This is a genomic window from Thalassobaculum salexigens DSM 19539, from assembly GCF_000423805.1.
Classification (GTDB): domain Bacteria; phylum Pseudomonadota; class Alphaproteobacteria; order Thalassobaculales; family Thalassobaculaceae; genus Thalassobaculum; species Thalassobaculum litoreum.
Genome location: NZ_AUIR01000013.1, coordinates 1 through 57671, shown reverse-complemented (window position 1 = coordinate 57671; position 57671 = coordinate 1). Strand labels below are relative to the sequence as shown.

The following is a 57671-nucleotide window of genomic DNA, read 5'->3' as shown; positions in this document are numbered from 1 at the left end:
GCACCTGCCGGCCAGCATCCCGCTCGCCACGGTGCTGATCGAGGCGCGGCCGATCGAGGACGCGGCCCCCGCCCCGGCCGAAGGGGGGGCGGCATGAGCACCGCCACGCCGCTGGAGTTCCCCACCGAGCGTCCGGTGCGCGCCAGGGAGGTCGTCCCGGAGATCGCCGTCGCACAGGCGGTGGAAGCTGCCCTGCTCTGGACGGTGCTGGACGGACGGCTCGACTGGCCGACCGCCCTGACCGGCCATGGGGCGTTCGGCGTACTTCTCGGTGCCTATGCGCTGTGGCAGGCGCGGCGCGGCCGCGACACCCGACTGCTGTCCTGGCTGTCCTGGCTGACCCTGACCCTGGGTCCGGCCGGACCCCTGGCGACCGGCCTGCTGGCGGCCATGACCGCCGCGTTCACCCGCACCGCACGGCCGTTCGACGAATGGTACGACAGCCTGTTCCCCGACGACCATGAGACCCGCAGCGAGCTGCTGTACCGCCGCCTGCTGGAGGGTCGAGAGGACGCCGTGGCCGAGGGGTCCGTCAACTCGCTGACCGACGTGCTGTTCACCGGCACGACCCGGGCGAAGCAGGCGGTGGTGGCCCTGCTGGCCCGACGGTTCCGCAGCGAGTTCGCCCCGGCCCTGCAGATGGCTCTGTCGGACCCGGAAGCCTCCATCCGCGTGCAGGCGGCGACGGCGGCGAGCACCATCGAGGAGCGCTACCATGCCGGCCGCCTGGAACTGGAGGACGCCGTCCGCGCCGCTCCGGAGGAGGCCGACGCCCTGCTCGCCCTGGCCCGTCACCTGGACGATTACGCCTATGCCGGCGTGCTGGACGACGACCGGCAGCGGGTGGTGATGGCCGATGCACTCGACGCCTACCGCGCCGCCAACCGGCGGCTCGGCGCGCGGGAGGACATCGATCTGGCGATCGGCCGCCTGATGCTGCGCCTGGACATGATCGAGGAGGCGGAGCTGCACCTGTCGGGCCTGTCCCTGCGCTACGAGGATCCGCGCCCGATGCTGTGGCACGCGGAATGCCTGTTCCGGCTGCGCCGCTTCGCCGAGCTGCGGCAGGTGCTCGACGACCCGAAGCTGGCCCAGCTCGGCCTGCGCGAGGAGTACACGGGCATCAATCCGGTGATCAATCTCTGGCAGGTCTCCGCCCTGACCGGCCTGCAGCCCCTGGAGCCGACCCCGTGAGCCCCGGCGCGACGGTGCCGGAGGCCGATGTCTGCCTGATCCTCGAGGGCTCCTACCCCTATGTGGCGGGCGGGGTATCGACCTGGACCCATGACCTGATCAAGGCCCAGGCCCCGATGACCTTCTCGGTCGTCGCCCTCACGGCCGACGAGAAGCCGCGGGAGCCGCGCTACGAGCTGCCGGAGAACGTTGTCGGGGTCGTCGACCTGCCGCTGCGATCCCGCGCCGGCGGACCGCAGAGGCGGCTTGGCGCGACCCGGATGATGCGCGAGCTGACCGGGGCCCTGATCGCCATGCGCGGAGACACCGCCCCGCACGGGTTCCGGCGGGCGGTGGAGCTCGTCGCCCGGGCCCGGGGCTCGGTCGGCACCCAACTGCTGATGAACTCGCCGGCGGCCTGGGAGATGATCACGGCGATGTACCGCGAGGACGCGCCGGAGAGCTCGTTCCTGGAGTATTTCTGGACCTGGCGGGCACTGTTCGGCGGCCTGTTCGCCACCCTGCTCTGCGAGTTGCCGAAGGCGCGGGCCTACCACACGATCTCCACCGGCTATGCCGGGTTGGTCGCGGCCCGGGCGGCGCTGGAGACCGGCCGGCCGGCGGTGCTGACCGAGCACGGGATCTACACCAACGAGCGCCGCATCGAGATCACCATGGCCGAGTGGCTCTACGACGCGGCGGAGAGCTGGTACCAGATCGAGACTCCGCGCTGGGACCTGCGCCAGCTCTGGATGGCGGCGTTCCAGGCCTATGCCCGGGTCTGCTACGAGTGCTGCACCGAGATCACCACCCTGTATGGCGGCAACCAGATCCTGCAGCGCGCCGACGGGGCGCCGCCCGAACGCATGCGGATCATCCCCAACGGCATCGACTACGATCTGTACAGCGCCCTGGCGCGCGACACCGGCGAACGGCGGCCGACCGTCGCCCTGATCGGCCGCGTGGTGCCGATCAAGGACATCAAGACCTATATCCGCGCCGCCGACGTGCTGCGCAGATCCGTGCCCGACGTGCTGTGCTGGGTCATGGGGCCGGCCGACGAGGACGCGGAATACGCCGCCGAATGCTTCGAGCTGGTGCGCTACCTGGGGCTCGAGGAGACGGTCGTGTTCCTCGGCCGGGTCAAGATCGCCGACTATCTCGGCAAGATCGATGTGCTCGCCCTGACCTCGATCTCCGAGGCCCAGCCGCTGGTGATCCTGGAGGCCGGGGCCGCCGGCGTGCCGACCGTGGCGACCGATGTGGGCGCCTGCCGGGAGATGCTGGAGGGACACCCGGACGAGCATCCGGCGCTGGGGGCCGGGGGCGAGGTGGTGCCGCTGTCCTCGCCCAACGCCGCCGCCGCCGCCATGGCCCGGCTGCTGATCGACCCGGACTGGTGGCAGCGCTGCAGCGACGCGATCCGCACCCGCACCGAGCGCTACTACAACAAGCGCGAGATCGACCGGATCTACGGCGACATGTACCGCGACATGATCGGCCGCCCCGACGGCTTCCGGGTGGACGGCTTCCGGGTGAACGGCGGCGCGGCGCCGACGAGCGGCCTGGCGCCGGTCGCCGCGACGGGACGGCGCTGATGGCGGGGATCGGCTTCACCCTGCGCCGGCTGACCCAGCGCGACGACCTGATCGGCGCGGTGATCGGCTACGGCCATTCGGTGTTCATCTCGGCCGGACCCTGGCTGCTGACCGTGCTGGCACTGGTCGCGATCACCGTGATCCTGGGAGACGCCATGCCGCGGGAGAGCCTGGAGCTGTTCCGCTCGATCATCGTCTATAATTTCTCGGTCAGCCTGGTGATCACCGGGCCAGTGATCCTGGTCGCCACCCGCTATCTGGCCGATCGGGTCTTCGAGAAGCGGGTCGACACCGCCCCGGCCCTGATGGTGACGGCGATGGTGCTGGGCACCGCGCCGGGACTGGCATTGGCGGTGTGGTTCTACTTCTTCGTCTGCACCATCCCGATCCCGCTGGCCCTGCTTGCGCTGGCGAACTACGCGGTGATCTCGGCGATCTGGGTGGCCGGGCTGTTCCTGTCGGCGCTCAAGGCCTATGTGCGGGTGACCGTGTCCTTCGGCCTCGGCATGACCGGGTCGGTGGCGCTGACCTATTTCGTCGGCGCCGGGTTCGGAGCGACCGGCGCCCTGGCGGCGTTCAGCGGCGGGCTGGCGCTGACCATGCTGGTGCTGATGGCGACGGTGCTGGCCGAGTACCGCTATCCCATGACCCGGCCGGGCAGCCTGCTGCGGTATTTCCGCGACTACTGGGAACTGGCGCTCAGCGGGCTGGTCTACAACCTGGCGATCTGGATCGACAAATGGGTGATCTGGGCGACCGTGCCCGACACCTCGGTGGTCGGCGGCGCGCTGGTCACCATGCCGCTCTATGACGGGGCGATGTTCCTCGCCTACCTGACCATCGTGCCGGCCCTGGCGATCTTCACCGTGGCGGTGGAGACCCGGTTCTTCGAGGACTACCAGCGCTTCTACCGGCAGATCGGCGACCACGCGACCCTGGAGGCGATCCAAGAGAACCAGCGGAGCGTGGAACGCTCGGCGACCGACGGGCTGCGCTCGGTGATGGTCATCCAGATCGTGATCTCGGTGCTGGTGATCTTCTTCGCGCCGGCGATCCTGGAGGCGGCCGGCGGGGCGTCGCGACAGATCGCCATGTTCCGCTTCGGCGTGCTGGGGGCGCTGTTCCACGTGATGATGCTGTTCTGCGGCATCCTGCTGATGTACTTCGACGCCCGGCGACCGTCGCTGATCCTCAACCTGGTGTTCCTGCTGGCCAATGGCGGCTTCACCTGGGCGACCGCGCAGCTCGGCTTCCCGTATCTCGGCTACGGCTATTTCGCGGCGACGCTGCTGTGCTTCGCGCTGGGAGTGGTGCTGGTGTTCAACGTTCTGCGCCAGCTGCCCTACTTCACCTTCGTGCGCAACAACCCCTCCGTCACCGGGGCATAGGAGAGCACCGCCATGCGCCGGGGCAGCCCGATCTTCGAATCCGTCGTCCGGGATCCGGACCTGGCTTCCCTGCGCATCCTGCGCCACGGGCTGCGCGACGCGCTGGGGCGGTCGGACATCCCGCGCCGCCTCGCCCAGGACCTGCAGCTCGCCCTGCAGGAATACGCCACCAACCTGATCGTCCACGGTGCCCCGGCCCCGGCCGAGATCACCGTCCACCTGCACAATGACGGCGCCGTCTGGGAGCTGGAGATCTTCGACGACGGCGGTGCCTTCCAGAACTTCGACGCCTATCTGGCGCTCGCCACCTTCGCCGACCGGCGCCAGGGCCCGCGCAGCCACGGCATGGGGATGAAGTTCATCGGCACCCGCTTCGCCGATTACGAATACGACGCGGGCAACGGCTTTACCCGACCCAACCGCCTGTCCCTCCATTTCCCGCCGCGGGCAGAGTTCATCATCCGGCCTGTCATCGTCGTCATCGAGGACGAGCCGCTGACCCGCCAACTCATCAAGTCGATCCTGCGCCGCGACTTCCGGGTCTTCGACTTCGAGCTGCCCGGACAGGCCCTGCGGCTGATCCGCAGCTATCCGCCGGACCTGATCCTGTCGGATATCGGCCTGCCGGAGATGGACGGCATTGCCCTGCGCAAGGAGCTGGCCCGGGATATCGACACCGACATCGTGCCCTTCGTCTTCCTGTCCGCCCACGGCGACGAGCGCACCATGTCCGAGGCCGGCGACCTCGGCATCGACGATTTCGTGCCGAAGCCGATCGACCCGCCCATCCTGCTGCGCATCGCCCGGCGCCTGATCACCCGGTCGCGCAAGGTCCGCGAGGCACTGATCGCCAAATCCGCCAAGGATCTGACCGAGGGGCTGCAGCCGAACCTGCCGGCGCGCTTCGAGGGGTTCGATATCGGCTTCGCCTCCGAGCCGGCGAGCCTGGGCGGCGGCGACCTGATCCAGTCCGGCCAGATCGGCGACCGGCTGATCGTGCTGCTGGCCGACGTCATGGGCCACGGCCTGGCCGCCCGGTTCTACGCCCATGGGGTGGCCGCCTATTTCCGCGCGATCATCCTCGGTGCGGAGCCGGGCACCGAGATCGACGATCTGATGACACAGCTTTCCGACAGCCTGTTCGCCGACCCGACCTTCGAACGTACGATCGTGTCGATCCAGTTGGTGGCCCTCGATCGGGAGGGTGGCGTGGAGATCTGCTCGGCCGGACACCCGTTCCCGGTGGTGATCGCCGGCGGAACGGCGCGCTGGGCGGAGATCAGCGGACCGCTGCCCGCCCTGGAGCAGAACCTGCCCTTCCCCACCATGCGGCTGGAGCCGGAGCCCGGGAGCCGACTGCTGCTGTATACCGACGGTCTTTCGGAGGTGGAATCGGTGCGCCGCAACCCGGCGGCGGCCGGGGATCGTCTCTTCGACATGCTGCGGCGGCATGCCGACGACCCGGTCGTCGATATGCCGTCACGGGTGCTGCAGGATCATCTCGCCTCGACCCGCACGCTCGCCGACGATACCAGCCTGATCGTGATCGGCCGGCGTCGCCCCGGGTAGCGTCACCCCGGGTAGCGCCGCCCCGGGTAGCGCCGCCCCAGGTAGCGCCGCAGGGTCAGGCCACGCCGACGGCGATCCGGGCCTCGCCGGGGGAGTCGGAAAACGCCATGAAACGGTCGAGCTGGGTCGCCTTCAGCAGCTCCAGCGGCTGGTCGCTGGCGCCGCAGATCGCCACCTTGGACCGCTTGGCGCTCAGCGCCCGGAAGGCATGGACGATCAGCCCGATGCCGGAGCTGTCGATGAACTCGACGGCGCTCAGATCGAACACCAGGGGCTTGCCTTCGCCGATCAGGGCTTCGACCTCGCCGCGCGCCATCTGCACTTCGGCCGAGTCCAGGTCCCCCTCGAAGGCGATCACCGAGTGGCTGCCCGCCTTGTCAATGGTAAAGCCCATTCCAACCCCCGTCTGTGCCCGTATCGCTCGCATATCGAGCCGCCTTTCAATGGTTCCTCAAGAGTCCGGGTCCAGGGCATAATCCGCGCGCAGCAGACGCCGCAAACCCTCTTCAAGGCTCACCTCCGCCCGTGTCCGCATGCGGAGGATCGCCAGATCCGGATTGCCGATCGACACGCGAATGTCACCGGCGCGGGCCGGCCCGAAGGCGATCTCGCCCGGGCTGCCCGTCATGGATTTCAGCGTCTCGGCCAGGCCGAGCACGCTGGTCGGCTGGCCGGTGCAGACATTTGCCACCGGCGCCGCGATGTCAGCGGCCTGGAGTGCCGCCAGGATGTGCGCGACCACGTCACCGACATAGACGAAGTCGCGGATCTGGCCACCATCGCCATGGATGCTCACACCCTCCCCCCGCGCGAGGCGCGAGGCGAAAATGGAAATCACCCCAGAGTAGGGCGAGGAGGGATCCTGGCGCGGACCGAAGACGTTGAAGAACCGCAGCCCGAAGCTCGGCACCCCGTGAATGCGTCCCGCGACCCCTGCATGAAGCTCCGAGCCGTATTTGTCGACCCCGTACGCGGTCAGCGGTGCCGGAACCTCCCGCTCGCTGAGCGGGGTGGTCGTGTTATCGCCGTAGATCGCCGCCGACGAGGCATAGACCACGGGAATGCGGCTGGCATCCCGCGCCGCCTCCAGCACCGTCACCGTGCCGCCGACATTGACAGCATGGCTCGCGGCCCAGGTCTCGTTGCATTTCTGCACCGAGGCGATCGCCGCCAGGTGCACCACCGCCCCGCAGCCGTCGATCGCCCGCGCCACCGCGTCGCGATTCTCGATCGAGCCTTCGAACAGCTCGACCCGGTCGGGCAGGTTCGCGCGCCGGCCCGTGGACAGATCGTCCAGGACCACGGGCACATCGCCCCTGGCCAGCAGGGCGTCGACCACATGGCTGCCGATGAACCCGCACCCGCCTGTCACCAGGATTCTCACGTCTCACTCCAACCGATGGGGCAGGTTGATACTTATGCGAACTTCACACTGATCGGCACCGTGTGCGACCGCAGAAAACAACAAAACGACTTAATATTCGTTAAATTTCACAAGATTTTTTGGGACATGCAGCCATGGCGGATTGTCCCCGGAGTTCTGTTCGCGCAAGGGCCGTAGGGCCTGCCCGAACGTCGGCGACGCGCATGGCGACGTTCGGCGGTCCGAACGACCCGGCATAAGAAAACCCCTCCCCGGCAGACCGGAGAGGGGTCGGTGGCGATGCCCTGAGGCGCCGCAGCGTTACTGCATCTGTGTTACTGCACCTGTGTCACTGCGGCAGGCTGTCGTCGATGCCCTGCACGTACCAGTTCATGCCCAGCAGGGTGCCGTCGTCCAGAACCTTGCCCTCTTCGACCGCCAGGGTGCCGTCCTGCTTGTAGATCGGGCCGGTGAACGGGTGGAATTCGCCCGAGGTGATCTTGGCCTCGGTTTCCTCGGCCATCGCCTTCACGTCGTCCGGCATGTTGGTGTAGTCGGCCATGACGACCATCTCGGCGCCCATGCCGCCCCAGACGTCACCGGACGTCCAGGTGCCGTCGAGGACCGCCTTGGTGCGCTCGATGTAATAGGCAGACCAGTCGTCGATGATCGCGGTGAGCTGGGCCTTCGGCGCGAACTTGATCATGTCGGAGGCCTGGCCGAAGCCGGTCACGCCCTGCTCCTCGGCGATCTGCAGCGGGGCCGTCGAATCGGTGTGCTGGGTGATGATGTCCGCACCCTGGCCGATCAGCACCTTGGCGGCATCGGCTTCCTTGCCGGGATCGAACCAGGAGTTCACCCACACGACCTTCAGTTTGAAGTCCGGGTTGATCGACTGGGCGCCCAGCAGGAAGGCGTTGATGCCGCGCACCACCTCGGGAATCGGGAACGAGGCGACATAGCCGGCGACGCCGCTCTTCGACATCCTGGCGGCGATCTGGCCGATCACGTAGCGGCCCTCGTAGAACCGGGCCGAATAGGTGGCGACGTTGTCCGCCTGCTTGTAGCCGGTGGCGTGCTCGAACTTGATCTCCGGGAACTTCTTGGCGACCGCCAGGGTCTGCTCCATGAAGCCGAAGGAGGTGGTGAAGATCAGACCGGCACCCTGGCGCGCCAGGCGGGTGATCGCCCGCTCGGCGTCCGGTCCCTCGGCCACCTTCTCCACGTACACGGTCTCGACCTTGTCGCCGAACTCCTTCTCGATGGCGAGGCGGCCCTGGTCATGCTGGTAGGACCAGCCGTGGTCGCCGATCGGGCCGACATAGATGAAGCCAACCTTCAGCGGGTCGGCGGCACTCGCCGGCGTGGCGGCGAAGGCGCCGGCGGCGAGCATCGCGGCGGTGACCGCGAGCTTGAATAACGTCCTCATTGTCCCCGTCTCCTGTCCTGTTTCTCGGGATTGCGTCCTCACCGGTCCGGCACGAAGGTCTGGCCGATGCAGGCCGGTGTGTTGATCTTGGTCAGCGTCCTGTTCCGCGAGATCAGGACCAGCACCAGAATGGTTATCAGATAGGGGAAGGACGACAAGACCTGGGACGGGATACCGATCCCCAGGGCCTGGGCGTACAGCCCCATGATCCAGACCGCGCCAAACAGATAGGCGCCGATCAGCACCCGTCGAGCGATCCAGGTGGCGAAGACCACCAGCGCCAGCGCGATCCAGCCGCGCCCGGAGGTCATGTTCTCCACCCATTGCGGGGTATAGGCGAGCGAGAGATAGGCGCCCGCCAGCCCGGCGCAGGCGCCGCCGAACAGAATACAGCCGTAGCGCACCGCGATCACGTTGTAGCCCAGCGCATGGGCCGAATGATGGTTGTCGCCCACCGCCCGGATGACCAGCCCCGTGCGGGTGCGGCTCATCGTGTAGGACACCGCGAAGACCAGCGCGAAGGAGGCGTAGACCAGCACGTCCTGGCCGAACAGGATCGGCCCCAGGAACGGGATGTCGCTCAGCACCGGGATGTCCAGCGGCTGCAGCTTCACGCCTGGCAGGCCGGTGAAGCTCTCACCGATCACCCCGGACAGGCCGAGCCCGAGCAGGGTCAGCGCCAGTCCGGACGCTACCTGGTTGGTGGCGAGCGACTGGGTGAGAAACCCGAACAGCAGGGCCATGCCCATGCCGGCCAGCACGCCCGCCAGCACCCCGAGATAGGGCGACCCGGTGGTGTAGGCCGTGGCGAAGCCGCAGACCGCGCCGACCACCATCATCCCTTCGACCCCGAGATTAAGGACGCCGGAGCGCTCCACCACAAGCTCGCCGATGGCGGCGAGCAGCAGCGGCGTGGAGGCCGTGATGATCGTCAGGATGACCGCTTCCAGACCTGTCATCGCCCCGCCCTCACGCCGTATGCGGGCGCAGCAGGCGGATCCGGTAGAGGATCAGCGTGTCGCAGGCCAGGATGAAGAACAGCAGGATGCCCTGGAACACCTGGGCGGTCTTGTCGGAGATGCCGAGATCGATCTGCGCCGCCTCGCCGCCGAGATAGCTGATGCCGAGCATCACGCCGGCGACCAGCACCCCCACCGGATTCAGGCGGCCGAGAAAGGCGACGATGATCGCGGTGAAGCCGTAGCCGGGAGAGATCGCCGGCTGCAGATGGCCGCTCGGCCCCGCCACCTCGCAGATCCCGGCCAGCCCCGCCAGCCCGCCGGACAGCAGCAGGCAGAACCAGACCATGCGCTTGGAGGAAAAACCGGCAAAGGTGCCGGCGCGCGGCGCCGTGCCGACCACCCGGACCTCGAACCCCTTCAGGGTGCGGGACATGACGACATAGAGCACCGCCACCGCCACCAGCGCCAGACCGGCGCCCAGATGGATGCGCCCGTCGCCCAGGGTCGGCAGCAGCTGCCAGCCCTCGAACTGGACGGATTTCGGGAAGTTGAAGCCGGCGGGGTCACGCCATGGACCGCGGATGAACCAGTCGGCGATGAGCTGCGCGACGTAGACCAGCATCAGGCTGGTCAGGATCTCGTTGGTGCCGAAGCGGGTGCGCAGAAAGGCCGGGATCGCCGCGTAGAGCGCCCCACCCAGCGCGCCCAGCGCCAGCATGAGCACCATCACCGGGAAGCTCTGGAACTCGTGCCACAGGATCGGCAGGGCCGAGCCGAACAGCGCGCCCATGGTGAGCTGACCCTCGGCCCCGATGTTCCAGACATTGGCCCGGAAGCACACCGCCAGCCCGACGCCGATCAGCACCAGCGGGGCGGCCTTGACCACCAGCTCCTCCAGCGACCACCACCACAGCACCGGCTCCAGAAAATAGACGTAGAGCGCGCGGGCCGGATCGAGGCCCATCAGGGAGAAGATCACCGCGCCGGTCACCAGGGTCAGCCCCACGGCGAGCAGCGGCGACAGCCAGGTCATCAGCTTCGAGCGCTCGGCCCGTCTCTCCAGCACCAACCTCATGACGCCGCCTTCTCATGGGAGGCGGTCTCATGGGCGCCGGCCATCAGCAGGCCGATCGCCTCGCGGTCCAGGGTGGCGGTCGGCTTCGCCTCGGACAGCTCGCCTCGGGAAATCACCGCGATGCGGTCGGCAATGGCGAAGATCTCGTCCAGATCCTGGCTGATCACCAGCACCGCCGACCCGCCCTCGGCCAGATCGATCAGCGCCTGGCGGATCACGGCGGCGGCCCCCGCGTCCACGCCCCAGGTCGGCTGGTTGACCACCAGCAGCCGCGGCTTGCGGTCGAGCTCACGGCCGATCACGAATTTCTGCAGGTTGCCGCCGGACAGCGACCGCGCCTCCGGGTCGTTGCTGGAGGTGCGCACGTCGAACGCTCCGGCCACCCGGCCCGCCACGTCGCCGGCCAGCCCGAGATTGACCAGCCCGCGCCGCACCATCCCGTCATCCACGGCGAAGCGGGTCAGGATCACGTTCTGCGACAGCGGAAAGTCGGGCACCGCGCCGTGACCGAGCCGCTCTTCCGGCACGAAGGCCGCCCCCAGCGCCCGGCGCGCCTTGATCCCGCGCCCGGCACAGACCTGGCCGGCGAGAGTGATGCTGCCGGTTAGGCCATCCACCCGCTCGCCGCTGACCGCGTCGAACAGCTCCGACTGGCCGTTGCCGGCGACCCCGGCGATGGCGACGATCTCGCCGGCGCCGATCCGCAACGACACGTCGCGCAAGGCCGTGCCGAACGGCCCGTCCGCCGGCAGCGAGACATGGTCCAGGGTCAGGATCGGCTCTCCGACCACCGCACCGGCCCGGGTCGAGACGACGGCCACGTCGACGCCGACCATGTGGCGGGCGAGCGAGGCGGCGGTCTCCCGGCGCGGATCGACGGTGGCGACCACCTTGCCCCGGCGCAGGATCGTCGCCTCGTGGCACAGGGTCTTCACCTCCTCCAGCCGGTGGGAGATGTAGAGAATGGCGCAACCCTCCGACGCCAGCCGGCGCAGGGTGACGAAGAGCTGGTCCGCCTCCTGGGGGGTGAGCACCGCGGTCGGCTCGTCCATGATCAGCAGCGCCGGTTCCTGCAGCAGGCAGCGCACGATCTCGATGCGCTGGCGCTGACCGACGGACAGGTCGGCCACCAGCGCGCCGGGCTCCAGCGGCAGGCCGTATTCCCGCGATACCGCGGCGATCCGCGCCGAAAGCTCCTGCATGTCGGCCTTGCCCGGCAAGGCCAGCGCGATGTTCTCGGTGACGCTCAGCGCCTCGAACAGGGAGAAATGCTGGAACACCATGCCGATGCCCAGAGAGCGGGCGGCGGCCGGATTGGCGATGCGCACGGGCTTGCCGCGCCAGTGCAGTTCGCCCTCGGTCGGCTGCAGGGCGCCGTACATCATCTTGACCAGGGTCGACTTGCCCGCACCGTTCTCGCCCAGCAACGCGTGGATCTCGCCGGGTCTAAGCCGCAGAGTCACGTCGTCATTGGCGGCGAAGTCGCCGAATTTCTTGGTGATATGGACGGCCTCCAGAAGGAAGTCGCTCATTCGGCCCTTGCCCCCGCCGGGATGGTCGCGTGTCGATCCTCCTGGGTAGAGGCTGGCGACGCCGGAGTCGAGCGTCTTGTTGCAGCGCACGCTGAACCTTTGGGGTGCATGGCCCGGAGGACGTGTCCTAGACTGCGGCGGACCGAGCCCGCGCGAGACGGGACCACGATCTACAGGAGGGGAGGAGCATGGCCGCCGGCAGGGACAGGCTTGCAGGGAAGACCGCGCTGATCACCGGCGGCGCCTCCGGAATCGGCCGCGCCATCGCCGAGATCTTCATCGAGCAGGGCGCGACCGTCGTCATCGCCGATATCGATGCCGAGCGCGGCACCGCGGTCGCCTCCCAGATCGGCGCGACCTTCGCCCTTCTCGACGTGCGCGACGAGGACGGCTGGCAGCGGGTGACCACCGAGACCCTCGACCGCCACGGCCGCCTGGACGTGCTGGTGAACAATGCCGGCACCGGCGGCTCCGGCGGATCGATCGAGGACGCCTCGGTCGACGACTGGGACCGGGTGATGGACATCAACGCCAAGGGCGTGTTCCTGGGCTGCAAATACGGCGTGGCGGCGATGAAGGCGAACGAGGCCCCGTCCGGCGGCTCCATCGTCAACATGTCGAGCATCGCCGGTCTGGTCGGCGCGCCCGCGATTCCGGTCTATTCCGCGTCGAAGGGGGCCGTGCGGCTGCTGACCAAGTCGGTCGCCCTGCACTGCGCCAAGAAGGGCTACGGCATCCGCTGCAACTCGGTGCACCCGTCCTATACCGACACGCCGATGGTCGACCGCATGGTCGACGGCCACCACAACCCCGAGCGCCTGCGCCAGGCCATCGTCGCCGCCGCGCCGCTCGGCCGCATCGGCGCGCCCGCCGACGTGGCCGGCGCCGTCCTGTATCTGGCGAGCGACGACAGCGCCTTCGTCACCGGCACCGAGCTGACGGTCGATGGCGGCATCTGCGCGATGTAAGCCCGGCCGAATTCTTCTGGAGGAGAAACGCATATGTTCGATCTGACCGGCAAGGTGGCGCTGATCACCGGCTCGTCGCGCGGCATCGGCAAGTCCATCGCCGAATGCATGGTGAAACAGGGCGCGAAGGTGGTGATCTCCTCGCGCAAGGCCGAGGCCTGCACGGCGGTCGCCGATGAGATCAAGGCTTCCGGCGGCGAGGCCGTGGCGATTCCCTGCAACATCGGCCGCAAGGAGGATCTTCAGGCGCTGGTCGACGGCACCCGCAAGGCCTTCGGCAAGATCGACATCCTGGTCTGCAACGCCGCCACCAACCCGGTCTTCGGCCCGATGACAGAGGTGTCCGACGACGCCTACGACAAGATCATGGACACCAACGTGAAGGGCGCCTTCTGGCTCTGCAACATGGTGCTGCCCGAGATGGCGGAGCGCGGCGACGGGGCGGTGATCCTGATCTCCTCCATCGCGTCGATGTACGGCAACCGCAAGCTCGGCATCTACGGCATCTCCAAGGCGGCCGAGCAGCAGCTCGTGCGCAATCTGGCGGTCGAATGGGGACCGAAGAACATCCGGGTCAACGCCATCGCCCCGGGCCTGATCCGCACCGACTTCGCCCGCGCCCTGTGGGAGGACGACAAGCGCCGCACCATCATGGAGACCGTTACCCCGCTGCAGCGCATCGGCGAGCCGGAGGATATCGGCTGGCTGGCGACCTATCTCGCCTCCGACGGCGCCCGCTTCGTCACCGGCCAGACCATCGTCGCCGATGGCGGTCGGACCATCGGCGACCCGTCCTGAGGGGATCGGCATGGCGCATCTCGGCCCGGTCACCAACGCCCACCGCTTCGACGAGGCGGGACTGGCCCGCTATCTGGCCGATCAGGGGCTGGATGGTGTTGCGTCCGGCCTGACCGTCCGGCAGTTCCAGGGCGGACAGTCCAACCCGACCTTCCGGCTCGACACCGCCGACGGCAACGCGTCCTACGTCCTGCGCAAGAAACCGCCGGGGGAGCTGCTGCCGTCGGCCCATATGGTCGAGCGCGAGTACCGGGTGATGGCGGCGCTGGCGCAGACCGACGTGCCGGTGCCGGCGATGCGGCATCTCTGCGAGGACGCGTCGATCATCGGCACGGCGTTCTACGTGATGGACTATCTCGACGGCCGCATTCCCGACGAGCCGTCGCTCGACGAGGGCTACAGCCCGGAGGAACGCACCGCGATCTGGGACAGCGCCAACGCCGCACTGGCCAAGCTCCACACGGTCGATCCCGAGACGGTGGGGCTGGGCGATTTCGGCCGACCGGCGAATTACTGCGGCCGGCAGATCGCCCGCTGGACCAAGCAGTTCGAAGCCTCGAAGACCGATCCGATGCCGGACATGGACCGGCTGACCGAATGGCTGAACGCCCATCCCGGCGTGCCGGACGCGGTGTCGATCGTGCATGGCGACTACCGCCTGCCCAACATGATGCTGCACCCGATCGAGCCGCGGGTGATCGCCATCCTGGACTGGGAACTGGCGACCCTGGGCCATCCGCTGGCCGATGTGGCCTATACCTGCATGCCCTACCACATGACCCATGCGGAGAAGGCGCTGAAGGGCATGGTCGGCCTCGACCTGGAGGCCATGGGCATCCCGAGCGAGGCGGAATACCTGGAAAAGTACCGGGTTCGGGCCGGGCGGGAGGCGATGCCGGACATGCGGTACTTCCTGGCGCTGTCGTTCTTCCGTCTGGCCGCGATCTGCCAGGGCGTCTATTTCCGCGGGCTCAAGGGCAATGCGAGCTCGGCGAATGCCCTCGAGGTCGGGGCCAAGGCGCCGCGCCTGGCCGAGATCGGCTGGGCCATCGCCAGCCGGGAGGGGTGAGGAAATGGCGCAGATCAAGATCCACGCGCGGCGCGGCTTCATCGACCGGCACCGCCAGACCCTGTCCGACGCGATCCACGGGGTGATGATGGAGGCGCTCGGCCTGCCGGAGGACAAGCGCTTCCACCGCTTCATTGCCCTGGACGACGTCGATTTCATCCACCCCGCCGACCGAGGCGACGGCTATACGGTGATCGAGATCCTGATGTTCGAGGGCCGCAGCGACGCCGCCAAACGGGCCTGCCTGCGCGGGCTCATGCGGGCGGTACCGGAGGCGGCCGGGATCCCGGTCGAGGCGGTGGAGATCACGATCATCGAGACCCCGATGGCCAACTGGGGCATCCGGGGAAAGATCGGCGACGAGCTGACGCTGAATTACAAGGTGGAGACGTAGGAGGCAGCCTGTTGCCCATTACTTTCCACACTCCCCGGACCTGTTCCGGGGCCTACCCTTCCGCCGTACGATGATCGGAAGGTTTCGAACGACGTTCCACCGTGGGCCCCGGAACAGGTCCGGGGAGTGAGTTAGGGGGTGGGGAGCGAAACCGCCCCCTCACCGGGTGCCACTGAACCGCTTCTTTCCTTCCTTCGCCGCCATCAGCCGGGCGTAGAGGTCGATATAGCGTTCCGCCGGGCCGTCCCAGCCGACCGGGTGGCGCATGGCGTTGCGCTGCATCTGACGCCACAGAGACCGTTCGGAGAACACCGCGAAGACCTTGGCGATGGCGTTGGCGAAGGCCTCGCGCGAGCCCGGGTCGAACTGGAAGCCGGTGGCCACGCCGGCGCTGACGGCGGCCGAGTTGGCGTCGATGACCGTGTCCGCCAGCCCCCCCGTCCGCGCCACCACCGGCAGGGCGCCGTAGCGCATGGCGTACATCTGGGTCAGCCCGCAGGGCTCGAAGCGCGACGGCACCAGGACCGCGTCGGACCCGGCGTAGATCCGGTGCGCCAGATCCTCGTCATAGCCGATGCGCACGCCGACCGAGCCCGCATGGTCGCGGGCGGCGGTGAGGAACGCCTGCTCCAGCCGCCGGTCGCCGCTGCCCAGCAGGACCAGGGAACCGTCGACCCGCAGCATGTCCGGCAGGATGCCGAGCAACAGGTCGAGCCCCTTCTGGTCGGTCAGTCGGCTGACCACGCCGAACAGCGGGCCGGTACGACCGGCATCCAGGGAAAACGTCTGCAGCAGGGCCTTGCGCGCTGCCTTGCGACCGGACAGGGAGCGCGAGGTGAAGGACGGCACCGCCGGATCGGACATCGGGTCCCACAATTCGGTGTCGATCCCGTTGAGGATGCCGATCGCCCGTTCCTGGCGCGCGGCCAGCACCCCTTCCAGGCCCCAGCCGAATTCCGGGCTCTCCAGCTCGCGGGCATAGGTCGGGCTGACCGTGGTCACCAGGTCGGAGTGGATCAGACCGGCCTTCAGGAAATTGACCTTGCCGTAGAACTCGTAGCCCTGGGCGGTGAACCCCGTCTCCGGCAGCTTGAGGTCGCGGCGCAGCTCGGCTTCGCACACGCCCTGATAGGACATGTTGTGAATGGTCAGGATGCTGGCGACATCGCGCACCCCCCAGTCCTGCATATAGAGCGGCGCCAGGCCGGTCTGCCAGTCATGGGCATGGACGATGTCGGGACGCCAGCCGTCCGCCAACCCGTCGCGGGCGATCCCTGCCGCCACCCAGGACAGGGCGGCGAAACGGAACGGGTTGTCGGGCCAGTCCTCGCCCTCGGGCGTGACGTAGAGGCCGTCGCGCTCGAAATACGCCGGCATGTCGAGGGCGAGCACGTCGAGGCCGCCGACCGGCGCGCGGCGGACCGTCGCCGGTTGACCGAACACGTCGGCCTCCCGCCAGACGGCTTCGCCCTCGGCGGTCGGCGCCGTCACGCCGGGATAGCCGGGCAGCAGGACGCGCACGTCCACGCCCCTTGAGGTCAGCGCCTTGGGCAGGGCGCCGGCCACGTCGGCCAGCCCCCCGGTCTTCACCAGCGGCACGCATTCCGAGGCGACGAAGAGCACTCTCATCGGGCGGCAATCCACCGCTCGATCATCGGACGGGTGATCAGGCAGGTTCCGGCGTCGGTCCGGCGGAACCACCTGGCGTCCTCCTCCGGATCCTCGCCGACGACCAGGCCCTCGGGGATCTCCACTCCGCGGTCGATCACCACCTGCTTCAACCGGGCGTGCCGGTTCACCACCACCTTCGGCAGGGCGACGACCTCGAAGAGCTCGGAGAAGGAGTGGGTGTGGCACTTGGTGAACAGCAGCGAGCGCTCGATGTTCGAGCCGGAGATGATGCAGCCACCCGACACCATGGAGCTGACCGCCTGGCCGCGACGGTTCTCCTCGTTATGGATGAATTTCGCCGGCGGCACGACCTCGCCATAGGTCCAGATCGGCCAGTCCTCGTGGAACAGGTCTAGGCCGGGAACGAAATCCGTCAGGTCGATATTCGCCTCCCAGAACGCATCGACGGTACCCACGTCGCGCCAGTACGGGGCCGGCTCCAGCCCGCTCATCACGCAACTGTCGGAGAAGAAATGGGCATAGGCGCCGCCGCCCTTCACCATGGCGGGGATGATGTCCTTGCCGAAATCGTGGCTGGAGGTCGCATCATCGGCGTCGTCCAGCAGCAGCTCGCGCAGCACCGACCAGTTGAAGACATAGATGCCCATGCTCGCCAGCGCCTTGTCCGGATCGTCCGGCAGCGGCGGCGGATCGGCCGGCTTTTCGACGAAGTCGACGATGCGGGAATTGTTGTCCACCGCCATGACGCCGAAGGACGACGCCTCCTGCCGCTTCAGCGTCAGGCAGCCGACCGTCACGTCCGCGCCGGTCTCCACGTGCTGCATGAGCATCCGCTCATAGTCCATCTTGTAGATGTGGTCGCCGGCCAGGATGACGATGTACTCGGGTTCGTAGCTGTCGATGACGTCGATGTTCTGCGCGACCGCGTCGGCGGTACCCAGATACCAGTTCTCGCCGCCCGACTGCTGCGAAGCCGGCAGGATGTCGAGGAACTCGTTGCGCTCGGCCCGGAAGAAGCTCCAGCCGCGCTGCAGATGGCGGATCAGGCTGTGGGCCCGGTACTGGGTCGCCACGGCGATGCGGCGGATACCGGAATTCACCGCATTCGACAGCGCGAAGTCGATGATCCGGCTCTTGCCGCCGAAATAGACCGCCGGCTTGGCCCGCCGGTCGGTCAGTTCCATCAGGCGGCTGCCGCGGCCGCCGGCCAGGACGAAGGCCATCGACTGCTGCGCCAGCCTCGTCGGCCCCGGTGTGTGGACCATCATCCCCTCCCCTTGCGCGCCGAGACTGCCTGGAACGGCGTCGCGGATCTCGTTCTACAAGAGTGGGGCCGAACGGTCAGCAGTACACCCCCCGATCGAACAAGATCCGCAGCCGTCTGTTGCGCAGGTCGGGTCTGGGTCACGGATCCTCGCTGTCACGCCTCGGCCAGGGCGGTCTCCACCTCGCGCTCCAGCCGGCGCCGCAGGTCGTCCGGCAGGCGCAGGGCATCGCCCAGCCGCTGCTTGTAGCGGGCATCGCCGGGCACGCCGGGGTCCAACACCACCAGGGAGGCCAGGTAGACCTCGGTCGCCTGCGGTTCGTCGGCGCAGAGCGAGGCGATGGCGATCGGATCGGCCGGCCGGTCGAGTTGCACGGAGATGAAGCGGCGCTCGTCCTCCGCCAGGTCGGACGACTGGATCTGCTGATCGATCAGCGCCTGTTCGTCGGCGTTGATATGGCCGTCGGCCAGCGACGCGCTGACCATCGCGCGCACCAGCGTGAGGCGAAAATCCTCGCCCCGGCTGTCGCGCAGACGCGCCGGATCGAAGCCGCTGTCCGCCGGCGGCGCCGAGGGGGCCGCTGTCGAGGCGTCCTCGGGGCGATTGGCCTTATGGTCGCTCCAGGCCTTGTAGGCGAGGCCGCCCAGCACCGCGAGGCCGCCATAGGTCAGTGCCTTGCCGCCGAGCTTGCGCGCCTTCTTGGAACTCAGCAGCGCGGCGACGAGGCCGCCGGCTGCGGCGCCGCCCATCAGGCCGCCGGGCATGTTGCTGGCGAGGCCGCCCGCCATTCCGCCGAGCCCGGATTTCGACTTGGAACCCGATCCGTTGCCCAGGAACCCATCCAGCAGCCGTTGAACGTCCATCGCCTCGTTACCTCGCCAGAAATTTCGGTACCGGCGAGAAGGGGATTTGGGCGGCGGTTTTCAATAGCGGCCGGATGCCGCCGGTCAGGCGTTCTTCTTCAGCTCCGACCGGGCGATCGATTCCAGATGCACCTCGTCCGGGCCGTCGGCCAGACGCAGCGCCCGGCTGTGGCCATAGGCATGGGCCAGGTGGAAGTCCTGGGAAACCCCGCCGCCGCCATGCACCTGGATCGCCTTGTCGATCACCTCGCAGGCCATGCGCGGGGCGATGACCTTGATCATGGAGATTTCCTGCCGCGCCGCCTTGTTGCCGACCGTGTCCATCTTATGGGCGGCGTAGAGCACCATGAGGCGGGCCTGATCGATGTTGATGCGGCACTCGGCGATGGTGTGGCGCAGCGCGCCCTGGTCGGACAGCGGCTTGCCGAAGGCGACACGGGAGCGCGCCCGGGCCTTCATGGATTCAAGTGCGCGCTCGGCCTGGCCGATCAGCCGCATGCAGTGGTGGATGCGCCCCGGGCCAAGACGCCCTTGCGCGATCTCGAAGCCCCTGCCCTCGCCCAGCAGCACGTTGGAGACCGGCACCCGGGCGTTCTCGAAGGTGACCTCCGCATGGCCGTGCGGCGCGTGGTCGTAGCCGAATACGGTCAGCGCCCGCTTCACCGTCACCCCCGGCGTATCGAGCGGCACCAGGATCATCGACTGCTGGCGGTACTTCTCCGCGTTCGGATCGGTCTTGCCCATGAAGATCATGATCTTGCAGCGCTCGTCGAGCGCGCCCGACGTCCACCACTTGCGGGCGTTGATCACGTACTCGTCGCCCTCGCGGGTGATCTGCGCCTCGATATTGGTGGCGTCGGAGGACGCGACCGCCGGCTCGGTCATGGCGAAGGCTGAGCGGATCTCGCCGTTCAGCAGCGGTGTCAGCCAAGCTGCCTTCTGCTCCTCGGTGCCGTAGCGGACCAGCACCTCCATGTTGCCGGTATCCGGGGCGGAGCAGTTGAATACCTCCGAGCCCATGGACGACCGGCCCATGACCTCGCAGATCGGGGCGTAGTCGCGGTTGGACAGGCCGGCGCCGAGATCGCTCTCCGGCAGGAACATGTTCCACAGCCCGGCGGCCTTCGCCTTGGCCTTGAGCTCCTCCATGATCGGCGGGGCGGACCAGCGGCTGGCGCCCTCGGCGACCTGCTCCTCGTAGATGTGCTCGGCCGGATAGACATGCTCGTCCATGAAGGCCTGCACGCGGTTGCGCAGCTCGGCCGCCTTGTCGCTCATCTCGGGGATCATGGAGGTCCTTCCCTTACGCCATGTCGACGATGCGGCTCAGATGATGGCCGGCATTGCCGAAGGTCACGTCGATCAGCCGAAGCCGCTTGAAATAATGGCCGACCGCCATCTCGTCCGTCATGCCCATTCCGCCATGGAGCTGGACGGCCTCCTCGCCGACCATCTTGCCGGCGCGGCCGATCTCGGCCTTGATCATCGAAGCGGCGCGGGCGCGCTCCACCCCGCCCACGCTGTCCATCAGCCCGGCCGTGCGGTAGCACAGGGCGTGGGCGAAGCGGGTCTCCGACAGCATGTCGACGGCCCGGTGCTGCAGCACCTGGAAGCTGCCAAGCGGCTTGCCGAACTGGGTGCGGGTCTTCAGGTACTCGGTGGTCAGATCCACCGTCGCCTGCATCGCGCCGACCCCTTCGGCGGCGAGCACCACACAGGCCCGGTCGACCACGCCTTCGACGATATCCAGCGCCTTGCCCATCTCGCCGAGCACCGCGTCGAGACCGACGCGCACGCCGTCGAACTCCAGGTCGGCGCCGCGCATGCCGTCGATGGTGGGATAGGTCTTCTTGGTCAGCCCCTCGGCATCGCCGGGCACCAGGAACAGGGTGATGCCCTCGCGCTCGTCGTCGCGCCCGCCGGTGCGGGCCGAGACGATCAGGGTGTCGGCGCAGTCGCCGTGCAACACCACCGCCTTGTGACCGTCGAGAATCCAGCCCTCATCGCTCTCGGTGGCCATGGTCGAGACCCGCGGCAGGTCGTAGCGGCTGTTCGGCTCGCTGTGGGCGAAGGCCAGCAGGCGCTCGCCGGCCGCCACCTGGGGCAGGATCTCGGCGGCACGCTCCGGATCGGCCCGGGCGACGATCTCCGCGCCCAGCACGATGGTGGCGATGAACGGCTCGACCACCAGGGCCTTGCCGAAGGCTTCCATCATCAGCGCCAGATCGACGGTGGAGCCGCCCAGCCCCCCATGCTCCTCGGCGATCGGCAGCGCGAGCCAGCCGAGTTCGGCGAAATCCTTCCAGACCTGGCGCGACCAGCCGCCCTCGCCCTTGCGGATCCTGTTGCGCTGCTCGAAGCCGTACTTGTCGGCGAGATAGCGCTCGATGCTGTCGGCAAGCTGCCGCTGATCGTCGGTGAACGTGAAACTCATAGGCCAAGCACCATCTTCGCCAGGATGTTCTTCTGGATCTCGTTCGATCCGCCGTAGATCGAGGCCTTGCGCCAGTTGAAATACAGCGGCGCCAGGGCCGGGCCGTAATCCGGGCCGACCGGCTCCTCGTTCCAGCCGTCGTCGCGGAAGGCTTCCGGCTGGTACGGGGCGGCATAGGGGCCGATGGCCTCCATCAGCAGTTCGGTCAGGCCCTGCTGGATCTGCGTGCCCTTGATCTTCAGGAAGGACGGCTCGGCTCCGACCGGCCGGCCCTCGCTCTCGGCATAGAGGGTGCGCAGGACCAGGCTCTCCAGGGACAGCAGGTCGATCTCGATCTGCGCCAGCCGGCGGGCGTAGTCCGGGTCCTTGATGATCGGCCGGCCGCCGGCCAGCTCGGTTCGTGCGATGCTCTTCAGCTTGCGCAGCTGCGCCTTGGAGCGGCCCACCGCGGCGATGCTGGTCCGCTCATGACCGAGCAGATACTTGGCGTAGGTCCAACCCTTGCCCTCCTCGCCGATCCGGTTCTCCACCGGTACGCGGACGTCCTCCAGGAAGACGCTGTTGATCTCGGCGCTGCCGTCCAGGGTCGTGATCGGGTGGACGCTGATCCCCGGGCTCTTCATGTCGATCAGCAGGAAGGTGATGCCCTCCTGCGGCTTGCCGGTGTCCTGGGTGCGCACCAGGGTGAACATCCAGTCGGCATGCTGGGCCAGGGTGGTCCAGGTCTTCTGGCCGGTCACCACGTAGTGCTCGCCGTCCAGCACCGCCTTGGTGCGCAGCGACGCGAGGTCGGAGCCGGAGCCGGGCTCGGAGTAGCCCTGGCACCACCAGTCGTCGGAGCTGAGGATGCGCGGCAGGAAGCGCTGCTTCTGCGCCTCGTTGCCGAACTTCATGATCACCGGCGCCACCATGGTCACGCCGAACGGGATCACCATCGGCGCGCCGGCCAGCGCGCATTCCTCATCGAAGATGTGCTTCTGCATCGGCGTCCAGCCGGTGCCGCCATGCTCCACCGGCCAGTTCGGCGCGATCCAGCCCTTCTCGTGCAGGATCTTCTGCCAGCGAACGTGATCGTCCTTGGAAATGCGGAAGCCGTTGCCGGTCTTCTCGGCGATATCGGCGGGGAGTTTCTCCTTCAGGAAGTCGCGGACCTCCTGGCGGAAGGCCTCCTCCTCGGGTGACAGAACCACGTCCATGGCCATCTTCTCCTCGTCGATCTTCTCAGGCGACTTCGAACAGCCCGGCCACGCCCTGGCCGCCGCCGACGCACATGGTGGTGACGACGTATTTCGCCCCGCGCCGCCGGCCCTCGATCAGCGCATGCCCGACCATCCGCGCCCCGGTCATGCCGTAGGGGTGGCCGATGGAGATCGAGCCGCCGTTGACGTTCAGCCGGTCGTTGGGGATGCCGAGTTTGTCCCGGCAGTAGATCACCTGACTGGCGAAGGCCTCGTTCAGCTCCCACAGGTCGATATCGTCGACCTTAAGCCCGGCCCGCTCCAGCAGGCGCGGCACGGCGAAGACCGGGCCGATGCCCATCTCGTCCGGCTCACAGCCGGCGGCCACCAGACCGCGATAGATGCCGAGCGGCTCGATGTTGCGGCGCTCCGCCTCCTTGGCGTCCATTACCACACAGGCCGACGCGCCGTCGGAGAGCTGGCTGGCATTGCCGGCGGTGATGAACTGGTCGGGACCGCGCACCGGCTCCAGGCCGGCCAGGCCTTCGGCGGTGGTCGACGGCCGGTTGCCCTCGTCCTTCTCCAAGGTAACCGTCTTCTCGCTGACCTCGCCGGTCTCCTTGTCCTTGACCAGCATGGTGCTCTGCAGCGGCACGATCTCCTCGGAGACGCGGCCTTCCGCCTGGGCGGCGGCGGTGCGGCGCTGGCTCTCGGCGGCGTACGCGTCCTGGGCCTCGCGGCTGACACCGTAGCGCTGGGCGACGATGTCGGCGGTCTCGATCATCGACATCCACAGCGCCGGCTTGTGCTCCATCAACCAGGCTTCGGTCAGATGGACCTTGTTCAGGTTGGCCTGGGTCAGACTGATCGACTCCACCCCGCCGGCGACCATGGCCGGCACGCCGTCCACGATCACCCGCTGGGCCGCCATGGAGATGGTCTGCAGGCCGGAGCTGCAGAACCGGTTCACCGTGGTGCCGGCGGTGCTGACCGGCAGGCCGGCGCGCACGGCGGCGAGGCGGGCGATGTTCTGGCCGGTCGCCCCTTCGGGCAAGCCGCAGCCGATGATAGCGTCCTCGATTTCCGCCGGATCGAGCCCGGAGCGGGCGACCGCGTGGCTGATTGCATGGCCGGCGAGAACGGCGCCGTGGGTGTTGTTGAAAGCGCCGCGAAACGCCTTGCCGATCGGTGTCCGGGCAGTGGACACGATGACCGCCTCACGCATGAGGCCCTCCCTCTGACATTCCCCTTCGACACCGGGCAGCGGCGCCGGGATTTGGTTCTAGCATCGATAGCAGGCGCACGGTGGCACGGGAACCATGATCGTGCCAACGCCAACCCTGATCTCCGGCGTTTCGCCCTCTTGTCAGCGCAGCGTCCAGGGGGTCTCCTCACTGGCGACAAGAAGCATTCGGCCAAAAGCCTACGGGAGGAATTCATGAGCGCATCGCCGCGCCTTTTCGAGCCGCTGACCATCGGATCGACAACCCTGAACAACCGCATCGTCATCTCGCCGATGGACCAGTACTCGGCCGTGGACGGCGTGCCGACGGCGTATCACCTGGTGCATTACGGCAAGTTCGCCATGGGCGGCGCCGGGGCCGTGATCGTCGAGGCGACCGGCGTGTCCGAGGCCGGGCGAATCACCAACGGCTGTCCCGGTCTGTACAACCAGGCGCAGGTCGACGGCTTCCGGCCGATCACCGATTTCATCCGCCAGCAGCGGTCGGTGCCGGGGGTGCAGATCGGCCATGGCGGGCGCAAGGCCTCCACCCAGCGGCCCTGGGAGGGCGGCGGTCCGGTCGGCCCCAAGGAGATCGCCAACGGCGACAAGCTCTGGCAGCCCTACGGCCCCTCCGACCTCGCCCTGACCGACGGCTGGCTGACGCCGAAGATGATGGACGATTCCGATCTGAAGCAGACCAAGCAGGACTTCGCGGACGCCGCCAAGCGGGCACTGGATGCCGGGTTCGAGCTGGTCGAGATCCATATGGCCCACGGCTACCTGCTGCAGACCTTCCTGTCGCCGCTCTCCAACACGCGGAACGACGGCTATGGCGGCGATATCGAGGGGCGGATGCGGTTCCCGCTGGAGGTGGCCGAGGCGGTGCGCGCGGCCTGGCCGGCCGACAAACCGCTGTTCGTGCGAATCTCCTCGGTCGACGGCATCGACGGCGGCTGGGAGATGGAAGACAGCGTGCTGCTTGCCAAGGCGCTGAAGGAGCGCGGGGTCGACGTGATCGACTGTTCGTCGGGCGGCAACTCGCCCAAGGGTGCCACCAACGCCAACCTGAAGCGCGGCCCGGGCTATCAGGTGCCCTTCGCCGAGCGCATCAAGCAGGAGGTCGGAATCCAGACCATGGCGGTCGGGCTGATCCGCGAACCCGATCTGGCCGAGCGGATCCTGCAGGAGGGTCGCGCCGACCTGGTCGCCATCGGGCGTCAGGCGCTGGTCGACCCGTTCTGGCCGCTGCACGCCGCCCAGCATTTCGACATCGATCCCGATTTCGAGAAGTGGCCGCACCAGTACGCCTGGTGGCTGGAGAAGTGGGACAAGGGGCTGCGCGCCTATGCCCGCGAGCAGGCGGCCGAATAGGGCTCCGAAACGAAGAAGCGCTGGCGTCGGGGGAACGCCAGCGCCTGGAACGGAACGGTGGTGTCGGGGAAGACTCTCACCGTTCCGGAAACCCGTGGGACGGTCTCACCGCTCGATCGGCGGCTTCTTGTCCTTGTGGTTCTCCTCGTGGTCCGCATCGGCGGCATCCGGCGCCTTGGGACGCGGCGGCCGCGAGAACGGCACCGTGCCCGGCTGCAGCGGGTCGACCGGATGGTCGGGGGGATTTGTCTTGTCGGCCATGACTCTGCCTCTCGGACGGTTGCGTCTGTCGATGGCAACGCGCGGGCACGACAGAGGTTCCCGACCGTCGGCATGTATAGCTCGACGATTCTAAAAGTCTTCTGACAATAGCGCGCATAACACCGGTTTCGCCTCTGCCTGAGAAATGACTGACGTCACTTACCCATCTCGGGAACCGGCAAATGGGGGTCTGCGTTCTCCCAGTACCCCCCACCGAATATCGAGGAAAAGTCATGAATTGGGATCAAATCAAAGGTAACTGGAAGTCCGTCAAGGGTAAGGCGCAGCAGCAGTGGGGCGACCTTACCAACGACGAACTCGACAAGGTCGAGGGCAGCCAGACAGAGCTGGAAGGCCTGATCCAGCAGCGCTACGGCAAGTCTCGCGAAGAGGCGAAGCAGGAAGTGCGCGACTGGGCAGACCGGATCTGATCGGCCTACGCTGAACGAGGGAGGGCCGCACCATGTGTGCGGCCTTCTCTGCTTGGGCCGTCTCTGCATGGCCTGTTTGACGCGAACGCAGAGTGCCGTGGCCAACTCGACCGCGGGTCAACACCCTCAATACTCGGCGTAGATTTCGATGACGTTGTTCTCCGGGTCCCGGAAGAACAGGGTGCGATGGCGCCAGCTCGGCAGGTCCGTCGGTTCGCGCACGATCGGCACCCCATGGGCCAGAAGCTCGCGGTAGCAGGTGTCCACCGAGGGCGGCGGCACCCGGAAAGCGAGCTGCACCGAGGCAGATCCCGTCACCGCCGGCCCGTCCTGCCAGATCGGCATGCCGTCGCGCGGGCGCAGGGTCAGCAGCGTGGCACCGATGCGGAAGCTCACCCATGCCGGCGTGTCGGTCTCGACCGCGAACCCCATCACCTCCTCATAGAACCGCCGCGTCGTCGCCATGTCGGTGCAGAGCAGCACGGTGTGGTCCAGATTGTGGATGTCCTTCAGGCTCATGGACGCGTCCTCCGGAGTGTACGAACCTGCGGAACGGGCCCGGTCATCGTGCCGCCGGCCGACGGCACGCATCCACGATGACCTCAGGGTCGTACGGTTTGCCGAAAAACTGGCTGCCGCTCACGTTCCGCGTCGGGTCGATCGCGTTACCGGATGCATAGATCACCCGCACGTCGGGCCGCTTGATCCGGGCCTCTTCCGCCACGTCCCAACCGGTCAAGGCCCCGCCCAGCCGGATATCGGTGAAAACGACATCGATCTGCGAATCGTCGGACAGGATCTCGACGGCCTGTTCTCCGCTTTCGGCTTGCAAAACCACGAATCCGGCTTCGGTGAAGGTCTCGCATGCCGACAGTCTGATAAGAAATTCGTCCTCGACGATTAGAACAGTTTGAGCGGTGGTCATTAAAACCCCTAATGCCGCGCGGCGGCCCCAAGTACATAAACGTCCTTACGATCCGAGGGTTCCTAGCGGTTCACACAAAAACACCCGTCACGCTTCGCCGTGTCAGCGCCGGCGAGGCGTGTGCGGGTAAATATCACCGACCGGTCCCCGGCTTGCGCGCCGGGATGTCGACGTTGAAACAAACGGTGTCTTCGTCGCAGGTGACACCGATCTCTCCGCCATGGGCGGAGACGATCTCGGACGAGATGAACAGTCCGAGCCCCAGCCCGTGCGGACTGGACTGCGAGCCGCCCTTGAAGAACGGCTGGTAAAGCGTGTCGAGGGACGATGCCGGAATCGGCTGTCCCGAGTTGCAGACCGATATCTTCAACCGGCCATCCGAGAACACGGCATCGACCTGGATCGGGTCGCCGGGGTCCCCGTGGGTGACGGCGTTGCCGAGAAGATTGGACAGGACCTGCATGATCCGGGGGCCGTCGCAATACACCTCGCCCCGGATATCGGTGGTGAACTCGATCACCGTGCCGTCAAACGCGGTCTGAATCTCCTGGACGATTTCCGCCGCTTCGCCGGCGAAGTCCGGTATCACGGCCCGTTCCAGTCCGATGCCGTCGCCGAGCCGGACCCGCGCGAAGTCCATCATGTTCGTGACCAGTTCGGCCATCCGCGCGCCGCTGGCCTGCATATGCCGCAGAACCTGGAGCGAGCGCTCGCTCTGCTCTTCGCGCAGCAGCAGATTGACGCCCGAGATGACGGAGGACAGGGGGTTGCGCAGGTCATGACCCAGAACGGCCAGGAACTGCTCTCTCAGCATCGCCTCGTCGCGCTGAGCCTGGATCACCTCATCGCGTTGCTTTTCGTCCGTGACATCCCGGACGATGCAGTAGAAATGCTCCCCCTCCGGCACCGCCACCCAGGAGAACCAGCGGTAGTCGCCGTCGGTCGTGCGATAGCGGTTTTCGAAACGGAGAACGGGTTTGCCGCTCTTCACCTCCTCGAATGCGCCGTTTGACCGGTCAACGTCCCCGGCGTGAAGGAAATGAAGGTAGGGCTGTCCGACTATTTCGTCCTCCGCCCACCCGAGCGTCGCGGTCCATGCCGGGTTGACGGCGGCGAAGCAGCCATCGCGGTCGATGATGCACATCAGGTCGGGGCTGACCCGCCACGTATTCGTGGCGATACGGCTTTCCTCCAGCATGCTTCCCTCCAGCCCCCAATGCTTCAGCACCGCCTATGATCCTTACAGAGCGCAACCATCGCACTCAAGGCCGGCCGCCGGTCCCAGGACGGATACGGTCTCGTCAGGGCGCCACGATGTACTGGGCGATGGCTTCGGCGACGCAGGCGGGTTTGTCGCCGCCCTCGATCTCCACGGTCACGGTCAGGTGGACGCGGATCGTGTCCGGCTTCTGGCGCAGCACCCGGTCGAGCACCACCCGCCCGCGGATCCGGCTGTCGGACGGAACCGGAGCAAGGAAACGGACCTTGTCGAGGCCGTAGTTGATGCCCGCCACCCTCGGCTTCAGCGTGAACACCTCCGCCGTGATCCGCGGCAGCATGGACAGGGTCAGATATCCATGGGCGACCGTGGTGCCGTAGGGCGACTCCGCCTCGGCCCGGACCTCGTCCAGGTGAATCCACTGGCGGTCGTCGGTCGCGTCGGCGAAGCGCAGAATTCGCGACTGGGACATCTCGATCCAGTCGCTGACCCCGAGTTCTTCGCCGACACAGGCCTCCAGCGCCTCGACGGTGTCGAAGCTCCGGGGATCAGTCACGGGTCGGGTCCGCGGAGACGCGGATGAGCTGCTTGCCGAAATTCCGGCCCTTCAGCAGGCCGACGAAGGTCTCCGGCGCGTTCTCCAGCCCCTCCACGATATCCTCGCGGTATTTCAGTTCGCCGGAGCGGATATAGCCGCCGACCTCCTTCACGAAGGAGCCGAAGCGGTCCCAGCGCTCGGTGACGATGAAGCCCTGGATGTGCAGACGGTCGGTGAGGATCTGCCGCATCAGGCTGGCCCGGCTCGGCCCACCGTCCAGCGACGTGGCGTTGTACAGCGAGATCATGCCGCAGACCGGGATGCGCCCGAACGGGTTCATCAGCGACAGGGCCGCGTCCAGGGTGGCGCCGCCGACATTCTCGAAGTACACGTCCACGCCCTTCGGGCAGGCCGCCTTCAGGTCCTCCTTCAGGCTGTCGGAGCGGTGCGACACGCAGGCGTCGAAGCCGAGTTCGTCCTTCACGAAGGCCACTTTCTCCGGCGAGCCGGCGACGCCGACCACCCGCGCGCCCTTGATCCGGGCGAGCTGGCCGACGACCGAGCCCACCGCCCCGGACGCGGCCGAGACCACCACCGTCTCCCCCGCCTTCGGCTGGCCGATGTCCAGCAGGCCGACATAGGCGGTCAGGCCCGGCATGCCGAGCACGCCCACCGCCGTCGAGATCGGCGCGTCCGCCGGGTCGAGCTTGCGCAGGCCCTTGGCGTCGACCACGTCGGCGCTCTGCCAGCCGGACATGGAGAGCACGAAGTCGCCCTCCTTGAACTTGTCGGCGCGCGACTGCACGACCTGGCAGACCGTGCCGCCGGTGATCACCCCGCCGATCTCCACCGGCTGGGCGTAGGACCGGGCATCGCTCATCCGGCCGCGCATATACGGGTCGAGCGACAGGTAGATGGTGCGCAGCGCCACCTGCCCCTCCCCGACCTCGGGAAGATCGATCTCGACCTTCTCGAAATCGCCGGCCACGGGCTCGCCCTTGGGGCGGGAGGCAAGACGGATCTGGGTGCTCTTCATGGGGAAATCCCTCAGTTCGGATGGTCTTCGCGGATCATGTCGGAGGCTTTCTCTCCGATCATGATGGCCGCCGCATTGGTATTGCCCGACACCATGGTCGGCATGATGGAGGCGTCCGCCACCCGCAGCCCGGCGATGCCATGCACCCGCAGGCGGCTATCGACCACGCAGTCCTCGCCCGGCCCCATGCGGCAGGTACCCACCGGATGAAAGGCGGTGTTGGCGGTGTTGCGCACGTGGTTCAGCAGATCCTCGTCGCTGGTCGCCCCGCTGCCCGGTTCCACCTCCTCGCCGCGCAACGGATCCATGGGTGCGGCCTCCGCCACCTTGCGGATCAGCCGCAGCCCGTCGGTCATGGTCTGCCGGTCGAGCGCGTCGGACAGGAAGTTGAAGCGGATCTCCGGATGCTCGCGGGCATCGGACGAGCGGACATGGATGGTCCCCAGGCTTTCGGGGCGCAACTGGTAGCAGGTCATGGTCATGCCCGGCCAGTCATGCAGCAGGCGGCGTTTGGCGTCGCGGATGACATAGGGCATCACATGGACCTGGATGTCCGGCGTCTCAAGCTCCTGCCGGGTTTTCAGGAAGCCGAGGATCGGCGCGGAGGGCATCGCCATGAATCCGCGCCTTGTGGTCAGGTAGCGCAGGAACTGCCAGCCGCGCGGGATCAGCCCGGCCATGCGCTCGTTATAGGACACGCCACGCTGCTTCAGCCGCCAGACCATGCGGGCGTTGATGTGGTCGCGCAGGTTCTCGCCCACCGCCGAGAGCTCGTGCTTCACCTCGATGCCGAGCGGCTTCAGCACGTCCGGCCTGCCGATGCCCGAAAGTTCCAGAAGCTGCGGGGCCGCAACGCCGCCGCAGGAGACGATGACCTCGCGCCCGGCGCGGACCTCGACTTCCTCGCTGTTGGCGATCCGGTAGGCCACGCCGACGCAGCGCTTGCCCTCCAGGATCAGCCGGGTCGCCAGCGCGCCGGTGACGACCTGCAGGTTCGGCCGCTTGCGCGCCGGCTCCAGATAGGCGACCGCCGTGCTCTGCCGGAACCCGTTCTTGATGGTGGTCTGGGTCCGCACGAAGCCTTCCTGCTCGGCGCCGTTGTAGTCCGGGTTGCGGCGGATGCCGATCGCCTCGCCGGCGCGGAAGATCGACTCGTAGAGCGGGCTCTGATCGTAGGACTCGCAGACATGCAGCGGGCCGCCTTGGGCGCGCATGTCGTCGGCGCCGTGCTCGTAATTCTCCATCCGCTTGAAGATCGGCAGCACGTCGTCGAAGCTCCAACCGCGATTGCCGCGCTGAGCCCAGGTGTCGTAGTCGAGCGGCTGGCCACGCACATAGACCAGTCCGTTGATCGAGGAGGAGCCGCCGAGCAGCTTGCCGCGCGGCACCGCAATTTCCCGGTTTGCGGTCGCCGGCTCGGGCGTGGACTTGTAGCACCAGTTGGCCGCCGGGTCTGAAATCAGCAGCCCGAAGCTCGCCGGCATGCGGCTGTACGGGTGGCTCGCCGCCCCCGCCTCCAGCAGCAGGACCTTGTGTTTTCCGCTTTCCGTCAGCCGGTTGGCGAGTGCCGCGCCGGCCGATCCCGCACCGACAATGATGAAATCGACCTCGGCTGCCATCGCGCCCGAGTTCCCTTGCGCTGCTTGCATCGTCCATCCCTCCCATGCTGCCCTTGTTTCCGCGCAGCTTCGTGGAATGCGAGCACGGCGCGCGTGATCTGTCGAGCCGCCAACCGAGCCGCGCTATGCTGCCGAGGAACGACCAATCTAAGGATTGCCGGAATGCCCGTTACCGCCTTCGACTCCGCCCTTACCGCGCCGCTCCTGTCCGACCCGGAGACGGCAGTCCTGATCGACGACGCCGCCGTGACGCGGGCGATGGTCGAGGTCGAGCGCGCCCTGTCCCGGGTCGAGGGGCGGTGCGGCGTGATTCCGCAGGATGCAGCGGCGGCAATCGACAGCGCCCTGGACGGCTTCATGCCCGACATGGAGAAACTCGGTGCCGGCATGCAGACGGCCGGCGTGCCGATCGTCTCCCTGGTCAGCCAGCTCCGCGACAAGGTCGGCGCGCCCGCCCGCGACTATGTCCATGCCGGCGCCACCAGCCAGGACATCTACGACAACGCCCTGCTGCTCTGCTTCGCGGCGGCGACCGACCGCATCAAGGCGCGGCTCGACGCGGTCATCACGTTGCTGTCGATCCTGGCCGACGAGCACCGCTACACGGTAATGGCCGGCCGCACCCGCACCCAACAGGGCATTCCGATCAGCTTCGGCGCCAAAGTCGCCGGCTGGCTGGCGCCGCTTAAACGCTATCGCGAGCGGCTGATCTGGGTGCGCGAGGAACTGCTGGTGGTGCAGTTCGGCGGGGCCGCCGGGACGCTCGCCGCCATCGGCCCGGGCGGCATGGACGTCGCCGACATGCTGGCCGACGAGCTGGGGCTGGATCGGCCGGTCTCGCCCTGGCACACGGCGCGCGACGGCATGCTCAGCCTGGGCGACTGGCTGTCCGGCGTTACCGGCACCCTGGGCAAGATCGGCGCCGACCTGCTGCTCATGGGCCAGAACGAGGTCGGCGAGATCCGCGCCGGCGGCGGTGGCGGGTCCAGCGCCATGCCGCAGAAGGCCAATCCGATCGGCATCGAGATGCTGGTCACCCTGGCGCGCGCCAACGCCACGAACCTGTCGGGCCTGCATCACGCGGCGATCCAGGAACACGAGCGCGGCGGGCCGGGCTGGACCCTGGAATGGGTCTGTCTGCCGCCGATGGTGCTGGCCACGGCGGCGGCCCTGCGGATCGTGAGCGAGACGCTTGCGGGCCTCACGGTGGACGCCGCCCGCATGCGCGCCAACCTGGATCTCGGCACCGGCCTGATCATGGCCGAGGCGGTGACGACGGCGCTGGCCCAGCATGTGGGCAAGGTGGAGGCCCAGGCGCTGGTCAAGCAGGCCTGCCAGGACGCGCCGGGCTCGGGCCGCTCGATCACCGAGTTGCTGCGCGAGCGGTGCGACGCGCCGGTGGACTGGGACGCGGCGGCCGACCCTTTGAACTACCTCGGCGCATCGCAGGAGATCATCAACCGGGTGCTGGCGCTCTAAAATCCTGGCGCTTTAAAATCAATGACGACCGTCATCCCGGGAGCGCCCGGGGCCCGCCGGGATGACGGAGTAGTGTGAGGGTGGGCGCGCTGCTGCCCTCACCCCTTCGCGTAGGGCGGCGGCGTGTAGTAGCGCGGGTACGGGCCGATCGCGGCCATGTCGACTTCCACCAGCGCCGGACCCGGCACGGCCAGCGCCTCGCTCAGCGCCGCTTCCAGCGCGTCCATCGACCGCACCACCGCGTAGGGCATGCCGCTGCCGTCGGCCAGGCGCTTGAAGTCCGGCGGGGTCGGGTCGGCGAAATGGTGACGGCCGCCATACAGGCTGTCCTGGATGTGTTTGATCACCCCGAAACCGCGGTCGTTCATCACCAGGAACACCACATCTGCCTGCTCGTCCGCCGCGGTCCACAGCTCGCCCAGGTTCATCGCGAAGCCGCCGTCGCCGCTGATGCAGAGCGTCTTGCGCCCGCCCGCCCCGAGGGCCGCGCCGATGCCCATGGACAGGCCCGGCCCGATCGCCGCCCCCACCGGGTACAGCGTATCGCGCGGTCCGTAGACCTCGAACGCCTTGTGGCCCCAGGTGGTGTGGGACAGGGTGACGTCGCGCACGAACACCCCGTCGCGCGGCAGTACCCGGCGCACGATCTCCGGCATGGCGGCATAGCCGTCCAGGAAGGCGCTGTAGGCCGTCTTCGCCGCCTTGCGTGCCGTCGCCACATCTCCCGCCAGGGCCGGATCGAGGGACAGCCCGTCCGCCAGCCGCCCGGCCAGGGCCGACAGGGTCGTCTCCGCCGCGCCCCGCACGAACAGGTCTGTCGTGTAGGTCCGCCCCTGGGCCTTGGCGTCGATGTCGATCTGCACCCGACGGGCCGGTAGGCCGAGCGACTGGTCCTGTGTCTCGTGGCCGCGCAGCCGCGAGCCGGCGACGATCAGCAGGTCGACGGTGTCGAGAAACGCCTGGATCTCCGGCAGCCCGGCCCCGGCGGCGAGCGACAGCGGATGGTCCTCCGGCACCGCCCCGCGGCCGTTCCAGCTGCTGATCACCGGGATGCCCAGATCCACCAGCGCCTGCACCGCGCCGGCCGCGTGCTTGGCCCCGTTGCCGACCCAGAGCAGCGGTCGCTTGGCGGCTTTCACCGTGTCCACCAGCGCCGACAACGAGGCGTCGTCCGGCAGGTCGGCGGCCGCGCGCGGCAGGGTCAGGGTCTCCAGCTCGGCCGGTCGGGGGATCTCGGCGCGCTGCACGTCGATCGGGATCTCCACGCTGACCGGTCCGGTCGGCGCGGTCAGGGCATCGGCCACCGCCCGGGTCAGGATGCCGAGAGCTTGGCCGGGGGACAGGATTCGGTAGGCGCTCTTGCAGACCGAGGCGAGCATCGCCGACTGACCCGGCACGTCATGCACTGGCCCCATGTCGCGGTCGAGCATGGCGGTCGGCGTCTGGCCGGTGATGTGCAGCAGCGGGGTGGAGGCGAACCCGGCCTCGACCAGCGCCGGCACCGCGTTCGCCGCGCCGGGCCCGGTGCTGGAGATCAGCACGCCCAGCCCGCCATGCACCCTTGCATAGGCATCGGCCATGTGGCCGCCGCCGTATTCGCTGCGGGCGGTGACGAAGCGGATGGCGTTGCGGCGGCCGATGGCATCGAGCGTGGGGATGTTATGCACAGAGACGATGCCGAACACCGTCTCCACGTCCATGCGCTGCAGAAAGTCGGCGACGAGGTCGCCCACACGATACGTCTCGGCCATTACTGTCCTCCCAGGAACTCTCGGTTTGTTTTCCGGGAGTATGGCGAGGCCGCAGCGGGTGTGCCTAGAGACCGAATCTCTTAGAGATCAAATCGTTCAGGCCGGCACGGCTGCAATGCGTCCTCGGAACGACCGTCCAGGATCTCCGCCGCCGCCAGCCGGCCGATTACCGGAGCCAGGATGATGCCGGCGTGCATCACCGCCAGATACAGCCCGCCGATGCCCGGCATGAAACCGACGAGGGGCGCGCCGTCCCGCGGCATCGGTCGCCAGCCGGGAACGGCGTCGATCAGCGCGATGTCCTGCGCGCCCCGCACACCGGACCGCACCGCCTCCATGACGCGACGGCCGATCGCCATCGGGCCGTTCTCCGGCGTCTCGTCGATATAGCCGGCGGCCGACAGCATCAGCGTGTCGCCGGCCTGGCGGATCTCGAAACCCGGCGAGCAGACGATGCCCCGAACCAGACGCCCGGCGGTGCGCATCCGCACCAGGGTCGCCGGCGAGGCCCGCAGCGGCAGGTCGAGGCCAACGCCCCGCACCAGATCGGTCGATCCGACCCCGGCGGCCATGACCACGATATCGGCGGCGATCTCCCCGTCCTCCAGCGCGAGGCCGGTCACCCTGCCGCCGGCTTCCATCAGCCCGGCGACACGCTCCCCGAACCGCAGCACCGCCCCCGCCTCCCGCGCGGCGGCGCAGAGCGCGCGGGTCGCGACCACCGGATCCACGCTGCCCTCCCCCGGCGCATGGGCCGCTATCCGGGGCGGCGCGATCAGGCCCGGCTCCAGGTCCGAGATCTCCGAGCCGGTGACCAGGCGCACATCGTATCCGGCGGCGGCATGGTGGGCGACGAGACGTTCGGTCTCGCCCAGGTCCTCGTCCCAGCTCAGTGCGCCGGTCCAGTTCACCGTCACCGCACCGTCGAGTTCGGCCTCCAGCCGGTGCCAATCGCCGATCGCCGCCTGCCGCAGGTCCTGATAGGCATGCGGGTCGGTGTGGGCGATGTTGATCCAGGAGAACGCCCTTGCCGTGACACCGGAGCCCGGCTCCGCCACGTCCACCAGGGTGACGCGCGCCCCGCGCAGCGCCAGGTGATAGGCCATGGACGCGCCGACGATTCCGGCACCGACGACCGCTATCCTAGGGCTGCTCACTGGCGGATCTCAGTCTCCAGGGCCGAGCGCATCGCAGTCTCGACGGCGGAGGCGATCTCGGGGTCCAGCCCCGGCCGGTGCATAAGCACCAGGTGCGACGGCGGCACGGCCGGCAGCCCTCGGATTCGCTCGACTCCTCCCATCGCCTCCCCTTCCAGCGTTCCCATCAGCGCGACGGCCAGCCCCGAGCGCACAGCCGCCCGCACTCCTGCAACGGACTCGCTCGTATACACCACGCGGTAGGGTCTTCCGTCTCGCTCCAGAGCCTCCACCGCCAGATCCCGCCAGGCGCACTCGCGGTCGAACAACGCCACCGGCAGCGGGTCGTATTCCTCCAGGCGTTGCGCCGAATCGGCAACCCATACCCGCTCCACCGTCGCGAGCACAGGCCAATCCACCTCCCCTTTCTCCACGTCGCAGACAGCGGCATCCAGCTCGCCGGTTGCGATCGCGCCGGGAAAGCCGGAGCTGAGCCCGCAGCGCACGGCAAGGTCTACCCTGGGATGTTCGCGGACCAGCCGGGCAACCACGGTGGAGAGCGCCGACTCCCCAACCTCTTCCGGAACGCCGAGACGCAGCGTCCCGAGCAGATCCCCGGCCCGGGCCTCGGCAACCGCCTCGTCGAGCAGACCCACCACCCGATCGGCTATCGGCAGCAGGGTCGCGCCGTAGGCAGTCAGCGTGACGCCGCGTCCACGCCGCTCGAAGACACGCCGACCTAAGATCGCTTCCAGACGTTTGATCTGCAGGCTGACCGCCGATTGCGATCGCAGCACCCGCTTTGCCCCGTCGGTGACGCTGCCCGACGCGGCCACCGCACGGAACGTCCGCAGCAGATCGCTGTCCAACGGTGGGACAAATCCATTTATCAAACTCATATCAAACATCCATGCTACTCGTTTCACAAATACCCTAGCAGTCTCCACACTTCAGGCAACGAGGTGCTCGCAGGAGTGAAGAACCGTGACGACGGCACAGAAGCCGATCAGGCAGCGCGGCTGGAAACCGGTCTGGATCGCCATCGCCGGGACAGCCGTCGGTCTTATCGGTCTGCTCCGCCCGGAGCTCGCTTTGGGCACGCTGAATTTCGTTCTGTCGAGCTTCGTTGCGGCCGCCCCGCTGGTGATCCCTGGCCTGCTCCTGTCGGCCGCGATCCTTGCCAGCAGTGCCGGCGCGCGGCTGTCGGGGAGCCTGAAAGGGAATGTCGGCGTGGCCGTGCTGACAGCCGCAGCCCTCGGCACGGTGACGCCCGTCTGCGGCGTGACCGTTCTACCCTTGATGACCGGGCTGCTGTCCGCCGGCGTTCCGCTGGCGCCGGTGATGGCATTCTGGCTGTCCTCGCCGGTCACAGATCCGGCGATGGTCGCGGCCACCGTCGCCGTCCTCGGCGTTGAATTGGCGGTTGCTAAGACCCTGGCCGCCTTCCTCATCGGACTCGGCGGCGGCGGCGTGGTGGCCGTCCTGGCGCGGCAGCCCTGGATCGCCAAGCCGCTGCGCGCAACGCTCTCTCATCCGTCGGACTGGGACGCAAGGATCGCTGGGACGGACAGGACCAGTGCGGTGGTCTGGCGGTTCTGGCAGGTGCCGGCCCGTCGGGAGCGGTTCCTGCGGGAGGTCCGGTCGATGACCCGGCTGATCCTGATCTGCCTCACACCCGCCTTTGCCGCTGAATACCTGCTGCAGCGATTTCTGGCACCCGAAACGTTCGCGGACCTGCTCGGCACCGACAGTCCCTGGGCGATCCCGCTGGCGGTCTTCGTCGGAGCGCCGGCCTATATCGACGGCTATGCCGCCCTGCCGCTGACCCGGAGCCTGATGGACCATGGCATGGCCCCGGGTGCGGCTCTCGCCTTTCTGGTCTCCGGCGGCGTGGTCAGTATCTGGGGCGCCCTGGCGATCGTGCCCGTGCTCCGGATCCGGCCTTTTGTTCTGTATCTCGCGCTGGGAGTGGGCGGATCGCTCGCCGCCGGCTACCTCTACGCAGCCATCGCCTGAGGTCCGCCCCACAGTTCCCGGTGCGCGAAACCGGTTGCGCGCGGCCAGGCCGCCTCTATATCGATCGTTCGGTATAGAAGGAGCCCACCATGCCGCGTCCGGCTGCCCCGCGCGAAGAGATCGTCGACCGATTGGGCGACGTGTTCCGCCGTCACGGCTACGGCGGCGCCAGCCTGAAGCTCCTGTCCGACGCCACCGGGCTCGGCCGCTCCAGCCTCTATCACTACTTTCCCAACGGGAAGGAGGACATGGCCCTGGCCGTCCTCGACAGCGCGGAACGGTGGATGGGCGACGAGGTGGTCCCGATTCTGGAAAGCGCCGCCTCGCCGCAGGAGAAGGTCCGCGCCGTGGTGGCGGCGCTCGACCGGTTCTATCTGGGCGGCCGGCGCTCCTGTCTGCTGGAGCTGTTCGCCATCGGCGATGCGCGCGAGGTGTTCGGCCCGCGGGTGTCGCAGCGCCTGGCCAACCTGCGCTCGGCCCTTGCCGGGATCGCCCGGGAGGCCGGCCATGCGCCCGACGATGCCACCCGCCGGGCGGAGGATGCGATGATCGCCATCCATGGCGGCCTCGTGGTCTCCCGCGGTCTGGGAGACACCGCCCCCTTCCGCCGTGTGCTGGACGGGCTGGAGAAGACGCTGATCGGGTAGCCGCCCGAAACCCGGCTTGTCGGCGCCCGCCGCACACCCCAACCTAAAAGATAATTCGGCCCACACCCCTTGATCTTCGGCGCAGGCAAAACATGTACCGATCGTTCGGTTCATTCCTTCTCAGGAGCATCCCGTGTCCACCACGATCAAGCTGTACGGCACCCCCCTGTCAGGCCATTGCCACCGCATCGAGCTCGCCCTGTCCCTCCTCGGGCTGCCCTATGAGACGGTGCCAATGGACATGCGGGCCGGCGCCCACAGGAAACCGGAGTTCCTCGCCCTGAACCCGTTCGGCCAGGTGCCGGTCATCGACGATGCCGGCACGGTGATCGCCGACAGCAACGCCATCCTGGCCTATCTCGGCGCCAAGTATGACGACGGCACGCTGATGCCCCGCGATCCGGTGGAGGCGGCCGGGGTGCAGCGCTGGTTCTCGGTCGCCGCCGGCGAGATCAAATACGGCCCCGGCGCGGCCCGGCTGGCGCGGGTGTTCGGCGCCCCGATCGACCACGCGGCGGCCGCGGCGATCGCGACGCAGATTCTGTCCCTGCTCGACACCCATCTCGCCGACCGCGACTATCTGGCGGCCGGACGGCTGACCTTCGCCGACGTGGCGATCTACAGCTATGTCGCCCATGCGCCGGAGGGCGATATCGACCTCGCCCCCTATGCCCATGTGCGACGCTGGCTGGCACGGCTGGAGGCGCATCCCCGCTTCGTCCCCTTCCCCGCCGCGGCCGACATCCTCGGCTGACCCGATCTCCCCGGCTGCGTCAGGAGCACGCCATGTCCAGCCCGTCGCCCGATCCGACCCCGTTCCATCCTGGCGAACTCGCGGTGCAGGAGCGCGCCGGGGTGCGCGAGCAGATCGCCCCGGTCGGCGCCTTCAACATCCGGCGCTTCCTGCCGGACCAGCACCGCCGGTTCTTCGCCGATCTGGATCTGCTGTTCGTGGGTGCCGTCGACCCCGCGGGCCAGCCCTGGGCGACGGTGCTGGCGGGCGACCCGGGCTTTATCGCCTCGCCCACCCGCACCTCGCTGACCGTCGCCCTGCTGCCGGAGGCGGACGATCGGGTGCTCCCGGGACTGCGGGCGGGCGCGCCCCTGGGCCTGCTCGGGTTGATGCCGCAGAACCGGCGGCGCAACCGGGCCAACGGCAGGATTGCCGCCCTGGACGCGGCCGGCTTCACCCTGGAGGTGACCGAGAGCTTCGGCAACTGCCCGCAATACATCCATACCCGCAGCCGCGAGCCGGCGGCGGTCGCCGGCCGCCCCGCCGCCGAGGTCGCCGACCGGATCGGCGATGAGGCGCGGGCGCGGATCGCCGGCGCCGATACGTTCTTCATCGCCACCAACGCACCCCAGGGCGTGGACGTCTCCCACCGGGGCGGGCGGCCGGGTTTCGTGACGGTGACCGAGGACGGTGCGGTGCTGTGGCCCGACTTCTCCGGCAACAACTTCTTCAACACCCTGGGCAACCTGGCGGTGGATCCCCGCGCCGGCCTGCTGTTCGCCGATTTCGAGAGCGGCGACCTTCTGCAGCTCGCCGGCACGGCGGAGACGATCTGGGACGGCCCGGAGCTGGCGGCGTTCCGCGGAGCGGAACGGCTGGTGCGGTTCACGCCGAGCGCGGTCGTGCTGCGCCGGGGCGTGCTGCCGGTAAGGTTCGCGCCGCAGGAGGCCTCGCCCGTCCTGGTCGCCACCGGCACCTGGGATGAGGCGGCGCAGACCCGGGCGGCCCTAGCCGAGCGCGACACCTGGCGGCCCTTCACCGTCGCTCGGGTCGAGGCGGAGAGCGCGACGATCCGCTCGATCTACCTGATCCCGGCCGATGGCGGCGGCATCGCCCCGCACCGGGCCGGCCAGTACCTGCCCCTGCGGCTGACCCTTCCCGGCGGCGACCGGCCGCTGCTGCGCACCTACACGCTGTCGGACGCCGCCCATCCCGGGCATCTGCGGATCAGCGTGAAGCGCGAGGCGGGCGGCGCCGCGTCCGGCTTCCTGCATGATCGGCTGGCGCCCGGCGACACGGTGGAGGCCATGGCGCCGCGGGGCGAGTTCGTGCTCGATCCGGAGTCCCGGCGACCGGTGGTGCTGCTCTCCGCCGGGGTCGGGATCACTCCGATGATCGCGATGCTCAACGAGCTGGTGCGCGACGGCCTGCGCAGCCGCAGCCCGCGCGAGGTGTATTTCATCCACGGCGCGCGCGACGGATCCGAACAGGCGTTTGCCGATCATCTCCGCCAGCTCGCGCTATACACGCCGGGGGTGAACCTGCACATCCGCTTCAGCCGGCCGCGATCCCAGGACGTGCTGGGAGAGGATCATGCCAGCACCGGGCGGGTGGACCTGGACCTGCTGCGGGGCCTGCTGCCGTTCGGGGATTACGACTTCTATCTCTGCGGGCCGGGCGGGTTCGTCGCCGACCTGCATGCGGGCCTGCGCGGGTTGAACGTCGCGGCCGAGCGGATCCATTACGAGTTCTTCGGTCCGTCCTCGCTGCCGGGCGAGGTGCCGGCCCTGGTCGATGCGATGCCGGCGGAGGTCACCTTCGCCGAGAGCGGGATGACGGCTCGGTGGACACCGCAGGCCGGAACCCTGCTCGACCTCGCCGAGGCCTCGGGCGTGCCGATCGACTTCTCGTGCCGCTCGGGCCGGTGCGGTACCTGCGCGGTGCGGGTGCTGTCGGGAGAAATCGGTTACGCGCAGACGCCGGAAGCGGCGCTTTCGGACGGGCATGCCCTGGCCTGCCAGGCCCATCCGAGGGGAGCGATAAGCCTTTCCGTCTAACCCCGATCCGTCATCCCGGGAGCGCCCGGACCTGATCCGGGAGCTACCCGGGACCCAGCCGTGGCGGTGGGCATTGGGTCCCGGCCGAGCCCCGGGTCGAGCCCGAGCCTCGCCGGGATGACGAGTTTTTTTAGAGAGCGTTAGTTGCCCCTACGCCGCCACCGGCTCCGTGCCGCACCAGTCGGCGATGAACAGGGCGATGGCCTTGGTCGACTCGCGGATCGACTCGATGCTCACCCGCTCGTCGAAGCCGTGTACGTTCTCCGCATGGGCGCCGTAGACCAGGCAGGGGATGCCCGCGTAGAGCACGAAGACCCGGCTGTCGATATAGGCGGTGGCGATCCGCTCTTCCAGCGGCTTGCCGGACACCGCCTCGTGCTGGCGGGCGAGCGTCAACTCGGCGTCGCTGCCCGGCTCCAGGTCGTAGCCCTCGGTGAAGAAGCCGTTGAACTCGACATCCGGCGGGCTGTTCGACAGGAACGGATGGTTGGCCGAGGCCTTGCGGATCGTGTCCTCGATGTCGCGCGCCATCTCCTGCGGCTTGAAGCCCGGGAAATAGGACACCCGGCAATCGAAGGTGCACCAGGCCGGCACCGAAGAGGCCCAGTCGCCGCCCTCGATCTTGCCGATGTTTAGATTCACCGGATGCTTGGCGTCCTTGTAGTTCTTTGTATCGCCCTTCTTGGCGTTCCAGCGCGCCTCCAGCTCCTTCAGATCCTTCATCAGGTCGTAGGCGGCCATGATGGCGTTCGAGCCGCTGCCAGCGGTCGCCACGTGGACCGGGAAGCCGCGCACATGCACCCGGAACCACGTCACGCCCATGACGGCGCGGTTCACATGGCCGGAGGACGGCTCGCTGATCAGGCAGGCATCGGCGGTATAGCCGCGCACCAGGGTGGCCAGCGCGCCGTTGCCGGTGCTCTCCTCCTCGCAGACGCTTTCCAGATGGACGCGGCCGGCCGGCTGAACCCCGGCGGCCTTCAGGGCGTCGAGCGCGAACATGTTGGAGACGACGCCGGCCTTCATGTCGCCGGCCCCGCGGCCGTACATCCAATCGCCGTCGATGCGCGGCTGGTAGGGCGGGCTGGTCCACATGTCGAGCGGCCCCTCAGGCACCACGTCCACATGGCCGTTCAGCACAAGGGAGCGGCCGGTCTCGTTGCGCGGGCGGTGGGTGCCGACGACGTTCCAGGCGTTGGCGTAGTCGACCTTGATCGGCGAGAAGCCTTCGTGATGCTTGATGTCGTCCTCGCGGACCAGCCAGCGATCGACGGCATAGCCGCGCTTGGCCATGGCCGAGGCCATGAGGTCCTGGGCGAGGTGTTCCTGGCCGCGGATGGACGGACGGGAGACCAGCTCCTTGGTGAACTCGATCTGGGAATCGAACGCGGCGTCAACCGCATCGGAGATGCGCCTGGCGAGGTCAGGGTCGAGTTTTCCGGGAGCGGAGGCGGTCATCGTACGATCCTTCGGCCGTTTGGGAGGGGAACGGACCGAAGGATCGTACGGTGCGCGGCTAGCGCGCAAGCCAGGGAATTCGAATGCGTATCAGGCGGAGATGTCGAGAAGCTGGCCGCGGCCCGAATCGGCCGGCGGGGCGGGCGGCGTCGCGGTGGACGATGCGGTCTGGGCGGTGCGGGTATTGCCCGTCTCGGTCTCTTCCACCGCGGTCGGGGTGATGTTGGTCGCGGCGGAGGACTGGGTCGGACCCTGGATCCGCGTGCCCTGGCCACCGGCCTGCTGGGTGGCCTGAGTGCCGCCCTGGCCGGTGCCGAGCGTCTGGCTCGCCTGCAGCCCCTGAAGCTGGCTCAGACCCTGGGAGCCCAACCCGGTGCCGGCACCGATACCGCTGATCGCCATATGACGTCCTCCTGAAGACTTCTGTGTTGTTCTGAGCGGAGTATCGCCGGACGGTCTAAAGATTCGGTAAACGCGGAAACAATTTTTTCGTGTGGTTTGTCACGCGCACATCACCACCCCGTCATCCCGGCGAGCGCCGGGATGACGGTGCGGATTGGATGCCTAAAAGGTCCGCTCAGTAACACCCGGCGGTGCGGCCGCGCATCTTCACCATGCCGAGCACCAAGTCGATGGTCGGTGTCGCCACGCCGGTCAGGCGCCCGAGTTCCTGGACGGAAGCGACCAGGGCATCGATCTCCATCGCCCGGCCGCGCTCCAGGTCCTGAAGCATGGAGGTCTTGTGCGCCCCCACCGCCTCGGCGCCGGCGATCCGCTTGTCCACGTCGATGGCGAACTTCACGCCCAGGGCCTCGCCCACCGTCTGGCCCTCGACCATCATCGCCCGGGCGACGGCGCGGGTCTCGGGATCGCGGCAGATCTGCTCGAGCGTGGCGCCGGTCAGCGCGCTGATCGGGTTGAAGGACAGGTTGCCCCAGAGCTTCACCCAGATCTCGTCGCGGATGCGCGGCCGCACCGGGGCCTTCAGCCCGCCCGCCCGCATCGCCTCAGACAGCGCCTGCACCCGCTCGGTCTTCTCGCCCGACGGCTCGCCCAGGGTGAAGCGGTCGCCGTCCTGATGGGTGATCACCCCCGGCTCCTCGATCTCGCAGGCCGGATAGACCACGCAGCCGATCGCGCGCTCGGGGCCGAGCGTGTCCCACTGCACCCCGCCCGGATCGACGCTCTCCAGCCGCGTGCCCTCCAGATCGCCGCCGAGCCCGTGAAAATACCACCAGGGCACGCCGTTGACCGCCGTCACCACCGATGTGCCGTCATGGAACAGTGCCGTCATCTTCTCGGCCACCGCCGGCACCGAATGAGCCTTCAGCGCGACGATCACATGGTCCTGCGGGCCGAGCTCCGCCGGATCCTCCGAGGCATTCAGGCGCACCGTCTCCCGCTGTCCGTCCTGCAGCAGGGTGAGGCCGTTCTCCCTGATCGCCGCCAGGTGCGGGCCGCGGGCGACGAGGCTGACCTCGCAGCCGGCCCGGGCCAGGGCCACGCCGAGAAACCCGCCGATCGCCCCGGCGCCGTAGATGCAGACCCGCATGCCTAGTCCTCCAACCCGAGCTTCTTGGCCAGACCGATGCGCTGCAGCTTGCCGGTCGCCCCCTTCGGGATCTCGTCCAGGATGACCAGCTTGCGCGGCACCTTGAAGTCCGCCAGCCGGGCGGAGACGAACTCCTTCAGCTCCTGTTCGCTGGCGCTCTTGCCCTCGCCCAGGACGACGGCGGCGCCGACCTCCTCGCCGAGCTTGGGATGGGCGACGGCGAAGGTGACCGCCTGGGCCACGGCGTCGTGATCCATCAGCACCTCGTCGACCTCGCGCGGCGCGATCTTCTCGCCGCCGCGGTTGATGATCTCCTTCAGCCGGCCGGTGATGGAGAGATAGCCGTCGGCGTCGAGCCGGCCCTCGTCGCCGGTGCGGAACCAGCGCGCCCCGCCATCCGGATCGTCGGGGAAGTTCTCGGCATTGGCCTTGGGGTTGTTCTCGTAGCCGGCGGTGACGTTGGGGCCGCGGATCACGATCTCCCCCGCCTCGCCCGGTGCGGCGAAGCGGCCGTCCGCGTCCATCAGCCGGATCTCCGGGCCGGCGGCGATGCCGACGGTGCCCGGCTTGCGGTCTGCCGGCGGCAGCGGGTTGGAGGACATCTGGTGCGAGGCCTCCGTCATGCCGTAGCTCTCGATCACCGGACAGCCGAACACGGACTCAAGCTCGGCCATCACCTGCGGCGGCAGCGAGGAGGAGGACGAGCGGATGAAGCGCAGCTTCAGGCCGTCGATGACCTCCCTGTTGCGCGCCGCGCGGCCGAGGATCGCCTGATGCATGGTCGGCACCGCCGTGTACCAGGTCGGCCGCACCTCCTCGAACTGCTGGAAGACCCGCAGGGCGTTGAAGCCCGGCGCGCAATGGACCGAGGCGCCGGCGCGCATCGAGGCGCTGACCGCCGCCATCAGCCCGTGGATGTGGAACAGCGGCATGATGTTGAGGCAACGGTCGGTCCGCTTCAGCGCCAGGGAGGTGGCGATGTGTCCGGCCGAAGCCGCCAGGTTGGCGCCGGACAGCGGCACGATCTTCGGCCTCGAGGTGGTGCCGGAGGTGTGCAGCACCAGGGCAGTGTCCCCCGGATCGGCCGGCGGGGCGGCGTCGGGCAACGAGCCGCCCACATCCAGCATGAAGCTGCCGGCCGGGCCGCTGTCGTCCTCGGTCAGGTCGATGACCGTGGCCCCGTGCTTCTCCGCCACGGCGCGGGCGGGCGTGTCCTCTCCGGCGGCGACAATCACCGCCTTGGCCTTCAGGTCGGAGATGTAGAAGTCGAACTCGTCCGCGCGGTATCCCGGGTTCAGCGGGGCGGCGGTCGCATGGGCGGCGACGGCGAGGAAGCAGGTGGCCATGGCCGGACCGTTCGCCAGCACGATGCCGACCCGGTCGCCCGGGCCGATCCCGGCTCCGGCCAGCGCCCGGCCGGTCGCCTCCACCAGGTCGCGCAGGCCGGCATAGCTCAGGTCTCCCCGGCCGGGCGCCCCGATCGCCGGGTCGCTGCCGGCACCTTGCTGCAAGAGCTCGTAGACACTCCTCGGCGAAGCCATGCACGTTCCTCCCATGGGTGTTTTTTGTTTATTGCCCACAGCATGGGACCGAAGGACGGCCGGACGCAACGGCGGGATTGAAGGGATATGGCCCCCTCCCCATTCACCCGCGTCCCCCATCAACCGCTCCCCGACCTTGTGCCGGGGTAACAACCAGGGTCGGTGACGGGCCCTGAAACCCGGGCACGATCGCAAGCACCGCGCGTGCTTCTGACCTCGCCCCGGCACAAGGCCGGGTCGTGCGGAAGAGCGGCCGTGACCCGCCTCGCCTTTTCCTTGTCCCGTCATCCCGGCGACTGCCGGGCTCGACCCGGAGGTCGGCCGGGACCCAGCCATAACGCCTCGGGGGTCCCGGGCAGCCCCCGGATCAAGTCCGGGCGCTCCCGGGATGACGACGGAGGGAGGAATAACCCCCTCAGGTGATGTGCGCGCCCCGCGTCTCCACATAGACCGCGTAGATCGACTGGCTGGCGGTCATGAACAGACGGTTCCGCTTGGTGCCGCCGAAGCACAGGTTGGAGCAGATCTCCGGCAGCTTGATCTGGCCGATGCGGTCGCCGTTCGGGGCGAAGATATGCACCCCGTCATAGCCGTCGCCGACCCAGCCGGCACTCGACCACACGTTGCCGTCCTCGTCGCAGCGGATGCCGTCGGCGAAACCCGTCCTGCCCTCCCATTCCATGCTGGCGAAGGTGCGGGGATTGGACAGCGTGTCGCCGTTCAGGTCGTACTGCCAGATCTGGCTCTTCGCCTCGGGATAATGCGACACGCCCGTATCGGCGACATACAGCTTCTTGTAGTCGTGGGAGAAGCACAGCCCGTTCGGCTTGAACGGCTCGTCGGCGACCTTGGTGATCGCGCCGGAATTGGCGTCGATCCGGTACACCGCCTCCTTGCGGTTCGGCTGCACCGAGCCGGTGTCGAGCCGGTTGCCCTCGTATTCCATCAGCCCGCCATAGCCCGGGTCGGTGAACCAGATCGAGCCGTCGTCGGGATGCACCACCGCGTCGTTCGGGGCATTGAACTCACCACCCTCGAAGCTGTCGGCCAGCACCGTGATCGACCCGTCGTATTCGTAGCGCACCACCCGCCGGTTGCCGTGCTCGCAGGCGATCTGCCGGCCGCGATAGTCGAAGGTGTTGCCGTTGGAATTGCCCGAAGGATAGCGGAAGCGGCGGGTGACCTGCCCCTCCTCCTCGACCCAGCGGAGCTGTTCGTTATTGGGAATGTCGCTCCAGATCAGGTAGCGGCCCACCCCGTTCCAGGCCGGACCCTCGGCCCAGAGCGTGCCGGTGTAGAGCCGCTGGATCGGCGCGTTGCCGAGCTTGTACTTGAAGCGGGGATCGAGGCCGATGACGTCGGGCTCCGGATAGCGCACCGGGTCGGCATTCGGCCCGAAGTTGCGGGCGAAGGCATCGGGCGCCATCGCCGTCGTCGCCGCCACGGCCGCCGCGGCGGTCAGGAATTTTCGGCGATCGACTCCGCCGGATCCGGTTTTCAAAACAGAGTCAGCGGGTTGTCCGCTCGACAGCGGCGCTGCACGCTTGAACATGTCGTCCTCCCGAAGGTTCTTGTTATTCCGACGTTCGCCGGTTCTTTGGACCGGTCGGACAGCCGGTCGGGAGAGCGTACACTATCTTTGCGTGTCGTTCAGGAATTTGCGACGGGCTTGATATCCTGGGTTCCCCGGCGGGCATCGAGTTCGCTGTCCTCGAGATCGCAGTGCAGGGCGACGAAGGGGAATTCGGTCTTCACCGCGTCGTGCAACCGATGGGCGACAGTGCGCAGGGTGGCGTGCACCGTCTTGCCCGACCGCAGCTCCGCGACATAGGCCATCTGCCGAAGATCGTAGACCACCCGGCACGGGACCAGCAGGCCGAGCGGCAGGTAATTCTGGCGCTCCTCGTCGGTGGTGGCGAGCTTCTCGGCCGCCGCCCGCAGCTCGGCCATGCGTGGCTCGACCGAGGCGCGGGTCTCCGCCGGCAGGCTCTCCAGGTACCAGGGATGAAAGCCGTGGGCCCAGCTCAGCAGCGGCATCTCGCAGAAGCCGTTGCGGTGGCGCTGGATGTCGCGGAACGAGCCGAAATCCAGCAGGAACTGGCACTCGAACGAGGCGTAGGAGCCGGCGCGGCGCGGCAGCGGCTCGTATTTCGGCCGATCGGTGAAGATCCGCCGGTCCAGCATGTCGATGCCGGCGCGATCGGCGGTGCAGACATAGGCGAAGGCCGGGTGATCCTCTTGGCCTCGATAGTACGCCCCCTCGCCCGCCGCCATCGCCCGGTAGGCGGACTGGGCCGGATAGTCCTTATGGCTGAACGACCCCGGATAGCGCTCCTTCAACTCCGCCAGGATCTTCGCCGCGGTGTCCCGGGCCTCCGCCAGCGGATGCACGGCCAGGTCGCGCAGATGATCGGCCGCCTGGCGCAGGTTGGTCGTCCAGGAGAGCTGGGAATGGATGCCGGCCGGCAGGAACCCACGGGCGATGTCGAAGGCGCGCGCCTCCAGAGTCTTCGCCCAGACCCCCTCCTTCACCCCGTCCGGGCAGGGTTGGGTGGCGGTCAGCTCCACCAGGGTCTCGGCATTGACCTGGGCATAGAGGTCGAGCCAGCCCCGGATCACCGCCTCGGACTCCGACGATCCCACCGGGTCGCTGTAGCCCTGGGCGGAGAAGTCGAGATAGCGGGTGGAGGTCTCCTGGCCGAAATACAACGGGGTATCCTGCACCGCCTTGCAGGTCAGGATCGAGACGTCCTCGATGAAGATGGTGGTGAAGCCGCAGTCGCCGATCGATTCGTGACCGTAGCCCACATAGTAGCTTTCCATGAACTTGCGGAAGCCGCGCTCCTGCACGCGGGCCAGGTGGTCGACGACGCTCGACGCCGACCGGCTGTACAGCGCCTGGAGCATGGCATTCGCCTCCGGCGCCACGCCGTCCTCGATCACGATCCGCATATCCGCATTCCCTCGCGCGACCCCACCCGTCACCGGACCGGCGGGCCGCCGACCGATCCTGGCCGCAATATATAGCGTCCGAATACCCGGCGCACCCCAGTCGTAGCGGATCACCCCGCTGTCCATACATCGCTGCCGGTGATCTGCCCGCCATGTCGGGCCGCCCGCCGGCGAATCGACATCCGCGGGACCGGGTCTCGCCCCGGGCCGGCAACGGTGAGCGACAACGGAGACCAGAAACGAATACACCCAACCAGACGAGGGTAATTCCATAAGAATTAGTTCAATTCTCTTTGATTTGCGGTATGACTTCGGCACTGGTGGGGGACGTTGGAACACTACAATGGACGCAGAGGCGGGCAGCTTCGCGAAGGACATAGAGAACATCCCAAGCGCGGCGACTCCGTCGATCGTGCTGGCCTCTCTGATCTCGAACCTGATGGCTACGGGCCTGCCGATCGCCATCCTGATCATCTATGACCGGGTGCTGCCGAACGCATCCGAGTATACGCTCGGCCTGCTGACCGCCGGCGTACTGGCGGCGTTGGCGATCGACGTGATCATCCGCATCGCCCGCGGCGCCATCGTCAGCCACCGGGCGGCACGCTACAGCCACCGGGCCTTCCTCGGCGTCATGGAGAAGGTGTTCGCCGCCGACCCGCGCAGCTTCCAGGCGGAATCGACCGCCGTACATCTGGAGCGGCTGGGGGCGATCGACGCGATCCGCGAATCCCGGGCCGGCTACCTGCCGCAGCTCCTGGTCGACTTCCCGTTCTTCGTGCTGTTCGTCGCGCTGGTCTTCCTGATCGGCGGGCCGCTGGGCTTCGTGCTGCTGGCCTTCGTGGGATTCACCGCGATCGCCGCGATCGTCAGCGGGCTGAGCGTGCGCAGCCGGATGGAGGCGCGCCAGGCGAACAATTCCGCCCAGTCGAACTTCCTGACGGAGGTTCTGAGCGGCATCTCCACCATCAAGTCCTACGCCATGGAGCCGCTGATGAAGCGGCGCTACGAGCGGGTGATGGAGTCGAGCGCCACGATCACCGCCAATCTGATCCAGGGCAGCATCTCGGCCCAGGCGCTGACCAACCTGGTGACCCAGGCCGCCCAGATCTCCATCGTCGCCGCCGGCAGCCTCGCCGTGATCAACGGCGGCATGACCATCGGCGGGATCGCCGCCTGCATGCTGCTGACCGGGCGCGCCCTGCAGCCGCTCAACCGTGCCTCCATGCTGTGGAGCCAATACCAGTCGGTGCGCATCGCCAAGCAGCGCATCAGGGAACTGGCCGCCATGCCGACCATCGCCAGCGGCGGCGGCATCGTGCGGGACTCCCTGCACGGCGCCATCGAGTTCCGCGACGTCACCTTCAGCTATTCCAACGGCCGGACGGTGTTCGAGAACCTGTCCCTGGCGGTCGAGCCGGCGGAGACCGTGCTGATCTCGACGCGCGGCAACTGGGGCGGCAGGTCCACCCTGCTGGCTCTCGCCGGTCACATCCTGCTGCCGGACCGGGGCACCGTGCTCTACGACAATGTCGAGGCCGAAGCGTTCGACGACGAGTGGCTGCGCTCGCGCATCGCCTATCTCGGCCCCAACCCGGCCCTGTTCGAGGGGACGATCTTCGACAACATCACCGGTTTCGACCCGTCGCCGGAGCACATCGCCGAGGTCGAGGACGTGGCCGAGGAACTGGGGCTGACCGAGGCCGTGTCGAAGCTGCCCATGGGCTTCCAGACCGAGGTCCGGGCCGGCGCCGGCGATACCCTGCCGGCCTCGATCCGCCAGCAGATCCCCATCGTCCGGGCCCTGGCCCGGCTGCCGGACATCGTCCTGATGGACGAGTGCAACTCCAACCTGGACCGCGACGCCGACGACCGCCTCCGCGCGGCCCTGGCCCGCCGGCAGACCAGCACCACCATCCTGCTGGTCACGCCGCGCCCGTCCTTCCAGGCGCTGGCCCATCGCGAGATCACCATCGGGTCCGACGAGGTGGCGGACGGCGCAGGCGACGACGCGCCGGCGGTCGAGGTGCACGCCGAGCTGCGGGTCGTCGGCGCGGGAGGTGCCGCGCAATGAGCACCATGACGGTCCGCGACGGGCTGGCCGATGCCCTGCGCCAGGAGGAGATGGGCCGCTTCGAGCTCGCCTCCGACTTCGCGTCCTGCCTGATGCCGCTGCTGACCGCGCTGGGCTGGGTGCCGGATCCGGACAAGCTGCTGCGCGCGCTGCCCCACGTGGCCGAGCGCATCGACCTGATCGACTTCCGCAACGTGCTGGCCGAACTCGGCTATGTCAGCGTGCGGCACAAGGGCCGGGCCTCCGACATCGATGCGCGTCTGACGCCCTGCCTGTTCGTGTCGGAGACCGGCGTGCCCCTGGTGATCCTCACCCGCAGCGGCGGCGAGGTCACAGCCTTCGACAGCCGCAGCCGCGAGGTGGTTCGGTTCCGGGCCTCCAAGGTGATCGGCTACTACTACACCTTCGCCCGCGACCAGCACGAGGACGACGCGGCGGAGCCGGACACCTCCTTCGTCGGCGCGCTGTTCCGCCGCTTCCGCCGCGAGATCGCCATGGTCGCGATCACCAGCGTGATCGGCTCCGTATTCGGGGTGATCGTGCCGATCTTCGTGATGACCGTGTATGACAGCGTCATCCCGGCCGCCTCGCCCACCAGCCTTTACTGGCTGCTGCCGGGGGTGGCACTCGCCCTGTTCGTCGATTTCTGCCTGCGCCAGATCCGCGGCGCCTCGGTCGCCCATGTGGCCGGACGCATCGACTTCCTGCTGTCGACCGAGGCGTTCCGCAAGATCCTCTCGCTGCCGCCGAGCGGGACGGAAGGCAACACGCTCGGCTCCCAGCTCGCGCGGTTCCGCGGCTTCCAGGGCCTGCGGGACGTCATGAACTCGCCGGTCATGACCCTGCTCCTGGAGGTGCCGCTGATCCTCACCTCGATCCTGGTCATCGCGCTGATCGCCCAGCCGATCGTCCTGGTGCCGCTGCTGGGCCTGGTCGCCATCGGCCTGCTCGGCGCCCTGTTCGTGCCGTCGATCCAGCGGGCCGAGCGCGACGCGGCGGCCGCCCGGGCGGCGCGCGACCAGGTGGCGACCGAGGTGATCTCCAAGCAGCGCGGCATCCGCGCCACGGTGATGGGCGCCGCCTTCATGGACCGCCTGCGACCGCTCTCCGCCCGCACCGCCCTGGAGCGCAACCGCGTGTCCCGACTGAACACGGTGCTGCAGTCGCTGCTGCACGGGGTTCTGATGGCGACCGGGCTGATGACCCTGTTCTTCGGCGCCGAGGCCGTCATCGACCAGCGCATGACCACCGGCGCGCTGGTTGCCTCCATGGCCCTGGTGTGGCGCATCCTGGTCCCGGCCCAGGTCGGCTGCCAGAGCCTTCCCCGCCTGGTGCAGATGCGCGGCACCATCGCCCAGGTCGACCGGCTGATGCGGGCCAAGTCGGAGGACACGACGACCGACGCCCGGGTGGCCGACCACCGTTTCACCTCCAACATCGCCGTGCGCCGGCTGTCGGTGCGCTACAACCAGGAGACCGACCCGGCCCTGCTCGCCGTCTCGCTGGACGTGAAACCGGGCGAGATGGTCGCGCTGATCGGACCGAGCGGATCCGGCAAGTCGACCCTGCTCAAGGTCATGGCCGGGCTGCTGCGCCCGCAGGCCGGCACGATCTTCTTCGGCGGGGTGGAGATGCGCCACCTGGGGCCGGTCGAGCACCGCCGCAATGTCGGCTACCTGTCCCAGACCACCGACCTGTTCCACGGCACGATCGCCCAGAACCTGCGTCTCGCCCGCCCCGACGCGCCGTTCCAGTCGCTGCGCGACGCCTGCGACCGGGCCGGGGCACTCGACGAGGTCGAGGCCCTGCCCGAGGGATTCGAGACCGTGATCGGCGACGAGAAGAGCGTCAGCCTGTCTGAAAGCTTCCGCCAGAAGCTGTCGCTCGCCCGGATCTGGCTCAAGGACAGTCCGGTCATGCTGCTGGACGAGCCGGCCCAGAACCTGGACGGCATCGGCGACGTCGCGCTGACCCAGGAGCTGCAGTCGCTCAAGGGCCACCGCACCATCTTCTTCGTGACGCACCGGCCGAGCGCGATGCGCCTCGCCGACCGTGTCTTCGAACTCAACCAGGGCCGCCTCACCGAGGCCAAGCGCGACTCCTTGTCGATCTCCGGGATCCAGAACCCATGAGCAACCTCACCGTCTCCCCCCGTCCCGGGCGATCCGCCGGCACGCCGGCGGTGCGCCGCACCTCCTATCTCGCCCAGTCGATCCATCTGGAGGAGAGCAGCTCGCCCCGGCTGATCCGGCTGACCATCCTGCTGATGGCCTTCGCCGTGGCCGGCGCGGTCGCCTGGGCGGCGACCGCCCGGCTCGACCAGGTGGCGCGGGCCGACGGCTCGGTGATCCCGTCGTCCAACGTCACCGTGCTGCAGCATCTGGAGGGCGGCATCGTCGAGCAGGTGCTGGTGCGACCCGGCGACATCGTCGAGCCCGGCCAGACCGTCATACGGATGAGCGGCACCGGCGCCGGCTCGGAACTGCGGCAGCTGCGCACCCGCGAGGCGTCGCTGGCGGCCCGGCTGGAGCGGCTCTACGCCCAGATCCAGGACCGCGAGCCCGATTTCTCCCCCTGGCGGGACTCCTATCCGGAACTGGCCAACGAGCAGAGCGAGCTGCTGGCCGCCAGCCGGGCGACCCGCAGGGACCGTATGCAGCTGTTCGAGGAACAGCTCAAGGACCAGAACATCCAGCTGGCCACCCTGCTGTCCCAGCGCACGACCATCGAGGACAGCATCAAGCTGATCGAGGAGGAGGAGCGGCTGCGCAAGGAGCTGCTCGACAAGGGGCTGACCCGGCGCTTCACCTATCTCGACGTGCTGCGCGACCTGAACCGCACCCGCGGCCAGCTCGTGCAGCTCGAGGGGCTGATCTCCCGCAACCGCCAGGAGATCGCCGAGATCGAGGCGCGGCGGGTGTCGTTCGAGAGCACCGACGACAGCCAGGCCCTGGCCGAGATCACCACCATTTCATCCGAGCGCGCCGAGGTGAAGGAGTCGATCAGCCGGTTCGAGGACCGCTTCGCCCGGCTCGACATCACCTCGCCGATCCGCGGCGTGGTCCAGGAGCTCGTCTTCACCTCCTCCGGTTCGGTGGTGGCCCCGGGCGCGGCGGTCGCCCAGATCGTGCCGATCGAGGACGACTATGTGGTGGAAGTGCTGCTGAACCCGAAGGACGTGGCCTTCGTCGCCCCCGGCCAGGAGGCCACGGTGCGGGTGACGGCCTATGACTTCGCCCAGTTCGGCGGCATGCCGGGCAAGGTGGAACGGATCTCGCCGACCACGGTGACCACGAACAACGGCGGCAGCTTCTACAATGTGGTGATCCGGCTGGAGCACAACCATTTCGGCGAGGAGCCGGGCAAGCACATGATCCTGCCGGGCATGATCGTGCAGGCGGATATCCGCACCTCGGACCGGACCCTGCTGGACTACCTGGCCAAGCCGATCACCCGCGCCTTCCAGGTCGGCTTCACGGAGCGCTGAGGGGACGGCGGCGCCGGTGCTTCCGGCGTCTTCCCGCTACGATCCCTACCCATCCATCCGCCTGCCCGGCCTTGCGCCGGGGCCGAAGACGATGCCCTGCGGAACCGGTCCGATCGATCCGGAAACGCTCCACAAAGCCGACGTCTCGATCCTGGCGTGAGGCCGGGAAACCGGCGAATGGGATAGGGCGCGCCGCCTCACCCGAAGCCGGCGACCTGCATGTTGTCGTCGAGATCCTCGCCGGCCGGAGTCCCGCCGCTGTCCGCGCCGCCACCGCTGTCGCCACCGTCGCCGCTGTCGTTCCAGCCGTCGCCGCCGCTATCGTCGCCGGCATCGCCACCGTCGCTGACCTGATCGCCGGACTCGCCCTCGCTGAGCGAGACCCAGTCCTGGCTCTGGGCGGCCGCGTCGCCGGATTCGACCTCGGCGAACAGGGCCGCATCCTCGTCGGCCCCGTCACCGCCATAGAGCACGTCGTCGTCATGGCCGCCGATCACCGTGTCGTCGCCGTCACCGCCGGCGACCGTATCCCGGCCGTTGCCCGCCGACAGGGTGTCGTCGCCGGCCCCGCCGGACAGCACATCACTGTCGTGGCTGCCGTCCAGCAGATCGTCGCCGGCCCCGCCGGACAGGGTGTCGGCCCCGTTGCCACCGGACAGCGTGTCGTTCCCCGCCCCGCCCGACATCGCGTCGTTATCGTGGCTCCCGGCCAGGGAGTCGTCGCCATCGCCGCCGGCGAGGCTGTCCATCCCGTTGCCGCCGGACAGGGTGTCGTTGCCGGACCCGCCGTCGAGCAGGTCGGCGTCGTGGCTGCCCTCCAGCCGGTCGTTACCGGCGCCGCCGGACAGCGTGTCGCTGCCGTTGCCGCCCTTCAGGGTGTCGTCGCCCTCGCCGCCCTGGAGCGCATCGCGATCATGACTGCCGTCGAGGGAGTCGTTGCCGGCGCCGCCGGACAGGGTGTCGCTGCCGTTACCGCCGTTCAGCGTGTCATTGCCGCTACCACCCGATATCAGGTCGTCACCGTGGCTACCGTTCAGCCGCTCGCCGGTGTCCTCCGATACCGGGCCGACACGGGCAGCGCCTGAGACGATCCCGCCCCGATCGCCGCCTCTGCCGGAGGAGAACCGACTGCGGGAGATCTCCTCGTCAGCACCACCGTCTCCAGCCTCGTTACTGCCTGCGCCGTTATTGCCTGCTCCGCCGTCCTGATAGCCGGCAGATCCGGATCGGTTGCCGTTTCCGGACGGTCCCGCGACGAAGCTCAGGTCCGTGGTTTCGCCATTGCTGGTCGCGGAGACCGATGCGAAATCGCCGTTCATGGAGAAGGCGCCGTCACCCTCGCCGTCGCCGTCGAGATCGATGCTCACCTCGGTGGTGGTTCCGTCCGACTGCAGCGCGACATTGTCGGTCCCGACACTGGCGTTGATCCGGACCACGTCCTGGTCGCCGTAATCGGCGATCACGTCGCCATCGGTGGCCACGAAGGTATCCCTGCCGTTGCCGCCCATCATCGTGTCGGCGCCGGAGCCGCCGTCGAGATAGTCGTCGTTCTCGCCGCCGGAGAGCGTGTCGCTGCCGGAGCCGCCATAGAGCCGGTCGGATCCGTTGCCGCCGATCAGCAGGTCGTCGCCGTCCTGACGGACCGCCGGGGAATCCTCGCCCGCACCGCCCGACACGCTGTCGTTGCCCGCGCCGCCGCTCAGCGTATCGGCACCGGCATCGCCGGAGACACTGTCGTTGCCCTCGCCGCCGCTCAGCGTATCGGCACCGGCATCGCCGGAGACACTGTCGTTGCCCTCGCCGCCGCTCAGCGTATCGGCACCGGCATCGCCGGAGACGCTGTCGTTGCCTTCGCCACCGCTGAGCGTATCGGCACCGGCATCGCCGGAGACGCTGTCATTCCCGTCTCCGCCGCTCAGCGTATCGGCGCCAGCGTCGCCGGAGACGCTGTCGTTGCCCGCGCCCCCGCTCAGCGTATCGCCGCCGGCATCACCGGAGACACTGTCGTTCCCTTCGCCACCGCTCAACGTGTCGGAGCCAGCGTCGCCGGAGACGCTGTCATTACCCTCGCCGCCACTCAGGGTATCGGCACCGGCGTCACCAGAGACACTGTCGTTCCCTTCGCCACCGGTGAGGGTGTCGTGGGCAGCGCCGCCGCTCAGGGTGTCGGCGCCCTCGCCGTCGACCGCGTCCGGGCGTTCGTCCGCGATGTCGAGGCCGGCGGTCGCCGCCTCGTTACGGGCGCCGTGCTCATCCTGGACCACCACGCTGATCCGCGCCTCGCTGCCGCCGGACGGGGTCTCCGACAGGCTCAGCGACACCGACCGCAACGCCTCGGTATAGCGCGAGGGCGGGGCGTCGCCCTCGAAGGTGACGATGACGCTCCCGTCCTCCTGGGCGACGACCACAGCGGTGATGCCGGCGACGCCCGTGGCGACGGTGACCGTGCCCGCCCCGCCCAGGTTCTCGACCCGGACCTCGGCCCGGCTGATGCTGTCCTCGCGGTCGGAATCGCTGACCTCGACCTGGGACAGCAGTGCGATACTGCCCGGGCTGGCGTCGCCCAAGCCGGAGGAGACCGCCAGATCGGCCGGGTTGCGTCCACCGCCGACGGTCGCGTCGGCGAGTCCACCGGACTGCCCGATGGACAGGCTGACCGACTGCACGCCGGTGACGACCGGACCGCGGTTGAGGTCGGCGACCTCGCCGTCGACGACGAATTCTACATTCTCGAAGCTGTCGATCGTCAGATCGAGCCCGTCGAACGTCCGGCTGGAGTCGGCATCGGCCAGACCGTCGCGGATGTCCTGGAAATGGTCCTTCAGGGCGAACAGATCGTCGCCGGCACCGCCTTCCAGTCGCTCGGAGGAGACCTCGACCCGCAGCGTGTCGCGGCCGGAGCCGCCCTGGTAGTCGTCGAGGCCTCGGGTGTTGCGGTTGGCATCGACGTCGAACACGCCGACGTCGTTGCCGGCGCCGAGATCCACCGTATCGGCCCCGGCCCCGCCGGCCACCGTGTCATTGCCGTCCCCGGCCAGGATCCGGTCGTTGCCGGCACCGCCGGACAGGGCGTCGCGGCCGCTACCGGCGCTGATCGTGTCGTTTCCGGTGCCGCCGTCGACCTGGTTGTCGCCGTTCCCCGCCCGCAGCAGATCGTTGCCGGCGCCACCCGACAGGGTGTCGCGGCCGGAGCCGGCGGTCACGTTGTCGTCGCCGCCGCCCGCCGCCACGCTGTTGTGGCCGTCCCCGACCCGGATCGTATCGTCGCCCCGCCCGGCGGACACCGTGTCCGAGCCGCTTCCAGCCGACACGACATTATCCCCGTGCCCGGCATTGACCTGGTTGGACCCGTCGCCCGCATAGATCGTATCGTCGCCGCGGCCGGCGCTGATCACGTCGCCGTCGCGCCCGGCGCTGACATGGTTGTCGCCGTCGCCGGCCTCCACCGTGTTGCGGCCGTCGCCCACCACCAG

48 protein-coding genes and 1 pseudogene (1 of these 49 running past the window's edge) are annotated in these 57671 nt (G+C 68.4%); 19 read left to right on the top strand and 30 right to left on the bottom strand.

What is annotated here, in order from left to right:
* The 5 genes in view from G578_RS0103020 to G578_RS0103000 are tightly spaced (at most 12 nt apart) and all read left to right on the top strand, a layout consistent with a single transcriptional unit that may run on beyond the window.
* Positions 1-97 carry the end of a hypothetical protein gene (locus G578_RS0103020; RefSeq protein ID WP_028792993.1) on the top strand. The gene continues 1301 nt to the left of window position 1, outside the view, so 97 of the gene's 1398 nt are visible here — the last part of the coding sequence; the start codon falls outside the window, past its left edge; it ends in the stop codon at positions 95-97.
* Entirely contained in the window at positions 94-1194 is a 1101-nt protein-coding gene (locus G578_RS29820) for a tetratricopeptide repeat protein (protein ID WP_028792992.1), read from the top strand. Before G578_RS0103020 ends, G578_RS29820 begins: the two co-directional genes overlap by 4 nt.
* Complete coding sequence (gene pelF / locus G578_RS24445; protein ID WP_051243760.1) at positions 1191-2771, top strand: GT4 family glycosyltransferase PelF; 1581 nt, start codon at positions 1191-1193, stop codon at positions 2769-2771. Before G578_RS29820 ends, pelF begins: the two co-directional genes overlap by 4 nt.
* Positions 2771-4159, top strand: a complete 1389-nt coding sequence (gene pelG / locus G578_RS0103005) for an exopolysaccharide Pel transporter PelG (protein WP_028792991.1) — start codon at positions 2771-2773, stop codon at positions 4157-4159. The genes pelF and pelG overlap by 1 nt, the downstream gene beginning before the upstream one ends.
* A gap of 12 nt (positions 4160-4171) precedes the next feature.
* Positions 4172-5728, top strand: a complete 1557-nt coding sequence (locus tag G578_RS0103000; protein WP_028792990.1) for a SpoIIE family protein phosphatase — start codon at positions 4172-4174, stop codon at positions 5726-5728.
* A 55-nt stretch (positions 5729-5783) separates the two neighbouring features.
* Here the strand turns inward: G578_RS0103000 and G578_RS0102995 are convergent, their stop codons facing one another.
* From G578_RS0102995 to G578_RS24440, 6 genes are all read right to left on the bottom strand, one after another.
* Positions 5784-6122 carry an STAS domain-containing protein gene (locus G578_RS0102995; RefSeq protein WP_028792989.1) on the bottom strand — a complete coding sequence of 113 codons (339 nt, stop codon included), beginning with the start codon at positions 6120-6122 and terminating at the stop codon, positions 5784-5786.
* 57 nt (positions 6123-6179) lie between these two features.
* A complete protein-coding gene (locus tag G578_RS0102990; protein WP_028792988.1) occupies positions 6180-7112 on the bottom strand; it encodes an NAD-dependent epimerase/dehydratase family protein in 933 nt (310 codons plus the stop codon).
* Positions 7113-7440: 328 nt separating this feature from the next.
* Positions 7441-8520 carry a BMP family ABC transporter substrate-binding protein gene (locus G578_RS0102985; RefSeq protein ID WP_028792987.1) on the bottom strand — a complete coding sequence of 360 codons (1080 nt, stop codon included), beginning with the start codon at positions 8518-8520 and terminating at the stop codon, positions 7441-7443.
* 38 nt (positions 8521-8558) lie between these two features.
* Complete coding sequence (locus G578_RS0102980; protein WP_028792986.1) at positions 8559-9479, bottom strand: ABC transporter permease; 921 nt, start codon at positions 9477-9479, stop codon at positions 8559-8561.
* Positions 9480-9489: 10 nt separating this feature from the next.
* Positions 9490-10557, bottom strand: a complete 1068-nt coding sequence (locus tag G578_RS0102975; RefSeq protein WP_028792985.1) for an ABC transporter permease — start codon at positions 10555-10557, stop codon at positions 9490-9492.
* On the bottom strand, positions 10554-12089 hold the full coding sequence (locus tag G578_RS24440) for an ABC transporter ATP-binding protein (RefSeq protein ID WP_038013387.1): 1536 nt from the start codon (positions 12087-12089) through the stop codon (positions 10554-10556). The genes G578_RS0102975 and G578_RS24440 overlap by 4 nt, the downstream gene beginning before the upstream one ends.
* Positions 12090-12277: 188 nt before the next feature.
* Here G578_RS24440 and G578_RS0102965 point away from each other — a divergent pair, with 188 nt between their 5' ends.
* From G578_RS0102965 to G578_RS0102950, 4 genes are read left to right on the top strand one after another with little or no spacing between them, the layout of a single operon-like run.
* A complete protein-coding gene (locus G578_RS0102965; protein WP_028792984.1) occupies positions 12278-13057 on the top strand; it encodes a glucose 1-dehydrogenase in 780 nt (259 codons plus the stop codon).
* 33 nt (positions 13058-13090) lie between these two features.
* Positions 13091-13855: an SDR family NAD(P)-dependent oxidoreductase gene (locus tag G578_RS0102960; protein WP_028792983.1), complete on the top strand. Its 765-nt coding sequence runs from the start codon at positions 13091-13093 to the stop codon at positions 13853-13855.
* Positions 13856-13865: 10 nt separating this feature from the next.
* A complete protein-coding gene (locus G578_RS0102955; RefSeq protein ID WP_038013384.1) occupies positions 13866-14924 on the top strand; it encodes a phosphotransferase in 1059 nt (352 codons plus the stop codon).
* 4 nt (positions 14925-14928) lie between these two features.
* Entirely contained in the window at positions 14929-15318 is a 390-nt protein-coding gene (locus tag G578_RS0102950; protein WP_028792981.1) for a tautomerase family protein, read from the top strand.
* A 159-nt stretch (positions 15319-15477) separates the two neighbouring features.
* Here the strand turns inward: G578_RS0102950 and glgA are convergent, their stop codons facing one another.
* From glgA to G578_RS0102915, 7 genes are all read right to left on the bottom strand, one after another.
* Positions 15478-16947 carry a glycogen synthase GlgA gene (gene glgA, locus G578_RS24435; protein ID WP_038013383.1) on the bottom strand — a complete coding sequence of 490 codons (1470 nt, stop codon included), beginning with the start codon at positions 16945-16947 and terminating at the stop codon, positions 15478-15480.
* Positions 16944-18215: a glucose-1-phosphate adenylyltransferase gene (gene glgC, locus G578_RS0102940; RefSeq protein WP_028792980.1), complete on the bottom strand. Its 1272-nt coding sequence runs from the start codon at positions 18213-18215 to the stop codon at positions 16944-16946. Before glgC ends, glgA begins: the two co-directional genes overlap by 4 nt.
* Before the next feature lie 155 nt (positions 18216-18370).
* A complete protein-coding gene (locus G578_RS0102935) occupies positions 18371-19078 on the bottom strand; it encodes a tellurite resistance TerB family protein (RefSeq protein ID WP_028792979.1) in 708 nt (235 codons plus the stop codon).
* An 84-nt stretch (positions 19079-19162) separates the two neighbouring features.
* Positions 19163-20368, bottom strand: coding sequence for an acyl-CoA dehydrogenase family protein (locus G578_RS0102930; protein WP_028792978.1), 1206 nt, complete (start codon positions 20366-20368; stop codon positions 19163-19165).
* 13 nt (positions 20369-20381) lie between these two features.
* On the bottom strand, positions 20382-21512 hold the full coding sequence (locus G578_RS0102925; protein ID WP_028792977.1) for an acyl-CoA dehydrogenase family protein: 1131 nt from the start codon (positions 21510-21512) through the stop codon (positions 20382-20384).
* Entirely contained in the window at positions 21509-22708 is a 1200-nt protein-coding gene (locus tag G578_RS0102920) for an acyl-CoA dehydrogenase family protein (RefSeq protein WP_028792976.1), read from the bottom strand. The genes G578_RS0102925 and G578_RS0102920 overlap by 4 nt, the downstream gene beginning before the upstream one ends.
* Before the next feature lie 25 nt (positions 22709-22733).
* A complete protein-coding gene (locus G578_RS0102915; RefSeq protein WP_028792975.1) occupies positions 22734-23915 on the bottom strand; it encodes an acetyl-CoA C-acyltransferase in 1182 nt (393 codons plus the stop codon).
* 213 nt (positions 23916-24128) lie between these two features.
* On the opposite strand from G578_RS0102915, the gene G578_RS0102910 reads away from it, so the two are divergent.
* Positions 24129-25286, top strand: a complete 1158-nt coding sequence (locus tag G578_RS0102910) for an NADH:flavin oxidoreductase/NADH oxidase (protein ID WP_028792974.1) — start codon at positions 24129-24131, stop codon at positions 25284-25286.
* 105 nt (positions 25287-25391) lie between these two features.
* Here G578_RS0102910 and G578_RS29345 read toward each other — a convergent pair whose 3' ends face one another.
* On the bottom strand, positions 25392-25547 hold the full coding sequence (locus G578_RS29345; RefSeq protein WP_156907184.1) for a hypothetical protein: 156 nt from the start codon (positions 25545-25547) through the stop codon (positions 25392-25394).
* 233 nt (positions 25548-25780) lie between these two features.
* Between G578_RS29345 and G578_RS0102900 the strand changes: the two genes are divergently transcribed.
* Positions 25781-25978 (top strand): CsbD family protein, encoded by a 198-nt coding sequence (locus G578_RS0102900; RefSeq protein WP_028792973.1) that lies wholly within the window; start codon positions 25781-25783, stop codon positions 25976-25978.
* A 126-nt stretch (positions 25979-26104) separates the two neighbouring features.
* On the opposite strand, the gene G578_RS0102895 is transcribed toward G578_RS0102900, so the two are convergent.
* From G578_RS0102895 to G578_RS0102870, 6 genes are all read right to left on the bottom strand, one after another.
* Positions 26105-26497 carry a VOC family protein gene (locus tag G578_RS0102895; protein WP_028792972.1) on the bottom strand — a complete coding sequence of 131 codons (393 nt, stop codon included), beginning with the start codon at positions 26495-26497 and terminating at the stop codon, positions 26105-26107.
* Between the two features lie 43 nt (positions 26498-26540).
* Complete coding sequence (locus G578_RS0102890; RefSeq protein WP_028792971.1) at positions 26541-26903, bottom strand: response regulator; 363 nt, start codon at positions 26901-26903, stop codon at positions 26541-26543.
* 133 nt (positions 26904-27036) lie between these two features.
* On the bottom strand, positions 27037-28101 hold the full coding sequence (locus G578_RS0102885) for a PAS domain-containing sensor histidine kinase (protein WP_028792970.1): 1065 nt from the start codon (positions 28099-28101) through the stop codon (positions 27037-27039).
* 103 nt (positions 28102-28204) lie between these two features.
* Entirely contained in the window at positions 28205-28678 is a 474-nt protein-coding gene (locus tag G578_RS0102880; RefSeq protein ID WP_028792969.1) for a MaoC family dehydratase, read from the bottom strand.
* Positions 28671-29696 (bottom strand): NADP-dependent oxidoreductase, encoded by a 1026-nt coding sequence (locus G578_RS0102875; protein WP_051243755.1) that lies wholly within the window; start codon positions 29694-29696, stop codon positions 28671-28673. Before G578_RS0102875 ends, G578_RS0102880 begins: the two co-directional genes overlap by 8 nt.
* 11 nt (positions 29697-29707) lie before the next feature.
* A complete protein-coding gene (locus G578_RS0102870; protein WP_211228846.1) occupies positions 29708-31345 on the bottom strand; it encodes a GMC family oxidoreductase in 1638 nt (545 codons plus the stop codon).
* A gap of 132 nt (positions 31346-31477) precedes the next feature.
* Between G578_RS0102870 and pcaB the strand changes: the two genes are divergently transcribed.
* Entirely contained in the window at positions 31478-32794 is a 1317-nt protein-coding gene (gene pcaB, locus G578_RS0102865; RefSeq protein ID WP_028792966.1) for a 3-carboxy-cis,cis-muconate cycloisomerase, read from the top strand.
* A gap of 98 nt (positions 32795-32892) precedes the next feature.
* On the opposite strand, the gene G578_RS0102860 is transcribed toward pcaB, so the two are convergent.
* From G578_RS0102860 to G578_RS0102850, 3 genes are all read right to left on the bottom strand, one after another.
* Entirely contained in the window at positions 32893-34545 is a 1653-nt protein-coding gene (locus tag G578_RS0102860; RefSeq protein WP_028792965.1) for a thiamine pyrophosphate-binding protein, read from the bottom strand.
* 80 nt (positions 34546-34625) lie between these two features.
* Positions 34626-35702, bottom strand: a complete 1077-nt coding sequence (locus G578_RS0102855) for an NAD(P)/FAD-dependent oxidoreductase (RefSeq protein WP_028792964.1) — start codon at positions 35700-35702, stop codon at positions 34626-34628.
* Positions 35699-36550 carry a LysR substrate-binding domain-containing protein gene (locus G578_RS0102850; protein ID WP_169400813.1) on the bottom strand — a complete coding sequence of 284 codons (852 nt, stop codon included), beginning with the start codon at positions 36548-36550 and terminating at the stop codon, positions 35699-35701. The genes G578_RS0102855 and G578_RS0102850 overlap by 4 nt, the downstream gene beginning before the upstream one ends.
* Before the next feature lie 115 nt (positions 36551-36665).
* On the opposite strand from G578_RS0102850, the gene G578_RS24430 reads away from it, so the two are divergent.
* The 4 genes from G578_RS24430 to G578_RS0102830 all read left to right on the top strand — a co-directional run bounded on the left by G578_RS24430 (position 36666) and on the right by G578_RS0102830 (position 41134).
* The gene (locus G578_RS24430; protein ID WP_211228845.1) at positions 36666-37697 is read left to right on the top strand and encodes a permease; all 1032 of its coding nucleotides are present in this window, start codon (positions 36666-36668) and stop codon (positions 37695-37697) included.
* Between the two features lie 89 nt (positions 37698-37786).
* Positions 37787-38344 carry a TetR/AcrR family transcriptional regulator gene (locus tag G578_RS0102840; protein ID WP_028792962.1) on the top strand — a complete coding sequence of 186 codons (558 nt, stop codon included), beginning with the start codon at positions 37787-37789 and terminating at the stop codon, positions 38342-38344.
* A gap of 133 nt (positions 38345-38477) precedes the next feature.
* Positions 38478-39098 carry a glutathione S-transferase family protein gene (locus tag G578_RS0102835; protein WP_028792961.1) on the top strand — a complete coding sequence of 207 codons (621 nt, stop codon included), beginning with the start codon at positions 38478-38480 and terminating at the stop codon, positions 39096-39098.
* Between the two features lie 32 nt (positions 39099-39130).
* Positions 39131-41134, top strand: coding sequence for a 2Fe-2S iron-sulfur cluster-binding protein (locus G578_RS0102830; protein WP_028792960.1), 2004 nt, complete (start codon positions 39131-39133; stop codon positions 41132-41134).
* 150 nt (positions 41135-41284) lie between these two features.
* On the opposite strand, the gene G578_RS0102825 is transcribed toward G578_RS0102830, so the two are convergent.
* From G578_RS0102825 to G578_RS0102800, 6 genes are all read right to left on the bottom strand, one after another.
* Positions 41285-42592 carry an ArgE/DapE family deacylase gene (locus G578_RS0102825; protein WP_028792959.1) on the bottom strand — a complete coding sequence of 436 codons (1308 nt, stop codon included), beginning with the start codon at positions 42590-42592 and terminating at the stop codon, positions 41285-41287.
* A 90-nt stretch (positions 42593-42682) separates the two neighbouring features.
* Positions 42683-42994, bottom strand: coding sequence for a hypothetical protein (locus G578_RS0102820; RefSeq protein ID WP_028792958.1), 312 nt, complete (start codon positions 42992-42994; stop codon positions 42683-42685).
* Positions 42995-43169: 175 nt separating this feature from the next.
* On the bottom strand, positions 43170-44144 hold the full coding sequence (locus G578_RS0102815) for a 2-dehydropantoate 2-reductase (RefSeq protein WP_028792957.1): 975 nt from the start codon (positions 44142-44144) through the stop codon (positions 43170-43172).
* Positions 44145-44146: 2 nt separating this feature from the next.
* Positions 44147-45685: an acyl--CoA ligase gene (locus tag G578_RS0102810; protein ID WP_028792956.1), complete on the bottom strand. Its 1539-nt coding sequence runs from the start codon at positions 45683-45685 to the stop codon at positions 44147-44149.
* Positions 45686-46100: 415 nt separating this feature from the next.
* The gene (locus tag G578_RS0102805; protein WP_084618649.1) at positions 46101-47237 is read right to left on the bottom strand and encodes an SMP-30/gluconolactonase/LRE family protein; all 1137 of its coding nucleotides are present in this window, start codon (positions 47235-47237) and stop codon (positions 46101-46103) included.
* 98 nt (positions 47238-47335) lie between these two features.
* A complete protein-coding gene (locus G578_RS0102800; protein WP_028792954.1) occupies positions 47336-48637 on the bottom strand; it encodes an FAD-dependent thymidylate synthase in 1302 nt (433 codons plus the stop codon).
* Between the two features lie 343 nt (positions 48638-48980).
* Between G578_RS0102800 and G578_RS0102795 the strand changes: the two genes are divergently transcribed.
* Genes G578_RS0102795 through G578_RS0102785 form a run of 3 tightly spaced genes read left to right on the top strand, consistent with a single transcriptional unit; the run spans position 48981 to position 54198 of the window.
* Positions 48981-50711, top strand: coding sequence for a peptidase domain-containing ABC transporter (locus G578_RS0102795; RefSeq protein ID WP_028792953.1), 1731 nt, complete (start codon positions 48981-48983; stop codon positions 50709-50711).
* Positions 50708-52843: a peptidase domain-containing ABC transporter gene (locus G578_RS24425; RefSeq protein WP_051243747.1), complete on the top strand. Its 2136-nt coding sequence runs from the start codon at positions 50708-50710 to the stop codon at positions 52841-52843. Before G578_RS0102795 ends, G578_RS24425 begins: the two co-directional genes overlap by 4 nt.
* Positions 52840-54198: an HlyD family type I secretion periplasmic adaptor subunit gene (locus tag G578_RS0102785; RefSeq protein WP_028792952.1), complete on the top strand. Its 1359-nt coding sequence runs from the start codon at positions 52840-52842 to the stop codon at positions 54196-54198. The genes G578_RS24425 and G578_RS0102785 overlap by 4 nt, the downstream gene beginning before the upstream one ends.
* Positions 54199-54395: 197 nt before the next feature.
* Here G578_RS0102785 and G578_RS0102780 read toward each other — a convergent pair.
* A pseudogene (locus G578_RS0102780) lies at positions 54396-57671 on the bottom strand (hypothetical protein); the annotation flags it as partial.

Bases quoted from the DNA above. Each gene is read 5' to 3' on its own strand.
- G578_RS0102825 (WP_028792959.1), bottom strand. From the start codon at position 42,592: ATGACCGCCTCCGCTCCCGGAAAACTCGACCCTGACCTCGCCAGGCGC.
- G578_RS0102875 (WP_051243755.1), bottom strand. From the start codon at position 29,696: ATGAAGAGCACCCAGATCCGTCTTGCCTCCCGCCCCAAGGGCGAGCCC.
- G578_RS0102950 (WP_028792981.1), top strand. From the start codon at position 14,929: ATGGCGCAGATCAAGATCCACGCGCGGCGCGGCTTCATCGACCGGCAC.
- G578_RS0102890 (WP_028792971.1), bottom strand. From the start codon at position 26,903: ATGACCACCGCTCAAACTGTTCTAATCGTCGAGGACGAATTTCTTATC.
- G578_RS0102820 (WP_028792958.1), bottom strand. From the start codon at position 42,994: ATGGCGATCAGCGGTATCGGTGCCGGCACCGGGTTGGGCTCCCAGGGT.
- G578_RS0102785 (WP_028792952.1), top strand. From the start codon at position 52,840: ATGAGCAACCTCACCGTCTCCCCCCGTCCCGGGCGATCCGCCGGCACG.
- G578_RS0102915 (WP_028792975.1), bottom strand. From the start codon at position 23,915: ATGCGTGAGGCGGTCATCGTGTCCACTGCCCGGACACCGATCGGCAAG.
- pcaB (WP_028792966.1), top strand. From the start codon at position 31,478: ATGCCCGTTACCGCCTTCGACTCCGCCCTTACCGCGCCGCTCCTGTCC.
- G578_RS0102985 (WP_028792987.1), bottom strand. From the start codon at position 8,520: ATGAGGACGTTATTCAAGCTCGCGGTCACCGCCGCGATGCTCGCCGCC.
- G578_RS0102805 (WP_084618649.1), bottom strand. From the start codon at position 47,237: ATGTTCAAGCGTGCAGCGCCGCTGTCGAGCGGACAACCCGCTGACTCT.
- G578_RS0102935 (WP_028792979.1), bottom strand. From the start codon at position 19,078: ATGGACGTTCAACGGCTGCTGGATGGGTTCCTGGGCAACGGATCGGGT.
- G578_RS0102830 (WP_028792960.1), top strand. From the start codon at position 39,131: ATGTCCAGCCCGTCGCCCGATCCGACCCCGTTCCATCCTGGCGAACTC.
- G578_RS0102815 (WP_028792957.1), bottom strand. From the start codon at position 44,144: ATGCGGGTCTGCATCTACGGCGCCGGGGCGATCGGCGGGTTTCTCGGC.
- G578_RS0102895 (WP_028792972.1), bottom strand. From the start codon at position 26,497: ATGAGCCTGAAGGACATCCACAATCTGGACCACACCGTGCTGCTCTGC.
- G578_RS0102930 (WP_028792978.1), bottom strand. From the start codon at position 20,368: ATGATCCCCGAGATGAGCGACAAGGCGGCCGAGCTGCGCAACCGCGTG.
- G578_RS0102800 (WP_028792954.1), bottom strand. From the start codon at position 48,637: ATGCGGATCGTGATCGAGGACGGCGTGGCGCCGGAGGCGAATGCCATG.
- G578_RS0103000 (WP_028792990.1), top strand. From the start codon at position 4,172: ATGCGCCGGGGCAGCCCGATCTTCGAATCCGTCGTCCGGGATCCGGAC.
- G578_RS29820 (WP_028792992.1), top strand. From the start codon at position 94: ATGAGCACCGCCACGCCGCTGGAGTTCCCCACCGAGCGTCCGGTGCGC.
- G578_RS0102900 (WP_028792973.1), top strand. From the start codon at position 25,781: ATGAATTGGGATCAAATCAAAGGTAACTGGAAGTCCGTCAAGGGTAAG.
- glgC (WP_028792980.1), bottom strand. From the start codon at position 18,215: ATGGTCCACACACCGGGGCCGACGAGGCTGGCGCAGCAGTCGATGGCC.
- G578_RS0102885 (WP_028792970.1), bottom strand. From the start codon at position 28,101: ATGCTGGAGGAAAGCCGTATCGCCACGAATACGTGGCGGGTCAGCCCC.
- G578_RS0102980 (WP_028792986.1), bottom strand. From the start codon at position 9,479: ATGACAGGTCTGGAAGCGGTCATCCTGACGATCATCACGGCCTCCACG.
- glgA (WP_038013383.1), bottom strand. From the start codon at position 16,947: ATGAGAGTGCTCTTCGTCGCCTCGGAATGCGTGCCGCTGGTGAAGACC.
- G578_RS0102960 (WP_028792983.1), top strand. From the start codon at position 13,091: ATGTTCGATCTGACCGGCAAGGTGGCGCTGATCACCGGCTCGTCGCGC.
- G578_RS0102910 (WP_028792974.1), top strand. From the start codon at position 24,129: ATGAGCGCATCGCCGCGCCTTTTCGAGCCGCTGACCATCGGATCGACA.
- G578_RS0102870 (WP_211228846.1), bottom strand. From the start codon at position 31,345: ATGCAAGCAGCGCAAGGGAACTCGGGCGCGATGGCAGCCGAGGTCGAT.
- G578_RS29345 (WP_156907184.1), bottom strand. From the start codon at position 25,547: ATGGCCGACAAGACAAATCCCCCCGACCATCCGGTCGACCCGCTGCAG.
- G578_RS0102840 (WP_028792962.1), top strand. From the start codon at position 37,787: ATGCCGCGTCCGGCTGCCCCGCGCGAAGAGATCGTCGACCGATTGGGC.
- G578_RS24440 (WP_038013387.1), bottom strand. From the start codon at position 12,089: ATGAGCGACTTCCTTCTGGAGGCCGTCCATATCACCAAGAAATTCGGC.
- G578_RS0102925 (WP_028792977.1), bottom strand. From the start codon at position 21,512: ATGAGTTTCACGTTCACCGACGATCAGCGGCAGCTTGCCGACAGCATC.
- G578_RS0102860 (WP_028792965.1), bottom strand. From the start codon at position 34,545: ATGGCCGAGACGTATCGTGTGGGCGACCTCGTCGCCGACTTTCTGCAG.
- G578_RS0102920 (WP_028792976.1), bottom strand. From the start codon at position 22,708: ATGGACGTGGTTCTGTCACCCGAGGAGGAGGCCTTCCGCCAGGAGGTC.
- G578_RS0102795 (WP_028792953.1), top strand. From the start codon at position 48,981: ATGGACGCAGAGGCGGGCAGCTTCGCGAAGGACATAGAGAACATCCCA.
- G578_RS24425 (WP_051243747.1), top strand. From the start codon at position 50,708: ATGAGCACCATGACGGTCCGCGACGGGCTGGCCGATGCCCTGCGCCAG.
- G578_RS0102975 (WP_028792985.1), bottom strand. From the start codon at position 10,557: ATGAGGTTGGTGCTGGAGAGACGGGCCGAGCGCTCGAAGCTGATGACC.
- G578_RS0102810 (WP_028792956.1), bottom strand. From the start codon at position 45,685: ATGGCTTCGCCGAGGAGTGTCTACGAGCTCTTGCAGCAAGGTGCCGGC.
- G578_RS0102955 (WP_038013384.1), top strand. From the start codon at position 13,866: ATGGCGCATCTCGGCCCGGTCACCAACGCCCACCGCTTCGACGAGGCG.
- G578_RS0102995 (WP_028792989.1), bottom strand. From the start codon at position 6,122: ATGGGCTTTACCATTGACAAGGCGGGCAGCCACTCGGTGATCGCCTTC.
- pelG (WP_028792991.1), top strand. From the start codon at position 2,771: ATGGCGGGGATCGGCTTCACCCTGCGCCGGCTGACCCAGCGCGACGAC.
- G578_RS0102965 (WP_028792984.1), top strand. From the start codon at position 12,278: ATGGCCGCCGGCAGGGACAGGCTTGCAGGGAAGACCGCGCTGATCACC.